Raw genomic sequence first — 57,671 nt, 5'->3', positions numbered from 1 at the left:
CGAGCACCTGGAACTGCACCAGGTGGAGGTGAACGGTGTGGGTGTCGAGCGTGCTGTTGTAGAACTCCCAGATCTCGGTGTCGTTCAACCCGGGATCCTCGGTGACCGGGTCCGACCAGCTGAGCCCGCCCTGTTCCACGGTGCCGAGCCGCATCGTGGCTCCGTGCCCGCCGTCCTCGGTGAGCGTTCCGTGCTCGACATCCAGCTGCGCCAGGTCGACGAGCAGCAGGCGGCGGGTGCGCGCCGGGTCCGCCCTGATCGTGTAGGGCGCGTCGCGCAACGCGCCCGGCGGCGCCATGTCGGGCACGGCGGCGTTCAACGGCTGGTTGACGCGGAACTGGATGACCCTGCTCGCGGGCTCGGTGACCGGGTCGCCGTAGGGGAAGGGCGTCCCGGCGCTGTTGGTCAGATCGAACGTCCCGCCCTCGGCGCCCGAGAAGTCGGCGATCAGGTCGACCCGTTCGCCCGGGGACAGCAGCAGTGGACGCTCGAGCGGGGCCGGGATCTCCAGGAAGCCGCCGTCGGCGCCGATCACGGAGAACGGGATGGGCCAGCGGCCGTCGAAGGCCAGCCGGTAGATGCGCGAGTTCGAGCCGTTGAGCAGCCGGAACCGGTACCGGCGCGGCTCGACCTCCAGATAGGGCCACGCCTTGCCGTTGACGCAGATGACGTCGCCGAAGTACTCCGGGTGCCCCGAGGCCCCCCCGAGCTGCCACGTGGGGTCGGGGTACGCCAGCTGCCCGTCGGGCCGGAACGTCCGGTCCTGGAGGATCATCTCCACCTCGTACGGCTCGGCGGGCAGCTGGCCCTCGGCGATCAGCGCCAGCTCGGCGTCGTCGCGCAGCAGGTAGAAGCCCGTGAGGCCCGCGTAGATGTTGAGGCGCGTGATGCCATGGGTGTGATCGTGGTACCAGAGCGTGCCCGCGCCGCGCAGGTTCGGGTAGGAGAAACGGTTCCCCGCGTAACGAGGGCCACCCACGCCCGTGGGTGTGTACCACGCGTCGGGGTGCCCGTCGCTCTCCGGCCTGCTTCGGCTGCCGTGCAGGTGCACGACCGTCGGGACGCCGTTCCGCTCGATGGTGTGTTCCGAGCCGCTGAAGGCCCAGTGGATCGTGTCGTCGACGGGGAGCAGGTGCGCGTACGGCAGGTCGTTCGCCCACTCGACCTCGAGGGGGTGGTGGCTGCGGGCCACGAACGTGGGGCCGGGAGAGGTGATCGGGAGACCACCTCTGCCCCGGTGCCCTTTCTGACCGTATCCCCACACCTTGGTGAGCAGTCCGAGTTCTCCGCCGATCATGTCCTGTGCCGTCTGGCCGATCACCATGCGGCGCCTCCCGCCGTCGAGCATCTCGATGCGCGAGGGGCGGGGTAGCGCGTTGACGAAGTAGGGGATCGCCTGGGCATCGGCGATGGGCGACAGATACTGCGGGTCGACGACGGAGGGAAGGGGCGTGGCCCCGCGGGCCGCGGCCCGGCGGGTGGCGACGGGAGGGACGGGTGCGGCGATGGCCCTCGCGGGCGCCGCGCCCGCGCTGTTGAGCAGCAGCGCGCCGCCCGCGAGTGATCCCGTTCGCAGGAGCGATCTTCGATTCAGCACGAGTCATCTATCTCATCCGAACTGCCGATGATCGCGCATGACGGCCGCGCTTGCTGTGGACGGAGTGCGTGCTTTGAATCGTGCGGGTGAAAACGCCGCCCGCACGGCGCGTCGCCGCGGCTCACGTCGGCGCGGGCGAGGAGCGGGCCGCCGTGCGGGCGACGTCAGGGCCGGCCGCGGTCGGATTCCGTCCTCAAGCGGTCGTCGTCGCTCACGTGGAAGACATGGAGCCCCGCGTCCCCGACCACGGCGAGGCGGCGGCCCCCGGGGGCGAACGCGGCGTCCACGACCGTGGCGTTGGTCCTGATCCAGCACAGCGGGCGCAGGTCGGGGAGGGCGAACAGGCCGATCAGGCCCGCGCTCGCGATCACGGCCACATGGGTCTCGCTCGCCGTGACCCTCCTGAGGGAGATCACGGGGCTCTCCCCCGCGTTGCCGCTCAGCAGCCCTCCCGTCATCCAGCGCGCGGCGGGGGCCGCGCGCTCCGCGCCGGTCAGCGGCCAGAGGAGAAGGCCCTGCGCCGTGTAGTCGTCGCGCGAGACGGCGGCGACGAACCGGTCCCCCGACGGGGTGAAGCAGAGGCTGTCCCAACGCCGCAGCCCCTCGGGTGTCGTCAGCTCGGTGGTGGTGCCGGCGCTCCGGTCGGTCACCCGAGGCGGCTGGAACCAGGGGGCAACGGCGCGGATCCGCCCGTCGCGCGTGGCCACGGTCCTGGTGGGGACGTCGAACGTCAGGGTGGTCTCGTCCCGTTCCGCGGCATCGGGGAGGCGGCGCGGCGCGCGGTGCCGCCAGTCGGGCTCGGGTGGGTCGGGGTCGACGGCGAACCAGCTCTTGTCCCGGGCGCGCACCCGGAGCGTCGCCCCGTCGGGGGACCACGCCACCTCGCGCAGGGCCGCCGGGCCCCCGTCGCCCCTCGCGCCCCCGGGCGCGTCCCGCCGCCACAGCCTGATCACCCGCAGGCCCGTCGTGGTCGCGATGACGCCGCCGTCGGGCCGCCACGCCAGCGAGTCCTGTCGACTGTGGTCCACGCCCAGGTCGATCTCCCCCGTGGGCACCGGGAGTTGGCCCTCGGCCAGCTCGGCGTCCCGGGGCACGCGCCACAGCGAGAGCACGAGCTGTCCGGCCTCGGGCCGCCATCGGCGGATCGCCAGCCGGTCCCCTTCGGGCGACCAGGACGCCATGTCGCTCCGCGCCCCGGCCCGCCATCTGACCTCCCCCGCGAGGGGATCGAGCAGGAGGTGGCCGAGCACGGCCGTGCTGCCGCCCGGCCGCCACGCCAGCCTGTCCGCCCGCCCGGCCGGGGCGGGGAGCTCGGGGACGGGCAGGGCGCTCTCCCGCGCCGGGCGGCGGACATCCGTCCAGCGCCACAGCCGGATCTCCTTCGCCCTCTGGTACCACCGGCTCGTTCCGGCGACGAGCAGTCCGCGCTCCGGGTGCCAGTCCAGGGTCCGCCGCATCGCCCTGTGGTCACCGCGCCCGCCGGGCAGGAGCGTCGGCTCCTCGCCGGACCCCGGCGTCCACAGCAGCACCCCGTCGGCCGAAAGCACCGCCAGGGCACGGGAGTCGGGGGACCAGCGGAACCCCGGCGTGAACGACTCGGGGAAGCCGCGCTCGCGGGAGAGCCGCACCGCGTCGGTCTGCGCGCCCGTCGCCGGGTCGTGGACGGACAGGGTGGCGACGCCGTCCCGGTCGCGTTCGCCGACGACGGCCAGCCGGGTGCCGTCCGGGCTCCAGCGGACGCGGTCGATGACCGCGCCCTCGATCTCCACCGAGCGCTCGACGCGCCCTTCGGCGGTGATGATCCGCAGCTGGGGGCCGTAGCCCGCGGTGGCGAGCAGCTCTCCCTCCGGGTGCCAGTCGATGTCCTGGCACGCCCCTTCGGGGTGGGCGGGGAACGAGCGGAGCAGCGCCTCGTCGTCGCGGTCGGGGGGCGGGTGCAGGGCGACAAGGCCGGGGATCGCGCGCGCCCGCAGCTCGTCCAGCGGCGAGGCGCTGCCGAACAGGCGGGTGGCCAGGGTGAGTTCGATGTCGTGCGCGGCGAGGCCGCCGGTGAGGAGATGGCCCTCGCGGCGCAGCAGCCCGCCCAGCTCGCGCGCGTACGCGTCGTCGCCCATGCCCAGGTCGGCCTCCACCGCCGCGGGCCCCGACGCGGCGATGCGGAGGGCGAGGAAGCGTGACGCGCGGAGCAGCGCGGCCAGCTCGTCGGCGCGCCCCGCCTGGCGCAGATGGAACGCGAGGGTGGCGAGGAACGGGCGTTCCTCGTCGGGGAGTTCGTGCCAGCCGCCCGCGGGGCGCAGCGCGTCGAGCAGCTGGGCGCTGACCTCGGCGGGCCGCCCTGGCTCCCTGCGGCGCAGCGCCTCGCGCGTGACGTCGTGCAGGCGCGGCCCTCGCCCGTCGCCGCCGGTGACCAGGGAGCGGCTGGTGAGGCGTTCGGCCTCGAGGCGCGTGCGCAGGTCGCTCAGGCCCCACAGCCGCCGCAGCACCCGGTGCGGAACGGCCTCACCCGCGGGGAACGCGGCCAGCGAGACGAGGCGTCGGCGTGAGTCGTCCGGCAGGTCCGCCAGGCTCAGCTCCAGGGTGCGGGTGATGCCGCGGTGCGAGTCGGCGTCGGACAGCTCGTCGAGCGCCGTGATGCCGTGCCCCGCCAGCTCGTCGAGCAGCGCGGTGACCGCGTCGTCCGCGCTCATGCCCTGGCCGTGCACCAGGCTCCGCAGGATGCCGGAGAGCAGCCCGAGCGCCAGCGGCCAGCGGCCCACCCTGCGCAGCAGCGGCGCGACGTCGGCGCCGTCGCCGAGCACCGCGGTGGCCTCCGCCTCGGTCATGTCGTCGACGCGGATCTCCGTCCCCAGGTCGCCGAGCAGGCCCGTGCGGCGCGTGGTGGCGAGCAGCGGGGTGGCGTCGAGGAACGGGCGCAGGTCGGCCGCCGACCACACGTCGTCGACGACGAGCAGGGCCCGCCGGTCCCCGAGCGCGGAGCGGAACGCCTGCGCGGCGGCGGGCACGTCCGCGTAGGGGGCGGGGGCGGATCCGCTGAGCACGGCGGCGAGTTGGGCCAGGGACGAGACGATCCGCGCGGCGGTGGGGCGTTGGCCGAGCTCGACCCAGAGCACGCCGCCGGGGAAGCGCGCGCCGATCTCGGGGTCGCGGCACGCCCAACTGGCGAGCGACGTCTTGCCGTAGCCGCCGGGGCCGCACAACGCCACGGGCCCGGGAAGGGCGTTGACGATCTCACGGCCCAACTCCGGTCGTGGCACGAAGCCGAACGGTGGCGGCGGCGCCATCGCGGGCGGCGCCGCGGTGGCGGGCCGCGGCAGCACGATGTCGCCCTGGACGGCGCCCACCTGGATGACGGTGGACGCCTCCCCCGAGAAGTCGTTGCGCGTCTCCGCCCGGTCCGCGTCGTCGGTCAGGGGGTCGTCGGTCACGGGGTCAAGTGTGGCGGACCCCGCCCAGGGCCGACCGGTCAGCCCGCGTCCGCGTATCCGGCCGTGAGCCGCCGCAGGGGCTCGCCGACGCGCTCGGCCAGCGCGTCGCGCAGCGTGGTCAGGCGTTCGATGCGGTCGTCGAGGTCGTCGAGGCGGCGGCGGATGACCGAGGCGGGCAGGCCGCAGGTCTCGCGCTGGGCGTCGGTGGCCCTGGCGAGGTCGCCGCGCGCCTCGGGCGGCAGCCGGTCGAGCGAGTGCACCAGGGTGGCCACGTCCTGGACGGTCAGGCCGACGGCGAGCAAGTCCCGTATGGCGCGGAGCCGTTGCACGTGTCCCGCGTCGTATCTGCGGTGGCCCGAGGGGAGTCGGTCCGCGGAGAGCAGGCCGCACTCCTCGTAGTACCGCACGGCCCGTGTGGTCAGCCCGGCCGCCGCGGCGGCGTCCCCGATCCGCATCGCCCGCCCCCGCCTCGCGTCTCCCGGGTCACAACTCCACCAGCACCGAGCCGACATGGCGGCCCTCGAGCAGCTCGTTCAACGCCTGGGGCGCCCGCTCGATTCCCTTGAGCCTGGCGTGCGGGAACGTGAGCGTGCCGTCCCGCAGCCCGCGCCCGATCTCCCGGTGGGCCTCGGGCACCAGGTGCGCGTGGTCGAGGCCCGGCATGCCGCGGATCACGATGCCGCGCGAGATCAGGTCGAAGGTGTCGAGCTCGACGGGCGCGGTGGTGCCGCCCGACGCCTGGCCCGACATCGCGCCGAGCAGCGCGACCCGCGCGCGCCGGTTGGCCAACGCCAGGGCGGCGCACAGCTGTTCGCCGCCGACCAGGTCGAGCACGGCGTCGATGCCCTCGGGCGCCGCGGCCCTGAGCTGGTCCTCGATCGGGCCCGCGCCGCGCAGGACGGCCGCGTCATAGCCGAGCTCCCGCACCAGGATCTCGCCCTTGGCGGCCGAACTCGTGCTGCCGATCACCCGCTCGGCGCCGCGGAGCCGGGCGAGCTGCCCCGCGAACGAGCCGACGGAGCCCGCCGCGGCGGAGACGAACACCGTGTCGCCCGCGCGGACTTCGGCCCCCGCCGTCACGCCGATCCACGCGGTGGGGCCCATCGACAGATACGCGGCGGGGTCGTCGTGGGGGCCATCGGCGACGGGCAGCGCGTCGGCCGCCTCGACCACCGCGAACTCGCGCCAGCCACGGCGGTGTTGGACGAGCGCCCCCGGCACGAGGCCGCTCCCCGCGGGCGCCCCCGGCGCGTCGACCACCTCGCCGATGGCCAGCCCGTGCAGCGGCTCGCCCAGCGCGAAGCGCGGCATGGGGAGCCCGGGCTCCTCGTTCATCAGGGTGCGCATGGAGGCGTAGACGGCCATCAGCCGGTTTCTGACGAGCGCCTGCCCGGGGCCCGGCTCGGGCACAGGGACGGTCGCGATCTCGAAGTGCCCTTCGTTCAGGGGGCCTTGGGGGCGGGCGGCGAGGCGCACCTCGCGGTGGTGGGTGGCGGCGTGGGACATGCGGCGCTCCTGACTCGGTCGGCGGTGCGTTCCGCCGGGCGTTCTGCCGGGCGATCCGCCGTGCCTTCTGGGGAAGGTGCCCCGACGTTAAAACGTGACGTCCACGTCAATTTCAAGCCCGGATAACCACGGGTGCCGCGCCGCGTCGCGATGATAGGAAGGCCGAATGACGACACGCCCCAGTCAGGAGCCCGAGTCCGCGACCCCGTTCCACGATCTCGACGCCTATGTGGACCTGCCCCGCGTGGAGGGCCTCGCCCTGTCCCGCGACGGCCGGCGCCTGGTGGTCTCCGCCGCCACGCTCTCCTCCGACCGCACCCGTTACGTGTCCGCGCTGTGGGAGGTCGACCCGGCGGGGGAGCGCCCCGCCAGGCGGCTGACCCGGGGCGACAAGGGCGCGTCGGGGCCCGTGTTCACGCCGGGCAACGACCTGCTGTTCGTCTCGGCGCGGCCCGAGCCCGGCGCGTCGGACGACCGGGAAGCGCCCGCGCTGTGGGTGCAGCCGGCGGGCGGCGGCGACGCCCGCGTCCTGGTCGCGCCCGCGGGCGGCGTGCGGAACGCGGTGGTCAGCGACTCGGGAGCGCTGCTCGTGGGCGCGGCGTTGCTGCCGTCGGCCGATGACCTCGAGCACGACGCCGAGCTGCGCGAGAGCAGGAAGAAGGCCAAGGTCACCGCGATCCTGCACGAGGACCCCCAGGTCAGGCTCTGGGACCACGACCTCGGCCCGGCCGCCACGCGCCTGCTCACCGCCGAACTACCGGGCGGGGACGCGGACTTGGGGGAGGCGGACGTGGCCGAGGCGGCCCTGCTGTCGCCGCGCGACCTCACGGGACACGTCGGCCGCGCGCTGCACGAGGACGGCGGCTGGGCCCTCTCCCCCGATGGCGGGGTGGCCGCCGCCGCGTGGGTGGTTCCCGAACGGAACGGGTCGCAGCGGTTCACCCTCGTGGCCATCGACGTGGCGACCGGCGCGCGCCGCACGCTGCTCGACGACCCGGCGCTCGACGTCAGAGGCGCGCCCCGTTTCTCGCCCGACGGCACCCTGCTCGCGGTCACGGTCGTCCGCCGCTTCACGGCCGACGACCCCGGCGACGTCTGGCTCGTGCTGGTGCCCGTCGCGGGCGGCGAGGCGCGGCACCTCACGGCCGAGTGGGACCGTTTCCCGCACACGCCCGCCTGGACGCCCGACGGCTCGGCGCTCGTGCTGTCCGCCCACGACGGCGGGCGTTCGCCGCTGTGGCGCGTGGACGCGGCGAGCGGCGAGGTCACGCGGCTCACCCCGGACGACGGGGCGTACGACGACCCGCGTGTGTCGCCCGACGGGCGCTGGGTCTACGCGCTGCGCTCCGCCATGGACGCCCCGCCCGCGCCGGTGCGCGTCCCGCTCGACGGCACGGGCGCGTATCAGCGACTGCCCGGGCCCGCCGAGGCGTTGGGCCGCCCCTCGACGCTGCCCGGCACGCTGACCGAGGTGACCACCACCGCCGAGGACGGCACCCCCGTGCGCGCGTGGCTCTCGCTGCCCGACGGCGCGTCGGCCGACCGGCCCGCGCCGCTGCTCCTGTGGGTTCACGGCGGCCCGGTGATGTCGTCCAACGCCTGGTCCTGGCGCTGGAACCAGTGGCTCGCGGTCGCCAAGGGCTACGCCGTCCTCCAGCCCGACCCGGCCCTGTCCACCGGCTACGGCATCGACTTCGTGCGGCGCGGCTGGGGCGAGTGGGGCGGCGCGCCCTACACCGACCTCATGGCCATCACGGACGCCACGGAGCGGCGGCCCGACATCGACGCGAGCCGGGTCGGCGCGATGGGCGGCTCGTACGGCGGCTACATGGCCAACTGGATCGCCGGGCACACCGACCGCTTCGGCGCGATCGTCACCCACGCGTCCCTGTGGACGCTCGAGCACTCGGTGCGCGTGAGCGACTACGCGTACGGCTTCGCGCGGGAGTTCACGCCCGAGATCGCGGCGGCCAACTCGCCGCACCTCTTCCTCGACGACATCAGCACGCCGCTGCTCGTCATCCACGGCGACAAGGACTATCGCGTCCCGTTCGGCGAGGCGCTGCGCCTGTGGGCCGACCTCCAGTCCAAGGACGGCGCCGCGGACGGGTCGATTCCGCACAAGTTCCTGTACTTCCCGGACGAGAACCACTGGGTTCTGACCCCGAACCACGCCAAGATCTGGTACGAAACGGTCTTTGCGTTTCTCGCCCAGCACCTGCTCGGCGAGAAGTGGCAACGGCCCGAGCTGCTGGGCTGACGCCCCGGGTCACCGCCGCGCGTCCGCCTCGCCCCCGCCCCCGCCCCCGCCGCCGATCGGCTGGTCGCCGCCCTGGACGGCGAACACCGTCCCCGAGTCCCTGGCGGTGTTCGTCTGCTCCAGGTGCGGCCTGGCGGGCGCGCGGTGGCCTTCGCCGCCGCCCGCGAGCGGGCCGCGGGCGGCCTCGCGCGCCTCGCGCACCAGCACGTCCAACGGCTCGCGGCACGCCGGGTCTCGGCGCAGCAGCCCCTCCAACTCCAGTGTCCAGAACGCCAGAAGCGCCCGCCGCACCTCGGCGGGCGCCTCGGCGTCCCGCACGAGGGCGGCGTTGTTGTCGAGTTGGGCCTCGACCGCGGCCAACGCCCTGCGCCCGGCCCTCCGGTTGAGGAGCGCGGCGAAGGCGTTCCTCGTCCCCTGCCACAGGTCGGTGGCCATCGCCGCGACGAGCGCCACGGCGCCCGCCGCCGCCAGCGCGGTCAGTTCCTCGTCCACGTAAGCCCCTTCACGTTGGTCCGGCCCTCAGGGATCCCCGGCCGGGTGGATGTGCTGTGTGCCGTTCTGGGTGGCGTAGATGACGCCGTGTCCCGTCGCCTTGTTGACCATGTGCGCGGGCGCGGGCGCGGTCTTGGGCGCCGCCGCGTTCCCGGCCGCGTTCCCGGTCCCGTCCCCGTTCGCGTTCTCGGGTGGCCGCGCGTCCGTCACCGGCTGGCCCGGCAGACCGGGCACGTGCAGCCACGCCTCGCCGCGGTGCTCCTTCGCCGTGAAGGTGAAGGCGGTGAACGCCTCGGGGTCGATCCCCGGGTAGCCGTGCCTGACCGTCTCGTCGTGGAAGTGCCGCGACAGCACGGCCGCCACGGCCAACGCCTCGGGCGCCTCGGCCAGCGCCCGCCGCGCCGGGGCGGCGTCGAGCAGCCGCGCCAGCACCTCGAGCGGCCACCCGCTCACCCCGCCGTCCCCGGCCACGTGCACGTCGCCCGCGTGCAGCGCGACCCTGACGCGGACGCGCGTGGCGTCCCCCGCCCTGCCGTTGTGCGCGCGCAGCCGCGCCGCGAGCTCGTGGAGCAGCGGGTGCACGAGCCTGGCCTTGGGCGCCCCCGCGGGCGCGACCACCCGCAGGCCGTCGCCCAGGTCGTGGCGCAGGCAGGCGTCCCAGGCGATCCCGCTCTCCTCCAACGCCTCACGCAGCGCCGCCGCGAGCACGTCGCGGATCGCGAAGAGGGCGGTGTTGCCGCGCCCCGCCGAGCGCTCGATGTCGACCGCGAGGACGGCCCGGTACTCCAACTCCCGTTCGTGCTCCCGTTCGTGCCAGCTCATATGACTCTCCTCGGATGCGGTGGGGCCAGGGTGTCCAGTGTCCGCCGATCCCCCGCGCCGGCGGTGGACATCCCCGCGCCCCACCGCGATCTGCCGCGCGGTGCGCTCCTCCACCGTGCCGCCCGCGCGCGGCCGAGATCCCGTCGTCCTACGGGATCCGGCGGGATTCCCCTGGATACTGGTCGCCATGGCGGGCAACGACACGGCCGACGGCGGCCGGAGCGCGAACGGGGGCGTGAACGGGGGAGCGAACGCGGGCGTGAGCGCGAGAGCGCACGCCCGGCGCCCGCGCGACGTGTGGCCCTGGCCCGGGGCTAGCCTGCTCGGTGGCCTCGGCCCGCGGGCGCGCGAGCACCTCCTCCAGCTCGGCGCGCGGGCGCGCTACCCCGCCGACCGCGTGCTGATGCGCGAGGCGGAGCACAGCACGTTCGTCCTCCTCCTGCTCGACGGCGTGGTCAAGGTGACGGGGCGCACCCATGACCACCGCGACGCCCTGCTGGCCGTCCGGATGGGCGGCGACCTGGTGGGCGAGCTGGCCGCGGTGGACGGGCGGCCGCGGTCCGCGACCGTCACGACGTGCGGCCCCGTGGTCGCGCGCATGGCGACGCGCGGCGCGTTCCTCGACTGCGTGCGCCGCCACCCCGAGGTCGCCCAGGCCGTGGACGAGTCCATCGTCGCCAAGCTGCGCGCCGCCACCGCGCACCGCGTCGACTTCACCGGCTGCGACGCCGCCACCCGCCTGGCCCGCGTGCTGCACCAGATCGCGATGACCTACGGCGAACGCGTCGGCCAAGGCGCCGTCATCCGCTGGCCGATCACCCAGCCCGAGCTCGCCACCCTGTCGGGCGCGGCCGAGCCGACCGTGCACAAGGCGTTGCGCAGGCTGCGCGAGACGGGTGTGGTCTCGACCGGTTACCGGTCCGTCAGGATCGAGGATCTCGCGCATCTGTCGCGGATCGCGTTCGCGTGAGCGTGGCCGGATCGGTTCCGTCGAACCAGTCGAAAGACGGTTTCCCCGCCCCGGCGCGTTGCTAGCGTGACCGCTGGCGCGCCGCCGCGGGCGGCCGCCGTTTTCGCACGCGTGACGGGGGGTTGCGATGACAGCGGGGGACGGAACGGCCGGAACGGCCGCAGCGGGTGGAACGGATGGATCCGATGCATCGGGACGGCGGATCGACGTCGAAGGCGACGCCGAAGGACCGGTGATAGCGGGCGATCACAATGTGATCGTCGATGCCAGGAACGGCTCGATCGTGACCGTTCTGGTGGGGCCCGAACGGCCACGCCCGGTGCGCAGGGATCACGTCGGCCTGCTGCCCCGGCGGCAGCGGACGCCGATCGGCCGCGACGCGGACGTCGCGGCGCTCGCCGCGGCCATCAGGGGCGGCGGGCCCGTCCAGGTGTGGGGCGCGGCCGGGGTCGGCAAGTCGACGCTGCTGCGGCACGCCGCGTGGCTGCTCGAACCCGGGCCCGACGGCGTGGTGTTCCTCGCCCCGACGCACGGCGACGTCGGCGACCTCGCCCAGGAGATCTTCGAGGCGTGCTACGACGCCCCCGGATACGCCCCGGCGCGCGGCGAGTTGCGGCGCCTGATGGCGGGCGTGCGGGTGACCGTCTACGTCGACAACGCCGACTTCTCGCCCGCCCAACTCCTCGAGCTGCTCGACGCGGTGCCCGACGCGACGTTCGTCCTGGCCAGCTCGGCACGCTCGTTGGGGAACGACGGCACCGCGTGGGAGATCGCGGGCCTCGAACAGGCCGCCGCGCTCGAGCTGTTGGCGCGCGAGCTGCGCCGCCCGCTGCGGGACGGCGAGGTCGGGGCGGCCGTCGCGCTGTGGCGGGCGGCGGCCGGTCAGCCGCTTCCGCTGCTGCGCGCGGCGGCGTTGACGCGGTTCGGCCCCGACGGCGGGGCGTGGCTGCCGAGGCCGGGGGACGTTCCCGCGCTGCTGCCCTCGCTGCTCGACCATGTCGGCGCGGACGCCGGGGTGATGGGCGTGCTGCGGCTCCTGGCGACCCTGGGCGACGCGGAGTTGGCCCCGGCGCACATCGGCGCGCTCGCCGATGTCCCGGACGCCGCGGGCATGTGCGAACGGCTGAGCGGGCTCGGCCTCCTGCTGGCCACGGAACGCGGCTACCGCTGCACCGCGGACGCCGAACGGGCCGTGCGCGCACGCCTGTCGAGGCCCTTCCCGGTCGACCGGCTGTGCGCGTACCTGACCGCGTGGGCGGCCGACCGAGGAACGGCGCCCGCCGAGGTCGCGGCCCAGGCGCGGGTCCTGGAGCGGGCCGCCGAGCTGGCCGAGCGCGCCGGGCGATCCGACCTCGCCGTGGGCGTCGCGCGGGCGTCGTCCGCGGCCCTGGCCCGCTCGCTGCGCCTCGGCGCGTGGGGTCGGCTGCTCGGCCGCGGCTGGGTGGCGGCGCGCCGCTCGGGCGACCGGCGCGCCGAGGCGTTCTTCCTGCGCGAGGAGGGCGTTCGCGCGCTGCTGATCGGCCGCCGCGTCGTCTCGGCGGTGCTGGTGGCGGAGGCGGCGTGGCTGGGCCGCGAGCTGCTGAAGGGCGGCGGCGGGGGCGGCGAAGCCGCGGAGGTCCCGGCGCCCGAGGCCCTGGCTCCCGAGGTCCCGTTGCCCGAAGTGCCGGTCCCGGAGGCGCCGTTGCCCGAGGTTCCCTCTCCCGAGGTGCCCGCACAGGACGTCGACGTGGTGTCCTACATGGCGGACAACGGCTACACCCCGGCCGAGCCCCCGGTGCCCCCTGACCCCTGGGGCGGCGTCCAACCGGCGCCCCCCGCACCCGAGTTCGGGCCCCCTGACATCGGAACGCCGGACGTCGGCCCCTGGACGAGCTGGGCGGGCGACGGCGCGGCGAGCGGCGCGCAGGCGGCCGTCGGCGCGGGCACGGCGGGTGCCGGGGGCTCGGCGCTGAGCGGGGCGTTGGCCTCCGTGATCGTCGGCGGCGTGCTCGCCACGGTCGTCGCCGCGGCCATCGGCGTCATGGCGCTGACCGGCGACTCCGATCCGGAGCCCGAGAGCACCGGCCTCGCGGGCACCTGGGTGATGGACACGGGCGGCGTGTGGGAGATCAGCGCCGACGGCCAGGACACGTACTCGGTGGCGTCCGACAACGCGGTCTGCGGTCTCACCAGCTTTCAACTCACCGGCGGCGAGGGCCGTTTCACCGGCATGCAGCCGTGGTACGACCTCTCGACATGCGCCTCGCTCGGCGAGGGAGAGGTCACCCTCGACCTGGCGTCCGACGGAGCCACCGCCGAGGTCGAGGTCGCCAGCCCACCGGGCCAGCCCCCGTGCGAGATCCAGTGCACGGCGACGCTGACCCGCCAGGACGACCCGTTGTGACGGAGAAGGCCGCGACGGAGAAGGAGGACGCGCCATGGCAGAGACGCCGGGCGGCCACGCGGAGATCCACATCGGCGGCGACGCCCATGGACCCGTGATCGCGGGAAACGACAACCGCGTCGAGACCCGACGCCCCGACCCCGAGCCCGCCACCCAGACGAACACGGCCTCGGACAACGCGACGATCTACGCCGTGACCCAGGGCGACCTGCACGTCCACCACAAAGGCAACGCCCCCTGAGACAGGGGGCGTTGCCCTTCGGCGGCGCGGACGGGGTGGTGCTCAGCCCGCCGATCCGAGCAGGACGCCGAGCGGGGTGAGGACGAGGAAGACGCCGCTCCAGACCATCCCCCGGCGGATGCAGCGGTACTTGACCGAGACCAGCCGGGAGAGTGCGGCGAGCTGGCTGACGTCCCTCTCCAGCGGGTCGGTCCGGCGCACGATGGTGCCGAGACCCGTGAGGGAGGGCATGGCGGCCACGTCCTCGAAGTAGTGGGCGCGCCCGGCCCGCGGCAGGCCCGTCCTCGGCAACAGCGCGACCCCGAGGGTCACGAGCGACGGTATCCACGCGGCACACCCCGTCCAGAAGAGGGCCTGCGGCGGGAAGGCGTACCGTTCGGGCGATATTCCGTCGCTGGTGACCGCCCCGATCAGGGCGACCAGCATGAGGCCGAGGGCCGAGAGCATGAGGCTGGCCTTCTGGTCCGCCTTGAGCACTTCCTCGCGTGTCTCGCTCACCAGCAGCCTGGCGAGCTCCCTGTCGTGGGCCGACGTGTCGTCTCCATCGCATCCGTGCACGTGCTTCCCCTCTCCACCTCGTCCCCTCCGCCCGCCGCCCCGCGTCCGCGCCATGAGGGCGGACGCGGGGCGGCGACCCGGGGGTCACCTCACCGATGTGCGCGCCAGCTCCTCCTGCAAGGCGCTCACGGCCTGGCTGACACGGATGTTCATCGCGGCCACGTGCTCACGGCGGTCGGCGTCGATCTCGGCCTTGCGCCGGAGCAGTCCCTGCTCGATCACCTCGTGGTCGATCTCCAGCTCGACCACGGCCCTCCGCTCGACCGTCCGCACCGCCTCATCGTGGATCCGCAGGGCGCCGTTGGTCCTGGCCGCCAGCAGCCGGTCGTAACTGCTCTCCCCGTTCAGGAACTTCACCAGGACGGGCAGGACATCGACGAAGACGAACAGCAGCCGCACCATCCAGACGCCGATCAGGAGCACCGTGTCGCGCCCCGTCAGCTCGTGCAGCGCGGCGATCCGCTCCAGCACGCCGATCTCCCGCTGCTGGTCGCGCTCATCGGAGACGCGCTGTTCGACCGCGGCGTCCCTCGCCGCCAGGTAGTCGCCGCGCGACGACGTGAGGTCGGCCTCGATCTCGGCGATGCGGGCGTTCATCCCCGCCAGCCTCGTCTCGTTCTCCTCGGTCCTGTGGGTGGCGCGGTACTCGCTCGCGTTCTCCCGCAGCCTGAGGCACTCGGAGGTGCGCTCCAGGTAGCCGGTCGCGGCGTTCCTGATCAGCCGCCTGCACTCGTCCCTGACGTCCGCGTCCAGGGCCTCCAGGTGCCGGGTGTCCTCGTCGACGCGCTCCCGGAGCTCGCCCGCGTCCGCGCGGAGCGTCGTCAGCTCGGCGGCGAGCGAGGCGGGGGTGGCGTCGAAGGAGAGCAGGAAGGAGCCGCAGTCCTCGGGCCGGGTCCCACCCTCCGACGGATCGGGGTTGCAGCGGAGCAGGTCGGCACGCAGGGCGTCGACCGTGTCGTTCCGCTCGTCCCTGACGTGCTCCTCCACGGCGGACTGGAAGATCCGCAGCACCAGCGGCTCGGCCACCACGACGCCGAGCACGACGGCCACGAGCAGGCGCGTCAGGAGCGGTGAGAGGCGCCGCTTGACGTTGGGCTGCGGCGTGATCAGCCAGCGGTCGAGGTTCAGGACGAACAGCGTCCACATGGCCGCGGGCAGCAGCGAGAGGACGGAGGCCCGGCCGAGCGCCTGGTTGGCGAAGTTCCACATGGAGAACCCCGCGATGACCGCGGTGCCGAGCACCACGCCGCCGAGCGCCGTGTACTTGCCGCGTTCGTGCCAGACCCAGGCGAGCAGGGACTCGTCCACGCCGGTGAGCACCCGGAGCCGACGGCCCGGGTCGAGTCGGGAGGGGGAAGGGCCTTCCTCGGGCGGGCCGAAGCCGTCCGGCGGTTTCAGCACGTCAGTCAACGAGGTCGTCCTCGTCCTTGATGAAGTCGCCGTGCGGCTCGCCGCCACCGCGCCGCTCTCCGCCCGCGCCCGGCCCGACCGCCTTGGCGTCGGGGGGCGAAAGGGATTGGCTCCCCTGGTGGTTGAGGAGCTGCTGGAGCATCATGCCGTAGTCGACATAGTCGCCCGACGTGCCGACCCGCTGCATGATCGCGAGCAGCAGCTTGTTGTGCGTGATCTTCTCCTCGAGCTCCAAGGCGTGCGCGCGCGCCTTGTCCTCGTCCTCGGCCTTGTGCCGCCGGTCCCTCTCCTCCCGCTCCACGTGGTCGATCCGCGCGGCGATGTCCTGGATGTCGATCCGGTCGCGGGAGAGCCCCAGGGCATCGGCGACGTTCGACCCCTGCGCGAGCAGGTCCGCGAGGCTGAGGACGCCGTCCCGCTCGAACGCGCGGCGCGCCTGCTCGAGCTCCTGCTCCCTGTGCTCGTCCCTGACCCTGCGCTCCCAGGCGCTCAGGTCGTCGGGGGTGAGCACCTCGATCCCGACGAACTCCACGGTCATGCCGGGAACGCGCGGCGCCACGACCGCGCTGTAGGCGGTCATCCGATGGGTCACCTGCGCGCGCACCGCGTTGACCTCCTCGATCCTGTGCCCCGCGCTCATCCGCGGCAGCTCGCTGTCCGCGGCCAGGTAGGACCGCAGGGGAACGCACACGTCGGTGATCCCGTGCCGCGCGACGGCCGTGGGGTCGGTGACCTGGCAGGTGAAGGAGGCGCGAATGGTGAACGCGTCGGCCGCGCTGACGGACGGCACCGTGCGCTCGACCTCGACCATCCGGGTCCTGATGTCCACCAGGCTGACCGACGACGCGTCGACCACGTCGGCGTGCGCCGGGTCGAACTGCGCCCCGTGGGGGTAGGCGCGGTACTGCCCACCCACCATGAGGACATAGACGGCGCCGGGCGGCAGCGCGGGCATGTCCGTGCGCTGCTGGCGGCGTGACCACCAGCTCCGCTGGACGGGGCTCAGCGCGTGCTCGGCCACTACTGGGTAGTTCAACTGCTCATTCTCCTCGCGAGTGTTGCCCGGCCGGACATCGGCCGGATCTGTCCGATCAGCTCACCGACGAGCCGATGGAGGTCGTGGTCGGCGTACTCGGGGATCCGCAGCGCGTTCGGCAGGTCGCGCCTGAGGGCCGACCACTGAACGGCGTTCATCCCGGCCCGCATGGCCTCGCCGAGCGCGCGGACGCGTGACGTGGCCGCCGGGTCGTCCTTGAGGGCCGCGATCGTGCGGAAGAGCGCGCCGAGTGCCGAGCGCCGGTGCCTGCTGAGCAGGGCGCGGGTCCACAGCGCCCCGAGGTGGCGGGCGGAGTCCGGCATGGTCCGGAGCAGGTGCGCGGCCAGCGGCTCGGGCGAGTGCAGCCGCTCCGTCCCCAGCATCCGGACGGCGATCGCCAGCGCGTCGGCACGAGCCCTGGCGTTCCCGGCGCGGGCGAGGCGCGTGCGGACGTAGCGGAGGATGCACAGCGTGAGGTCGGGCTGCCGCTCCGCCGTGGTCAGGAGCAGGATCAGGGACCGCCGCGCTGCGACGGCCACACGCTCGCCCCGCTCGGTGAGGAACCAGAGCCAGTCGAGCGCCTCCATCCGGTAGATCGAGGCCAGTTCACCGGAAAGGACCATGGCGGCCGTGATGGCCCTGTTCTGCCCGGCGTTCCAGGCCCACCGGAGTGCCATGCCCAGGGCCTGCGGCGCGAGTCGCTCGTCGCGGCACATGAACTCGAGGGCGAGTGTGGCGGTCACCCGCTCGTTGCTGAGGCCGTCCGCCCAGACGTTGAGCAGGTTCTCTTCAACGTCATCGAGCGCGTCGCGGGCGAGGAGGGCGACGCCGCGTGCCACCTCGGTGCGCACCTCGAGGTCGCCTTCGACCGCGAGATCGCCGAGCCAGCGCCGCATCGGGTACCAGAGCCCGTACCCGTACAGCGCGTGCAACTCCGTGATCACCAGGGCGCGGACGGGCGCGGAGACGAACGTGATCCGGCGCTCGCCGCGGCCCTGGTCACCGCCGGGCGCCGGGTGGCGGGCCACCCGGGCCAGAGCGGCCCGCTCCTTCCAACGGGCCCGGCTCTGCGCGGTGCTCGGCGCCTGCTGGAACGTCCGTCCCGCGCCCGCCGCGTCGTCGTGGACCCGCTCCCAGTCCATGACATGGCCGCCCAGCCTCACGCAGAGCTTCTCGAAGGTGCGCTCGGGGATGCCCTCGGCGAACGCGAGCGCCGCCACCGAGAGCAGGTCGTCCGGGCCCGGCTGGTCGCCGAACCACTGCTGGACGACCTGCCTCTCGCTGTCGCGCAGCAGCTCGAGGGCGGCGTCCGCGCTCCGCGTGAGCGCCTCGGCCACCGCGACGACGGCCCCGGGGCTGCGCAACTCCTTGACGTGGTCGCGGAGGTCGTCCTCCTGCTCGGGGGTGAGGGGCGACGCGGCCGACTCCGCGACGCAGTGGTCGAAGAGGCCCAGGGGATCGGGGGCCCGCCAGGGCACACAGAACTCCCGCAGGGCCAGTCGGCGCGAGGTGCCTGGCGAGGCCGTGATCACCAGGTAGGAGCGCCGCTGCTTGAGCTCCTCGCTCAGCCGCCGCATCTGGAACTCCTGAGCCGCGTCGAGGCGCAGCTCGCCCAGGTAGTCGAAGAGCGCGTATCCGCGGTCCGTGTCGAGGGACCCCGGCTCCCAGAGCGACGGCAGGGAGTCCGCGGGGGCCAGGCTGCGGAACTCGACGTGGCCGCCGAGCAGTTCCCTGAGCAGGGCCAGCGCGCCGGCGCGGCGCCCGCAGCCGTCCTCCCCGATCAGCACCACGATGTGCTCCGAGCGGAGCTTGTCCATCGCCTCGTCGTACTGCGGCTCGGGTGGGAGGTAGTGGCGCAGCGTCGCGTCGATCCGGTCCCGCTTCACCCTGCCCGGGGTGAGGCCGTGCGTGGCGGTGGCCGGGCCGAAGCCGAAGGTGGCGCCCGAGGCGTGCACGTCCGCGTTGAAGTAGTTGTAGACGCGCTGACCGTAGGCGCGGCGGAGCTCGTCGTAGCCCTCCCTGTCCTCGTCGCCCTCGTCGCCCTCGTCGGGGCGCGGTGGCCCGTCGGAGGGCTGGTGCCCCTCGGAGGCGTCTCCCTCCGGCGGGGCGGTCCCCTCGTCGTCGCCGTCCGGCGTCAACGCGTCGGCGGGGGGCGGGGGTCGCCTGGGGCCGCCGCCGTGGGCGCCGTCGGCGGGCGGGTCGACCGGGTCGGGCTCCCTCTCGTCAGCCATGGCCGCCGCCGAAGCCGATGACGCCGCCGCGGAGGTCGACCGGGGCGTTGAACGAGGTCACGCTCACCTGCTCGCCGTGCACGGTGGTCCGCCCCTGGGGCTCGGCGCCGTGCGCGGCTCCCCGCCCGGGGGCGGGCGGGGAGGCCGGGCCAGGGCCGAGGTCGAGCCGGTGGGCGCTGCCGCCCGGCACCCAGAGCCAGGCGCTCGCCGCGTACTCCTTCTCCTCGACGGCCACCTCGCGGAAGACCGCGGGGACCAGCGTGGTGTGGCCGCCGAGGATCCACTCGTTGTAGACGCGATCGGAGAGCAGCAGGGCGAGATTGGCGTCGTCGGCCGCCTTCAGGGCCACATGGGCGACGGTCGAATTGAGCAACCGGCAGGTCTCGACGACCGTTCGCCCCGCGAAGCCGTTGTCGGCGTGCTCCGCGAGACCCTGGTGGATGGCGGCGCGCAGCCTCATCCTTGCGTGCGCGACCCGGATTTCATTGAATTGGGCCAACTCGAAAACGAGATGCCTGATGTAGTTGTCGACGAGGCGGGACGCGGATCCGTCGAGCGGCGCGAGGGCGAGGACCTCGTCGCCCTTCTTCTGGATCTGCCACTCGGAGCTGTCCACGCCCGCCTTCGCGGCGGCTCTCGAAAGCAGCCGCGGCAGATCGTGCTGGACGTCGGACTGCCTACGATCGTTGTTTCCTCCATATGCCTGTACGTCGACGGCGATGCATGTGCAGGGGTAATACCCGGACCGCTCGGCCACCTGGCCGTTCCTCCCTCTGTCACGGACTTTCCGCGACCGTTGGCGTGAGGTTACGAGCGGTTTCGGGAGGCGAACGCGTACCAGTACGGGTTCAGTCGACGAGTTTCGCGATGCGCATCAGCTGCGGCACGTCCTTGATCACCAGTGTGCGGCGCCCGCGTTCGACGACGCCGCGGCGGGAGAGCTCGGCGAGCGTCTTCTGCGCGGTCGGAAGCGCGATTCCGGCGAGCGAGGCCAGCTCGGCCTGGGTGATGGTCACTCCGAGCTTCCTGCTCTTCCCCGACGCGCCGTCCACCGGATGCCCGTAGGTCTGGGTGAGCTCGCCGAGGACGCGGGCGAACCTGGTGGGAGCCTCGTACGCGCCGAAGTCGAGGCGCCGCTGGTTCGCCCACCGCAGGCGGGTGCTCTGCATCCGCAGGATTTCCCGCCTGGCGTCGGGGTGGCGACTGAGGAAGGCGTCCAGCTGCGGCCACTGGATGAGATGGGCCGTCACCGGGCGAATGGCGATCACGGAACTCGACCTGGGTCGGTCCTCGAACGCCGCCATCTCGCCGACGAGATCGCCGCGCACGCGAATCGCGGTCAGCATGTCGTATCCGTTCTCCGACGTGGTGACCACCTTGACGATGCCGTCCAGGATGAGCAGCACATGCCTGCTGTTGTCGCCCTGGCGCAGCAGAGCGCGGTGTTGGGGATAGTGGAAGAGAACTCCGATGTCCATGAGATCTTTCAGGCTGTCCTGGCCGAGCCGACCGAGAAAGGTGGGGCCTGGCCACTCGATTCCGCTCATGCGCACCCGCCCTTGGAACCGGCGATCGCGGTGTGGTTTTCCATGGCCCGGTGAATAGGCGATGTCGCGGGGTGCCGCCGCTGTGGCGTCACGAATTCATCACTCCTGGTACTGCTGATTGCTGGCGCCGTTCGCCGCAGAAGTGCCGTCCATCCTGCCGCCGTGGCGCCTCAGGTCAAGCCAGGTCCTGACGAGTGGCCGGAACACGCCCTCCGGCGTTATTGATCAACTGCACGGGCCGTGTTTTCACGGATGTGCGAGAGCGATACGGCGGAGAGAAAAGCGGAAAGGCAATTGCCAGTGGCATGGTCCGTCCCGCGCGGGCGGGCGTCAACCGGTTCGCACCGTTCTCCACAGGAGTCAACGTGCCGCAGGTCAACGGGGGGCGCTCACGCCGCCGTCGGCCGGGGGCGCGGCGGCTTCGGGCGGGACGCGGCGGTGCCGAGGGCCGTGCGCGGGGGAACGTTGCTTCTCGGCCCTGTCCGGGGCAACTTGGCGCGAATGCCACCCTGGCCCACCGACGCGGAGCTGGCTCCGTCACGACCTGCGACGGGGCTTGCCGCGGCGGGTGCTCTTGCCGCGTGCGGGGAGGCCCCGCCTCGGCTGGGTCCGCGCCCGCTGTTGGGCCTGCCCCTGTGCCTTCTTGGCCTGCTTCGCCTTCTTCGGCTGCGGCGGGGTGGGGCGGCCGCGGGAGCTGTTGACCGTTCGCCCGCGGACGATCCCGATGAACTCCTCGACCAGCTCGGTCGTCGCCTCCTCGGGCCACGACAGCGCGACCTGTGACGTGGGGGCGTCCACGAGCGGGCGGTAGGTGAGGTCCTTGCGGTGGTGCAGGCGGGCGAGCGACTGCGGGACGACGAGGAGTCCCACGCCCGCCGCCACCAGCTCGATCGCGTCGCCCGTCGTCGCGGGGCGCTCGTTCGCGGGGCGCTCGTTCGCGGGGCGGCCCGGCGGGCGTTCCCAGTCGAGGGTGTCGTCCAGGGGGTGCAGCACGACGTCATCGACCAGGTCGTCGGCCGCCACCTCGTCAACGGCCGCGATCGCGTGGTCCTTCGGGACCACGACCACCGTCGTCTCGATGTAGAGGGGGATCACGCTCAGGCCCGTCCGGTCGATCGGCAGCCGCACGAAGGCCGCGTCCGCCCGCCCGCCCCGCAGCGCGTCGACCGCCTCGGCCGCCGCCACCATGGCGAGGGTCAACGGCACCTCGGGGAGCCGTTCGTTCCAGATCCGGACCCACTTGGTCGGCGTCACGCCAGGAACGTACGCGAGCCGAAGCGAAGGGGGCACATCCGAGCCTGTCACGTCGCCAGGCTATCCGGTCGCGTTCCACGTGCGGCGCTGTCGGACCCGCTCGCTACCCTGGACGGCATGACGTCGCACCCGACCACCCAGACGATGAAGCCCGCGACCGCGGCGAAGAAGCTGGGTGTGTACCTCCAGGCCACTCCCGCCGAGTTCCAGGAGGGCGTCGTCTCGCGCGACGAGCTGCGGGCGCTCCAGGCCGATCCGCCCGAGTGGCTGCGGGAGTTGCGGCGTGACGGCCCGCACCCGCGGCCCGTGGTCGCGGCCAAGCTGGGCGTCTCCATCGCGGGCCTCGCGCGCGGAGGCGTCACGGAGGCGCTCACGACGGAGCAGATCGACGCGCTGAAGCTCGACGACCCCGAGTGGCTGCGCCGGGAGCGCGCCACCCAGGCCGAGGTGAGGAAGGAGGCGTCGCGCATCAAGGCGAAGAGGGACGCCGCGGACGCCGAGCCCCCCGCCCGCCCGCGCCCCTGACCTCGGACGGGAGGGCGCCGAACGCCGCGTCCACGGCGCGTTCGAGGCGTTTCCCGGCCCGGTCGCGCTGTATGGGCGACTCGACCTGACCGTGGCCGACGCCGGGACGGCGAAACGGGCGGTGCGGCGGGCGTCGAGAGCGCCGTGGGTGTCCCCGGCTGCCTCGGGACGGGTCCCGCGCGCGCCTCGTTACGTTGACGCGCATGACGCGGATGACGCGTACGCCGACGAGCCACCCCCGCCCACCGACTTCGTCCCGCCCACCGACGCCGCCCCACTCACGGAAGACCCCGCGCCCCGTCCGCCAACAGCGCCCGTGAAAGGCAGGTCACACCATGAGCAGCAGTACCGCGTTCACCCATGGCACAGCCCCCGGCGCCCTGCCCGTGCTGGGGCACGCTCCGCACCTGATGCGTGACCCCCTGAGCTTCTTCGGCTCCCTGTCGAGGCACGGTGACCTGGTCACCATCCGCCTCGGCCCCCGAAGGGCCCATGTGCCCTGCCACCCCGAGCTCCTGCGCCACATGCTGGTCGAGTACCGCACGTTCGACAAGGGCGGTCCGCTCTACGACCGGGCCCGCGAGGTGTTCGGGGAGAGCCTCGGGCTCTGCCCGCACGACCAGCACCGGCACCAACGCCGCATGCTGCAACCGGCGTTCAGCGCGGAGAAGATCGCGGCCTACGGCGTCATCATGGAAGCGCAGATCACCGCGCTCACCGCCTCGTGGCGCGAAGGACACGTCTTCGAGGCGTTCCCGACGTTCTTCCGACTGAGCGCGAACACCGCGATGCGCATGATCTTCGGCGCCGGGTGCACGGACGAGGCGGCCGCCACCGTGCGGCAGTCGATCGCCACCCTCACCCGCGGCCTGGCCGTCGACCTCCTGCTGCCCAAGGTTGTCCAGCGCCTGCCCCTGCCCGTCATACGCCGACAGGCCGAGGCCCGCGAGACGTTCCTCACCGCCATGGACCGCCTCGTCGCCGAACACCGGGTCCGTCCCCACCCCGCCTCCCTGCTGGCGCTGCTGCTCGACGCCCGCGGTGAGGACGGCCGCCCCCTGACCGACGACCAGCTGCGCGAGCAGGCGATCGCCTTCCTGAGCGCCGGAACGGACACCACCGCGGCCGCCCTGACCTGGATGTTCCTGCTGCTGGCCGGGAACGCCACGGCCCAGCGGCACCTGGAGGAAGAGGTCGACGAGGTGCTGGGCGGCCGCCCCGCGAGCTTCGCCGACCTTCCGCGGCTGCCCTTCACCCGACGCGTCGTGACCGAGGCCCTGCGGATGCGGCCGCCGGGCTGGATGTTCACCCGGGCCACCACGGCGCGCACCACCGTCGCGGGCCAGGTGCTCGAGCCCGGCTCCCTCGTCCTCATCAGCCCGTTCACCGTCCAGCACCGGCCGGACGTCCACGCCGAGCCCGACGCGTTCGAGCCCGACCGGTGGCTGCCCGAACGGGCCTCGGCCCTGCCGCGCGGCTCCTTCGCCGCCTTCAGCAACGGCGGCCGCAAGTGCATCGGCGACGAGTTCGCCATGACCGAGGCGACCCTCACGCTGGCCACCGTGGCCAGCCGCTGGCGACTCACCCCCGAGCCGGGGACCGACGCCCGCCCCAAGCCACTGGCGACGACCCTGCTGCCCCGGCGCATGCGCGTCCGCGTGACCGCGCGCCACGAGGGCGGCGAAGAGCCGGGAACCCCCGTGGACGCGCGGAGCGAGAGTCGGTGAGCGCCCCGGAACGTGCGCCGCGGGCCGCGGGCCCTTCGGGCGGACGTGCTCAGCCGGACGGCTGCGCGGCGCCGCGCCAGACCGTGAGGTCAACGGTCACGTACTGGCTCGATGAGTCGGTCGACGCGTACTCGCGGACGGTGACCAGGGCGATGTCCCCGGTGGCGGTGGTCAGGCAGATCTCCGAGCCTGGCGGCGCCTCCTCCGCCTCGAGCCGGTCGGTGTACCGGGTCGCCGAGCGGCAGGTGTCGAGCGAGCCGGGCTCGTTGGCCCGCAGGAGCACCAGGTTGTTCCCGTCGCTGGTCACCACCAGGCGGTCGAGTGTGATGACACTCGCCCCGTAGTACCCGAGCTCGCCCTCGTAGTGCGGGCCCAGCTCCCCGCGCACCGGGGCCGGTGGGTCCTGGTAGAGCGAGATGGTGTGGCTGTCGGGGATGGAGACGCCCTCGTAGACCACCGGTTCCGGATCGGCCGGGGGTTCGGGCGAGGGCGTCTCGGCCGCGGCCTCGTCCTCCCCGCCCTCCTCGTCCTCGGCGGTGTCCTGGTCCGTGGGCGTCGGCGACGACTCCCCGGCCGCGTCGCCGTTGCCCGTCTCGCCGTTGTCCGAGTCATCGCCGCCGTTCAGCGCCATGGCGCCGATGACCACCCCGAGGAGCACCGCGCACGTGGCGACGGCCGCCAGGACGACCGGCCACCCGCGGCGACGGCTCCGCGGAACGTGGGGCGGCGCGGCGGGCGTCGCGGGCGCCGCGTATGCCGCGGGCGCGAACGTCGGGGGCGCTGCGGGCGCGAACGCCGGGGGCGGCGTGGCGGGTGGCGCGGTCGGCGGCGCGGGCTGTGCCGCCAGGGCGGTGACCGTTGCGGCGTGCTGGTCGATCTCGGCGGTCACGGCGGGCGGCAGCCAGTCGTGCGCGGGGTGCGCGCCGGTGCCCGTCACCCGGCGGCACATCTCGATGACCTGGGCCGGGGAGGGGCGGCCCGCCGGGTCCTTGGCCAGGCAGTGGGCCGTCAGCTCGCGCAACGAGGCCGGGACCGCCGCCAGATCGGGCTCCTCGTGAACGATCCGGTACAGCACGGCCGGTGAGGAGCCGTCCCCGAACGGCGGGGCGCCCGCGGTGGCGAAGGCAGCGATCAGGCCGAGGGAGAAGACGTCGGCTGCGGGCGTGACGGGCTGGGCCATCGCCTGCTCGGGTGCCATGAACGCGGGGGTCCCCGCGGTGACGCCGCTGCGGGTCAGCGACGTGGCGTCGGCGGCCCGCGCGACCCCGAAGTCGATCACCCGAGGCCCGTCGGCGGCGAGCAGGACGTTGGACGGCTTGAGGTCGCGGTGGATGACGCCCGCGCCATGGATGGCCTGCAACGCCTCGGCGATGCCCGCGAGTACGCGCGCCGCGGCCTGCTCCGGCAGCGGGCCGTGGTTCCGGACGGCCTCGTGGAGCGAAGGGCCCGCGACATAGGCCGTGGCCAGCCACGGCTGCGGCCCGTCCGGGTCGCTGTCGATGACGGGGGCGGTGAACAGGCCCTGCACCCGCTCGGCGGACCGCACCTCCTGGCGGAACCGCCGCCTGAACTCGGGATCACTGGCGACTTCCGGCCGAATCACCTTGATGGCGATGGGTCGGCCGCCGGGCGTATGGGACAGGTACACCTTGCCCATACCGCCCTCACCGAGGCGGTGGGTGAGCCGGTAACCGGCAATGGTGGTCGGGTCTTCGGCACTCAGAGGCGCTGGCACGGGCTCACCCTAGCCACGCCCTGACCGTTCGATCCGGCCGAAAATGATGCAGTTCGGCTACAGCCTTGTCCCGCCTGTGCCGTTGCCCCGGGGGGCCGTTCGGAGCGGGACACCCCGACCCCGCACCACCGGCCCGGGGCCCGCCGACAGCGCCACCCAGCGGCCGTCCAGGGCGGCGACGCGGCCCTCATTCTCCGCACCTGCCCAGCCTCCAGGGCGTACGACCGGAAACGCGGAGAAGACAAGGGGCACAAGGAGGCCCTGCTCGCACTCACCCGACGACGCGTCAACGAAGTGATGGTTCGTGACGGAAAGTGCTACCACTGCTCACTCCCAGCCATGGCGGCGACTTGTCAACGTCATTGGGAAATCTCCTCTCTTGCGGACTCCGCGTGCGATGCGATCTCACGTCGCACCGGGCGTGCCTTCCCGACCGACGTGCCAACGTCGGCCTACTCGGTGATCATCACAGGATCATTCAGGAAGGTTCGCCCTTCGCGCGTCTCCCCGACATTGATCCACTGGTCTTGCGCATTGCTCCAAACCGGATCTTGTTCGGCTGTGCGGCGCGGGTCAGGTAGCACATCTACGGTTCTCGTCGCTTCCTGCGAGGCGACTGCGTAGCGCCAGAACTCCTGCTCCTCCGCGACTGCGTCATCGGAGCGGCGGCCGGAGAGCTCCTGTCTGCGGTGAGTGGCCTTACAGCGTGCGGCTCGCGCGCCTCGATGCCCTCGGTCCCGGGGATGGGGTCGGTCTGTATCGGTGCGGGAGCGGAACGACGGGCGGTTTCCGGGACGGGCAGGATGTTCCGACGCTGCAACTCGACGACGCTGACCAGCGGTGACATGAGAACACGGTCGAGCAGCTCGTTCTGAGCCGACTGCAGCTCGACCAGATGCCACAGGACGGCCAGCACATACTGAAGATCCTCGCTCCAGGCAGGATGCCACCGGTGGGGCCGGATGTGGTCCAGCTGGCTGACGGCCCTGCGAGACGGCGGTCCCGTCCTGCGTTTCAACCAGCCATCGAGAACGTTCTGCCCACTGACCTGGTAATCCCGCATCTGCTGAGTCACGGGGCCGAAAACGCCATGGCCGAAGTGGAGTTCCAGGCGGTTGGAATCGTAGACGAAACTCTCGGGTAGTTCGTCCCTGCCGACCTTCCTTTGGTACGTGATCGTGGGCTGCGCGGTCGTCCAGAAGCCCTGGGGTCCGCCGGGCCTCCCCGCCGCCGGGTCCACGAGCCTCTCTCCGAAGGTAGAGGCCCAGATCACCTTCCGTCCGATGTGCAACGCTTCCGACCACACCGTGGCGTCGCCGGTGAGCGGTACGCGGACGCCGACGGTCGTGAGTTCGTCGTCGAAGCGGGACCGAAATCCGGGATGAGCTGTGATCGCGGCAATGTACGCGGCCAAGTCCTCGGCGGAGACGGCCAGCCCACCGAAGGAGTTACGAAGGTGCTGGAGAAGGCCGGGGGTCACATTGGGGGTGCCGTCCTTTTGTAGAAGGGGAATCACCCTGCCGCCACCCCAGCCAGCGAAGTGATGCATATCCGGCATCAGCGCGGTGAACAGAGTGGCGGGGCCGTCACCGAACCGCTCGGAATGCAGTTCCACAATGTGGATCTGGCCCTCAGCCTGGTTCTCCCACAGCTCCGGCGAGCATCTGTCGAGGACTCTGTTGTCCGGGATGATCCACTGCCGGTCGAAAGGACGGAAGGCCACACGCACCGGTTCCGGACACTCGGGACCTGCCTCCAGCATCGACAGCCTTCGCAGTGCGGAGCCCGGGAGTGGCTTGACCGGCCGGTCGATGGTACGGCCGCCCTTGGTCTCCTTGAACAAAGCACGCTTCTCGGCCAAGTCCTTCTCGGCGGTCAACCTCCGCCACCGGGAACGCAGCATGTCGGGGTCCGGTGAGTAGACCCACGTCCGCTTGGGCAGGATGCCGGGCACAGTCCATGGCAGCAGATCATTCAATGCGGGATAGGTGTCCCATGCTCCGAGTGCCGCAGGTGTGAAGGGGGCGTGGGCGTCCTGCCGCACCAAACGCCACTGGTCACTGTCCGGCCCGAGAGCCTCCAGCTGGGCGTATTTCTCCTCACGAGTGCTGCCGTCCAGGGCGACGTACCTGATGCGGGCAGGTTCGGTGTCGGCCCTGCTGCGGACGAACACAGCGATCGTCAGTTGCTGCTGAACGCCTTCAAAGAGGCGTGTCCGCAAAGGTGGCTGGATACCCTCCGGGCTGAGGTCGATGATCCAACCCTCGGAACAAGTCTCACGCAGGTACTTCCTCATCCCTCGGAAACCGGGCCCGCTGAGAAAACCCGCGGTACTGATGAAGGCGATAATTCCGCGGTCTGACGCGGAACGATGCTGTTCGAAGACCTTGAAGGTGGCCCAGCGCCAGAAGTAGACATAAAGGTTCTTGAGCTTGTTCTCGTGCACTCCGTTTCTGCCTCCGAGGCGGAAGGCATCGAGCAGAGGGGCTTTGTCATCCCCCTCGCGGCCTTTCTCCACCCACCCGCCTTCCCCTTCGGCTCTCTCCCGGTCCGGCGGGTTGCTGATCATGACGGTGACCTTCTGCTCACGCTTGATCCAATCCGCCTTGCGGGTGTTCTCAACCAGAGGATCACCATCAGACAGGAACGTGAAGAGGGTGGCCCTCTCATAGGGATCCGCGAGGGTGTCGGCGAGATGAAGTCGCAGATCGCCGAGTTGAGTGTTGGTGACCTGCTTGCGGAGGGTCTGGGTGATCCTCATCTGGGCGACCGCAAAGGCAGCCATCTGACGCTCGAAGCCGATCAGTCGGCCCGCCAGCCGTTCCACCGCTTCGCCGCGGAAGCCTTCCCCTCGACGGGAGCGTTCTTCAGCGACCCTGTCGATGATCTCGCTGAGGAATGTGCCGGTGCCCATGGCGGGGTCGACGATCGTCACCTGCTCGTCCGCGAAGCCCTCCACACAGCCCAAACGGTTGCGCAGGACGGTGTCGGTGAAGCGGACCATCTCTTTTACCAGACGGGGCGGGGTGTAGTACGTGCCTGAGCGCTTACGCAGCTCCCGGTCATATTCCTGGAGGAAATTCTCGTAGAGATGAACGTGGGCGTCGGGCGTCCGGGCTCGGATCGCTTCCCAATCGACAGCGTCGATGACCTGCACGAGCGTGTCGATTCGGCGGGCGAACTCGGCGTCCACCGTCTCCGTCAGCAACTGCAGGGCTCGGCCCATGACCGTGTTCTCAGCCTTCAACTCACGTGCAACGTCAACGAAGTTACGACCGGCGAGCGGCAGCTTCTCGATACGGGCCAGCAGCAGGGCGAAGGCAATCGTCTGGGTGTAGCGGTCGGCGAATAGGTGGTCGGGGTCCAGTCCGTCGGTTGAGGGGAAGAGCACCCTGCTCCAGTGGAGCGCCAAGGCAGTGAAAGGCTGGGGGAGCCTCCGCCGGCTGCGGGGCCCCTCTGGCATTCTGTGTTCAAGTGCGAGCTGCTCAAGCACTTCCTCTCGCAGGTACTGGCACAGCGGAGCAATAGATGACACCAACTGGCTGACACTGATGATGCGCTGGGGCTGCCACCCGAGAAATTCCCGCAACAGATCCCGAAACGCCGCTCCATCGGCTTCGCTGGTACGCAACCGGTTGCCGGACCGGTACAGATCACCTTCGAGCCGAACTGTGCGGAGAGGCCGCGAACCGCCCCGATATAGGCACCAGGTGTGACCGTTGCTGTACAGCACGTTGGGCAGTCGGCGCATCAGCTCCCACTGCTCCCGGTCCCGCTTCGTGAAGCCGTCGGGCGTGACGTCGTGCCCGGGGGCCTTCAGCTCAACGAAGCCGGTGATACGCCCAGATGTCTCCACCGCGTAGTCCGGACGCACCCGGGCCTCGGGCAAGGGATACTCAGGATGAAGGCGAGGACGCAGCTTCAAGCGCACTCCGAAAGTCTCCACCAGCTTCGCCACCGGCAGGCTGATGGACGCCTCTGTGTCGCTGACGCGCAGACGCTCCCTACACTCGGATCCAAAATCCGCCACCAGAGCCCGTATCCACTCCTCCGGCATCTTGTCCCCTCCAAGCTGTGGGCGGACGGTGGATCACCGCAGACACAGCTTGTTGGAGGCAAAAGGACCGGCTCAGTGCGCACGGGGGGCGCGTGAGGGGCACGGACAGCGCGTTCCGTGACCGCTGAGAAAACTGGGGCGGGTGTTGGTTGGGAAGAGAACGCCCTGGCCCAGATGGACCTGGCCCGCTGCCCCAAACGGGGAAGACGTCGGCACCAATTGCAAGGCCACGAGGTGGCACGGCTTGGGCGGCGGGAGGACCGAATCCACCCAGCCTCGCGCCCGCAGCAGAAGCAGCCCGGACGCCTGCAGCAGCCGCTCCGCTCCAGGCCGATGTCGTCCGCTGAGGAGCGGCGCATCCGGTGCCAGCGGCGTCGATAGGGTCCTCTGGTGACGTACATAGTGACCCTCACCCCGGACCAGGTGGCCGACAACGAAGGCGACTGGCTCGTCTCGGAGCGCTTCACGAAGGCGCTGCCCACAGGGCTCGACACGTCCGACACCGGTACCCGGTTAGCGTTCCTGGTCGGCGATTACCGGGCGCGTTCCGGGGCCATCGGCCGCAATGGGCTCGCCGAACACGGCCGCTTCATCACCTGGATGGGGTTGGTCCAGCGCATCAACACGGTGGGCCCGGTCGACAGAAGCATCACCATCGAGCCCATGCGCAGATGTCCGAAGCCGGTGCCCCTGGACGGCCCCGACGGAATCCTCGCGTCCCTACCCTCGATACACCGGGCTCACGTGGAGCAGGCTCTCTCCGGAAGCGCGGGCCACTGCGGCACGACGACCTGGCACGCTCTGCGGGAAGCACTCCTGAGACGTCACCCCGAGTTGGCACGCTACATCGACTGGTTGCTCGCCCATCTCAACGCGCTCGTCTTCAACGTCGAGGACGCGGCGGACTGTGCGTGGCAGGAACAGAAGGACGCGGCTCAGTCCCTCACTCGCGTGACCGACTTCCCGCACTCCGCGCTGTCGGCCTGGGGACGCCCCGCGTCCCGAGACGAGCCATACCTCGCGGGACTCATTCCGGACCCGGTGGAGAACAGCCTGATCGATCACGACGTACGGGTCGGGCTGGGCGGCGAAGCGCCACTTTTCGACGACTGGCGACAACGCAGTGACGTGCGATGCGACATCCACGTGCTGGAAGACTCCGCAGGACGCCGTCTCGAGGTCGTCAACGTCAATGCCACCCCGGTCGAGAGCCGACTGGGCACGGACATGATCTACTACCACCACCCCACGCACAGCTTTGTCCTCGTCCAGTACAAGCGCTTGGAGTTCCCGTACAAGGAATACCGGGTGAACAAGGAGCTCTTGGACCAGATGGACCGCTTGGAACAGGTTTCACGGCTCAGTTCAAAACCCGCCAGCTCCCACGAGTGGCGCCTCTCCCCGGACGCGTGCTTCCTGAAGTTCGCCCACTGGCGGAACGGGGCGGCTTCCAGCACCGAGCTGGCCCACGGCTTGTACATCCCCCTCTCCTATGCCCGCGTCCTCCTGGAGGACGACTGTACACTCGGACCCAGGGGCGGGCGCATTTTCAGCTACGAGAGGGCGGTCAGCTACCTCGTCGGAGCGGAGTTCGCGGAGCTGGTAAAGCTCGGCCGAGTCGGAACAGTGGGGACCAGCGTCGAGCAGTTGAGGGACTTCGGGCTGCAGCGTGCCCGCGAGGGGTACAGCGTCATGCTGGGATTCGAGACGAGCGACGAGACGCCCCGCGAACGGGCCGTACGCGTCCGCAGTCGCAGCGCGAAGAAAAGGCCGAAGGTGAACTCATACTCCCCGCCTACTTCGCAGCAGCAATGAACGTTCGCGAGATTCGAAGGTGCTAGCGCTGACGTTTCGTGACAGCTCGTCGGATTCTCCGGCGGGCTGTTTCGGATTTCGGCTTGGTGGTGGGAATGCCGGCGGTGTCGCATCGGGTGGGCGCCGGGTTCCACGGCTCCGGTCAGGGTGGTGCTGTTCGCCGACCAGGCCGGCGCCCGCTCGGACCACCTCGCGGGCCATACCTGGGGCGAGAAGGGGCGAGGGAGGTTGGCTCAGGTGCGCCTCCAGGCCGACGAGGTGGAAGCCCTGCACCAGGCGATGCGGACACTGCACCGTGCTTCGACGTCTGAGGCGCTCCGCGAGGGGGTTGCACCTTCTCGTCAGGGAGGCGGCGGAGGAGATCCGCCGGCGCCCCTGCCGGAGGGTGCCCTTCCGCCGAGTGAGGAGGAGCCGCGGGAAGCGGACGAGACGGAGTGGTGAGGGCTGGCCTGCTTCTGCGCGGGGAGGTCTGGGGGTGCGCCTTGCCCCAGCCTCTCGGCCCTCACCCCGTTGTCGTTCTCACGGTCAACCGCATCGCTGAACCGCTTGCGTCGGTCACGGTCGCGTTGATCACGGGAACCACGGGCCCGCGGGCCACCCACATCCCGGTCGGTTCTGACTCCGGGTGGACGAAATACGCTGAGTCCTACGTGAACTGCGTCGATCTGCACACGGTGGCGAAGTCCCGACTGAGCAAACGGCTTGGTCTCCTCTCACCCGCCGAACTGCGCAACGTCGAGAACGCGATCCGCATCCTTCTCGGTCTCCAGCGTTGACACCCCCCCCGCAACGAACAAGGCCCAGGTCGTTGACCTGGGCCCTTCATCATGGAGCGGGCGACGAGAATCGAACTCGCGCTCTGAGCTTGGGAAGCTCATGTTCTACCATTAAACTACGCCCGCTTGGCGATCTGCCCGTAGCTTACCTCACCTCGGAGTGCCGTGGTGAGTGGGTGGGGATCTTCCCCTAATCTTTCCCTTCGTCGTCGAGGGTCAGGGGAGAGGGAGCCTTGCAGATCACCACCGTCGTTCGTTGTGCCGAGGGGCATGTCTTCGCCACCGCGCGGTTTCCCATGCGGCAGTTGGGGAGCGAGCGGATCGGGCCGGGGCGGCTGTTGCGGTGTCCCCGGTGTGCCCGGCTGCGGAGCGCCGTGCCCGTGTCAGATCGCGGTGCGGTGGAAGTTGAGGTAGGAGCGGGAGGGGGTCGGGCCGCGCTGGCCCTGGTAGCGGGAGCCGACTCCCGTTGACCCGTAGGGGTGTTCGGCCGGGGAGCTGAGGCGGAACATACAGAGCTGGCCGATCTTCATCCCCGGCCACAGCTTGATCGGCAGCGTCGCGACGTTGGAGAGCTCAAGCGTCACATGGCCCGAGAAGCCCGGGTCGATGAAGCCCGCCGTCGAGTGGGTCAGCAGGCCGAGGCGGCCGAGTGAGCTCTTGCCCTCCAGACGGGACGCGAGGTCCTCGGGGAGGGTGATCACCTCGTAGGTGGACGCCAGGACGAACTCGCCGGGGTGGAGGATGAACGGCTCCTTCCCCGGCGGTTCGATCTCGCGCGTCAGGTCGGGCTGCTCGACCGAGGGGTCGATGTGCGGGTAGCGGTGGTTCTCGAAGACCCGGAAGAAGCGGTCGAGTCGCACGTCGATGCTCGACGGCTGGACCATCGCGGGGTCGAAGGGATCGATCCGGACCCGGCCCGCGTCGATCTCGGTACGGATGTCCTTGTCTGACAGAAGCACGCCCCGAGCGTAGCGGCCCTACAGGGTGCCCAGCTTCACCAGCATCAGCAGCGCGAGCAGCTGGATCGTCGAGGCGGCGAGGGCGCGGGGCCACGGGATCTCGTGGGAGCGGCTGACCATCATCGTGAACAGCACGCCCGCGCCCAGCCATGTCGCCCAGCCGATGACCTGGACGATCGGGTCCGCGCCGCCGAGGAAGAGGGCCAGGGCCAGGCGGGGCACATCCGTCAGGGTCATGATCAGCATGGCCAGGCCCGCGGTGGGCGCCCACAGGCCGTTCCCGCCGAACTGCCGCGCGAGGTTGTGGGTCACGGTGCTCAGCACCAGCGCGCCGAGGCCCATCGCCACCCCGGTGAACAGCAGGTACGGCGCGACCGTGGAGGCCGTGGTGTCGAGGATCGACTCCCGGGCGTTGTCCAGGCCGAAGACCGCGACGAGGCCGTAGAGGAACGTCACGATCAGCGCCGGGGCCCACATCGCGTAGTCGCGCATGTGCCAGAAGGTGCGGCTGGGGTGGAGGACGATGCCGCTCAGCAGCTCGCGCCAGGGCAGCGGCGGCTGGGGCGGCGGACCCGCCGCGGGGCCGGGATCGGGATAGGTGGGGTGGGGCTCCGGGTGCTGCTGGTACTGCCCGGGCCCCTGGTACGGCTGCTGCGGCGGGTACCCGTAGTGCGGCTGCGGCGGGGGATAGGGCTGCGGCTGCGGGTACTGCTCGTCGCGGTTCCTTCTGAATACGGCCACGCCTATGAACGTACCGCTTCCGCGGGCCACCGTACTCCCGAACGGGCCCCTGAGCGCTCCCCCGGGGGCCGTCCGGGTCCGGCCGTCCCGGGCCGGGGGGGTCTCATGTGGCGGGCTCCGGCTCGGCCGTGGGGATCTGGGTGTCGCCGGGGGCCGTCGTGGTGACCGACTCGAGGAGGAGCTGGGCGACGTCGACGACGCGGAGGTCCTCCTTGGCCGCGGCGTCGGCCTTCTTGCCGTTGACCGAGTCGGAGAGCATCACGAGGCAGAACGGGCACGCCGTCGAGATGATGTCGGGGTCGAGGGAGAGGGCCTCGTCGACGCGCTCGTCGTTGATCCGCTTGCCGATGCGCTCCTCCATCCACATCCGGGCGCCGCCCGCGCCGCAGCAGAAGCCGCGCTCCTTGTGGCGGTGCATCTCTTCGTTCCGCAGGCCGGGGACGCGGCCGATGATCTCGCGGGGCGGGGTGTACACCTTGTTGTGGCGGCCGAGGTAGCACGGGTCGTGGTAGGTGATCAGGCCCTCGACGGGGGTGACGGGGACGAGCTTGCCCTCGTCGATGAGGTGCTGGAGCAGCTGGGTGTGGTGGATGACCTCGAACCGGCCGCCCAGCTGGGGGTACTCGTTGGCGATGGTGTTGAAGCAGTGCGGGCACGTGGTGACGACGCGCGTGGCCGACGCGGCGTTGAGCGACTCGACGTTCTGCTGGCCGAGCTGCTGGAACAGGAACTCGTTCCCCAGGCGGCGGGCGGAGTCGCCGGTGCACGCCTCGTCGCCGCCCATGATCGCGAAGCGGACGCCCGCGATGTGCAGCAGCTCGGCGAACGCCTTGGTGGTCTTCTTGGCGCGGTCCTCGAGGGCGCCCGCGCAGCCGACCCAGTAGAGGTAGTCGACCTCGGTGAGGTCATCGATGTCCCGGCCGACCACCGGCACGTCGAAGGCGACCTCGGCCGTCCACTCCAGGCGCTTCTTCTTGGCGAGGCCCCAAGGATTCCCCTTGCGCTCGAGGTTCTTCAGCATGGTGCCCGCCTCGCTGGGGAACGAGGACTCGATCATCACCTGGTACCGGCGCATGTCCACGATGTGGTCGATGTGCTCGATGTCGACCGGGCACTGCTCGACGCAGGCGCCGCACGTGGTGCAGGACCACAGGACGTCCGGGTCGATCACGCCGCCCTCCTCGGCCGTGCCGACCAGCGGGCGCTCGACGGCCTCGCCCGCGAGCAGGTAGGGGGCGGCGGCGTGCGCGTGGTCGCGCAGGGACATCACCAGGAGCTTGGGGGACAGGGGCTTCCCGGTGTTCCACGCGGGGCACTGGGACTGGCAGCGGCCGCACTCGGTGCACGTGGAGAAGTCGAGCAGGCCCTTCCACGAGAAGTGCTCGATCCGCGAGACGCCGAACTGGTCGTCCTCGTCCGGGTCGTCGAAGTCGATCGGCTTCCCCGCCGAGGTCATCGGCAGCAGCGCGCCCAGGGCGGGCTCCCCGTCGGCGCGCCGCTTGAACCAGATGTTGGGGAAGGCCAGGAACCGGTGCCACGCCACGCCCATGTCCGTGTGGAGCGCGATGGTGATCGCCCAGACGGTGGTGGTGCCGAGCTTCACCATGGCCGTGGCGTACACGAGATTCTGGAGGGTGGCGGTGGAGAGGCCGTCGAACGCCGCGACCAGGGGATACGACACGAAGTACGCCGGGTCGTACCCGTCCACGTGGTGGAGGGCGCCCTCGAGGCCGCGCAGCACCAGGATGGCCGCGCCGATCGTGAGGATCACATACTCGACGAAGTACGCCTGCCACGCGGTCGAGCCCGCGAACCGCGACTTGCGACCGGCGTGGGAGGGCAGGCTGAGCAGCCGGATGACGATGAGGGTCGCGATGCCGAGCACGGTCATGGCCGCGATGAACTCGATCCACATCTCGTAGGGCACGAAGCCGCCGAGCACCGGGAGCGTCCAGTCGGCCTGGAACAGCTGCCCGTACGCCGTGATGATCGTGCCCGCGAGGGTCAGGAACCCGATGGCGACGAACCAGTGGGCCACGCCGACGGGCGCCCAGCGGTTCATCCGTGTGTGGCCGAGGAACTCCCTGGCCAGGGTCAGCGTGCGGCGCCGGGGATCGTCGGTGCGCAGCCCCTCGGGCACGGGCTGGCCGAGGCGCAGCGTGGCGACGAGCCGGGCGACGGCCCGGGCGAACAGCGCGACGGCGACCGCGGTGAGCACCAGCGTGACGACGATGGCGGCGAGTTGCATGGCGGTGGCTCCTCGGACCTGCGGACAGGGGGTGGACGGAGGGCTAGCCAACATAGCCCAGCACCATGCTACTCGACGGTAACTTGATTCGTCGTCCCTCGTTCGGGGGAACGTGCCGGGCGTGCCGTGACGTCAACGTCACTTGAGCTTTCAAGGAGCGGCGCCCACCGTGGCGTGTCCGTCCCCGAGCGCGCGAGGAGACCGGCCCACGCGGCCCGAGTGGAACGCCCCCGGCGCACCTGGGCCGTTCGGCCGCCGCGCCGCCCCCGTTCGGTGGAAGCGGCCCGGCCCGCAACCGCCCTTCAGGACTTCGCCCCCGCCGCCGCGCACGATGGGGCCCAGGCGAGGCGTGAGCGATCCGAAGGGGCGGTGTGCGCCGGTGGCGGTCCAGACGACGCGTGGTCAGAAGTGGCTGTGGTGGCTCCTGCTGGCCTTCGGCGTCATCCTCGCGATCATCGCGGGGGTGGCGCTGTGGGCGTACCAGCGGCTCGACGGGAACATCAGCACCGACCACGCCGCCGCGCGGGCGCTCGGCGAGGAGGAGGGCGAGCGGCCCGAGGGGGCGGACGAGGCCAGGAACATCCTGGTCATCGGCCACGACTTCGGCTCGGGCACCGGCAACGCCCGCTCCGACACCGTGCTGCTCCTCCACCTCTCCGCCGACGGGCGGCGCGCCGACGCGGTGCACGTGCCGCGCGACATCGTCGTGGACATCCCCGCGTGCCGCACCGAGGACGGCGGGCACAGCGAGGCGACGACGGCGCAGTTCAACTGGGCCTTCCAGTTCGGCGGCGCGGCCTGCACCATCAGGACGTTCGAGGGCATGAGCGGCATCAGGGTGGACCACCACCTGGTGATCGGCTTCGAGGGCTTCGCCGATGTGGTGGACGCCGTCGGCGGCGTCGAGGTCGAGCTCGAGGAGGCCGAGCGCGACCCCAACGTCGGCCACGACCTCCCGGCGGGGCGCCACCGTCTCGACGGGGAGCAGGCCCTCGCCTATGTGCGCGCCAGGGTCTTCGTCGGCGACGGCAGCGACCTGAACAGGCTCGCCCGCCAGCAGGAATTCCTCGGCCGCCTCTACCAGCGCGTCACCGACGAGCGGACCGTCACCGACCCCACGCGGCTCTACCCGGTCCTCAAGGCCGTGACCTCCGCCATCACCGCGGACGCCGGGCTCGACTCGCTCGACGAGCTGTACGCCCTGGCCAAGGACCTCAGGGCCGTGCCCGACGGCGCCTTCGGGTTCCGCACCGTGCCGACCGTTCCGCACCCCACCGAGGCCAACAGGCTGCGGCTCGACGAGCGCGTCGCCGGGCGCCTGTTCGCCGCGATCCGGCAGGACCGCGAGCTGCCCCCCGCGCCGTAGCGCGAGATGCGGCCCCTCCGGGCCCGTGCTGGCATGGACCCATGATTGTGACCATCGTGGGCACGGGGGCCATGGCCCGCGGCGTGGCGACCATCGCGCTGGCCGGCGGGCACACCGTCCGGATCATCGGCCGGTCGCACGCCAGGGCCGAGGCGCTCGCGGGCGAGCTCGCCCGCGCCGCGCCCGACGGGGACATCGACGCCTCGGACGCCATCGCCGTCGAGGACGCCGACCTCGTCGTGCTCGCCGTCCCGTACCCCGCGGGGGTCGAGCTGGCCGCCACCTATGGGACCGCGCTCACCGGGTCCGTGATCGTCGACATCTCCAACCCCGTCGACCCCACATCGCTCGACGACTCGCTCGTGCCGCCCGGCACGTCGGCCGCCGAGCTGATCGCCGCGGAGGCCGCCCCTGGGGCGCCCGTGGTCAAGGCGTTCAACACGATCTTCGCCACCACGCTGCGCAGCGGCGCCGTGGCGGGCAAGCCGCTCGACGTGCTGATCGCGGGCGACGACGCCGACGGCAAGGGCGCCGTCGCTGACCTGGCCGAGGGGGGCGGGCTGCGCCCGCTCGACGTGGGACCGCTGCGCCGGGCCCGCCAGCTGGAAGCGCTCCAGCTCCTCCACATGGCCGCCCAGCAGCCCCTCGGCCTCACCTGGTCGAGCGCCGTCAAGATCCTGCCCTGAGCAGCCCGGGGAGGCGCCCGTGTGGTCACGCCGGAGGATGGCCCTCATGGCCGCGGTCCTGCCGCTCGCCGTCGTGGTGACCGTGGACGCGCCCCCGCTCGGCGGGGCCTCGGCCGGGCCGCCCGAGGCGCCCGAGCGGCTGCCGCCCGCGGTCGAACGGCCCGGCGCCAAGCCCGAGGTGATCACGCGGGGGGAGTGGGGCGCCGACGAGGACCTGCGGACCGAGAAGGTCACCTACACGGGCGCCGCCCGCGCCGTCTTCATCCACCACACGGGACACCCCGACGGCTACGACTGCGCGGACGTGCCCGAGATGCTGCGTTCGATGCAGTCCGACCATGTGAGCCGCATGGGCTGGGACGACGTGGGCTACAACTTCGTGGTCGACAAGTGCGGAACGATCTACGAGGGCCGCGCCGGAGGGCTCGACCGTTTCGTCCTCGGCGCCCACACCACGGGGTTCAACATGGACAGCGTCGGCATCGCCGCCGTCGGCGACTTCGAGGTGCCCGAGCTGGTCCCCGACGCGCTCATGTCGGCGATCGCGCGGGTCGTCGCGTGGAAGCTGCGCATGGGCACCGACCCGCGCGGCACCGTGCGCCTGGTGTCCACCAACGACGACAGCCGCGTCCCCGAGGGCGACCCCGCCACCGTGGCCGTGGTCTCGGGGCACCGCGACATCGTGGAGACCCACTGCCCTGGCGAGGGGCTCGACGCGCGGCTGCCCGCCATCCGCGAGGAGGCCGCCAGGCTCCGGATCGACGCGCAACGGGGCTGAGCCGATGAGGAGCCAACCCCTGTCAGCGCCCGGGCTCGTGCCGCGCTGGCTGCGCGTGCTGCCGCCCGTGGTGCTCGTGCTGGTCGGGGTGGCCCAGTGGCTGGCGCCGGGGTGGGTGCAGCTGGCGTTCCTCTTCGCCGCGCTGCCCCCGCTCACCGGGCTGATCTACGGGCCGCTGTGGACGGCGGCGATCAGCGGGGGCGTGCTCGGGCTGATGATCCTGCCGCTCACCCGGCCGCCGCACGTCAGCGACGCCGACCTGGGGGCCGTGCTGGCCATCGCGGCGTTCAGCGTCGTGGTGTCCTGGATCAGGACGCGCTACACGCGCGACCTCGTGGTGGTGCGCGACGTCGCCGAGGCGGCGCAGCGCGCCGTGCTGCCGCCGCTGCCCGAGCGCGTCGGCGACGTGCGGTGCGCGGGGCTCTACCGGGCGGCGCAGGTGGGCGCGCTCGTCGGCGGCGACCTGTTCGACGTGCGGGCGGGGCCGCACGGGGTGCGGGCGCTCGTGGCGGACGTGCAGGGGCACGGACTCGCCGCGGTGGGGGCGGTGGCGGCGCTGCTCGGCGCGTTCCGCGAGGCGGTGCTCGACGAGGAGGAGCTGCGCGGGGTCGCGGCGCGGCTCGACCGGCGCCTGGTGGTCGACGCGGATGAGCAGTCGGAGCTCTTCGCGACGGCGCTGCTGGTCGAGTTCGCGGGGGACGGGCGCGAGGCCCGGCTGATCAGCTGCGGGCACCCGCCGCCGCTGCTCGTCAGGGGCGGCGCGGCGAGCGAGCTGCACCCCGAGGCGGGGACGCCGCTCGGTCTCGGGCGTGGCGTCGCCCACCCGGGGCCGCCCGCGCCCACGGTCGTGGCGCTCGATGAGGGCGACGTGCTGCTCGGCTACACCGACGGGGTCACCGAGGCGCGCGACGCGGACGGGGCGTTCTACCCGCTGGTGGAACGTGTCTGCGCCCGCGTGTCGTCCGAGCGCGCGGACGAGGGGGAGGCGCCGCCGCGGCTGGTGGACTTCGTGTGGAACGACGTCAACGAGTTCGCGGCGCGGATCGAGGACGACGTGGCGCTGCTGGCGTTGAGCCCGCTGTCATGAGCCCGCTGTCATGAGCCCGCTGTCATGAGCCCGCCGGCTTGAGTGCCCGGGGAGGACAAGACTTGAGCCGGGTCGGCTCAGGACATTTGACGATGGCCGGTGACCTGCGGCAGTCTTGAGCCAATTGCACTCAAGGCAAGTAGCTGGAGGATACCGAAATGGCACGTGCGGTCGGCATCGACCTGGGCACGACGAACTCCGTCGTCAGTGTTCTCGAAGGCGGTGAGCCCACCGTCATCACCAACGCCGAGGGCGCCAGGACCACGCCGTCCGTCGTCGCCTTCGCCAAGAACGGCGAGGTGCTCGTCGGCGAGGTCGCCAAGCGGCAGGCCGTGACCAACGTGGACCGGACGATCCGCTCGGTGAAGCGCCACATGGGCACCGACTGGAAGATCGGGCTCGACGGCAAGGACTTCAACCCCCAGCAGATCTCCGCGTTCATCCTTCAGAAGCTGAAGCGCGACGCCGAGGCGTATCTGGGCGAGAAGGTCACGGACGCGGTGATCACCGTTCCCGCGTACTTCAACGACCACGAGCGGCAGGCCACCAAGGAGGCCGGGGAGATCGCGGGCCTCAACGTCCTGCGCATCGTCAACGAGCCGACCGCCGCCGCCCTGGCCTACGGGCTCGAGAAGGACGACCAGACCATCCTGGTCTTCGACCTCGGTGGCGGCACGTTCGACGTCTCGCTGCTCGAGATCGGCGACGGCGTGGTCGAGGTGAAGGCCACCAACGGCGACAACCACCTGGGCGGCGACGACTGGGACCAGCGGATCGTGGACCACCTGGTCCGCCAGTTCGCCAACGCGCACGGCGTGGACCTCTCCAAGGACAAGATGGCGCTCCAGCGCCTGCGCGAGTCCGCGGAGAAGGCGAAGATCGAGCTGTCCTCGTCCACCGAGACGACGATCAACCTCCCGTACATCACGGCCTCGGCCGAGGGCCCGCTGCACATGGACGAGAAGCTCACCAGGGCGCAGTTCCAGCAGCTCACGGCCGATCTGCTGGAGCGCTGCAAGACCCCGTTCCACAACGTGATCAAGGACGCCGGGATCCACCTGTCCGAGATCGACCACGTGGTGCTCGTCGGCGGCTCGACCCGCATGCCCGCGGTCGCGGAGCTGGTGCGCGAGCTGACCGGCGGCAAGGACGCCAACAAGGGCGTGAACCCGGACGAGGTCGTCGCCATCGGCGCCAGCCTCCAGGCCGGTGTGCTCAAGGGCGAGGTCAAGGACGTCCTCCTGCTCGACGTCACCCCGCTGTCCCTCGGCATCGAGACCAAGGGCGGCATCATGACCAAGCTCATCGAGCGCAACACCACGATCCCCACCAAGCGCTCGGAGATCTTCACCACGGCCGAGGACAACCAGCCTTCGGTGCAGATCCAGGTCTACCAGGGCGAGCGCGAGATCGCGGCGTACAACAAGAAGCTCGGGATGTTCGAGCTGACCGGGCTGCCCCCGGCGCCGCGCGGCGTCCCGCAGATCGAGGTCACGTTCGACATCGACGCCAACGGCATCATGCACGTCTCCGCCAAGGACCTCGGCACCGGCAAGGAGCAGCGGATGACCGTCACCGGCGGCTCCGCGCTGCCGAAGGACGACATCGAGCGGATGATGCGCGACGCCGAGCAGTACGCCGACGAGGACGCGCGGCGCCGCGATGCCGCCGAGACGCGGAACCAGGCGGAGCAGCTCGTCTACACGACGGAGAACTTCCTGAAGGAGAACTCCGAGAAGGTGCCGGGCGAGGTCAAGACCGAGGTCGAGGCCGCCGTGGCCGACCTCAAGGAGAAGCTGAAGGGCGAGGACACCGCGGCGATCCGCGAGGCGTCCGAGAAGGTCGCGGCCACGAGCCAGAAGCTCGGCCAGGCGATGTACGCCGACGCCCAGGCCGCGCAGGCGGCGGGCGGCGGCCAGCCGGGCGAGGGCCAGGGCGCCACGGGCACCGAGCGGGCGGCCGACGACGACGTCGTCGACGCCGAGATCGTGGACGACGACAAGCCGAAGGGCGGTGCGGCGTGACCCAGGACCCCCAGGGCTTCGACCAGGAGCCCGAGGTCCCCGACGCCGACGCGGCGAACCCGGACACCGGCGCGGAGGCCCAGGCCCCCGATGACCGCGGCGACGTTCCCCCGTCCGGGGACGCCGCCGCCCCTTCGGCGGCGCAGCCGCAGGCGCAGGACCTCGCCGACGTGGCCCTGACCGCGCAGCTCGACCAGGCGCGTTCCGCCCTGACCGAGCGCACGCAGGACGTCCAGCGGCTCCAGGCGGAGTTCCAGAACTACCGCAGGCGCGTCGAGCGCGACCGCATCGCCGTGAAGGAGCTGGCCATCGCCAACCTCCTGACCGAGCTGCTGCCGGTGCTCGACGACATCGGCCGCGCCAGGGACCACGGCGAGCTGGTCGGCGGCTTCAAGCAGGTGGCCGAGTCGCTCGAGGTCGTGGCGGCGAAGATGGGCCTGGCGCAGTTCGGCAAGGAGGGCGAGCCGTTCGACCCGACGATCCACGAGGCGCTGATGCACAGCTACTCGCCGGATGTCACGGAGACGACGTGCGTGCAGATCCTCCAGCCGGGGTACCGCATCGGCGAGCGCACGATCAGGCCCGCCAGGGTCGGCGTCGCCGAGCCGCAGCCTGGCAAGCCCGCCGAGCAGGAGGAGAGTGTGGCCGAGAAGGACGACGGCGGTGGCCCGGACGAGGGCTGACGCCGAGGTGACCGGGCCGACGTGGAAGGAGGGGCGCCGGGGATGAGCACCAAGGACTTCATCGAGAAGGACTTCTACAAGGTCCTCGGCGTGCCCAAGGACGCCACCGAGGCGGAGATCAAGAAGGCGTACCGGAAGCTCGCCCGGGAGAACCACCCGGACGCCAACACCGGGGACGCCCGCGCGGAGGAGCGTTTCAAGGACGTCTCCGAGGCGTACGACGTGCTCGGCGACCCCAAGCGGCGCAGGGAGTACGACGAGGCGAGGGCGCTGTTCGGCAACGGCGGGTTCAGGCCCGGCGGGGCGGGGCAGTTCAACTTCGACCTGGGCGACCTCTTCGGCGGCGGCCAGCCGGGCGGGCCCGGCACCGCCACGGGCCCGGGCGCCGCCGGTGGCTTCGGCGGCGGGCTCGGGGACGTCTTCGGCGGCCTGTTCAACCGCGGCGGCGCGGGCACCCGCACCGCGCCGCGCCGCGGCCAGGACATCGAGTCCGAGGTGACGCTCAGCTTCACCGAGGCGGTCGCGGGCGCCACCGTGCCGCTGCGGATGTCGTCGAGCGCGGCCTGCAAGGCGTGCTCGGGCACCGGCGACAAGAACGGCACACCCCGCGTGTGCCCCACCTGCGTCGGCACCGGGCAGGTCAGCAGGGGCGGCGGTGGCGGCTTCTCGCTCACCGACCCCTGCGTGGACTGCAAGGGCCGGGGCCTGATCGCCCAGGACCCCTGCGCGGTCTGCCGCGGCAGCGGCCGGGCGACCAGCTCGCGCACGATGCAGGTGCGCATCCCCGCGGGGGTGGACGACGGGCAGCGCATCAGGCTGCGCGGCAAGGGCGCGCCGGGCGAGCGCGGCGGTCCAGGCGGTGACCTGTATGTCGTCGTGCACGTCGACGACCACCCCGTCTTCGGCCGCCGCGGCGACAACCTCACGATCACCGTGCCGGTCACGTTCCCCGAGGCCGCGCTCGGTGGCGAGATCAAGGTGCCGACGCTCGGCGGGCCCCCCGTGACGCTCAAGCTGCCGCCCGGCACCCCGGGTGGGCGCACGATGCGGGCCCGTGGGAAGGGCGCGGTGCGCAAGGACGGCACCCGCGGTGACCTGCTCGTCACCATCGAGGTGGCCGTGCCGCGCGACCTGGACGACAGGGCGAGAAAGGCCCTGGAGGACTACCGCGCCGCGGTGGACGGCGAAGACCCCCGAACAGGGCTGTTCGAGGCCGCGAGAGGAGAGTAACGAGATGGACGGCCGGCACGGACAGAGCAGCAACCCCTACGAACTGACCGACGAAACCCCGGTATACGTCATCTCGGTAGCGGCGCAGCTCTCCGGGCTGCACCCGCAGACACTCCGGCAGTACGACCGGCTCGGCCTCGTGTGCCCCAACAGGGCGGCGGGCCGCGGCCGGCGTTACTCCGCGCGCGACATCCAGCTGCTGCGGCAGGTGCAGAAGCTCTCTCAGGACGAGGGGATCAACCTCGCGGGGATCAAGCGGATCATCGAGCTCGAGACCCAGGTCGCCGCGCTCCAGGCCAAGGTCGTCGAGCTCCAGCAGGCCGTCGAGGGCGCGGCGCTCGCGATGCGGCAGCGTGAGGCGCAGGTGCACGCCTCCTACCGCCGCGACCTGGTGCCGTACCAGGACGTCCGCCAGTCGTCCGCCATCGTGGTCTGGCGCCCCGAGCGCGGGCGTTGACCTCTCCCGCCGGGGCGAGGGGCCGTCAGTCGCGTGGGATCAGGGCGTCGTCCCTGGCCTCGACGGTGAACGCGGCGGCCTCCGCCACGGTGACAGGGTCCGGCGCCGGAGCGCCCTCGGCACCGGTGAACCTGTCGAACATCGTCACGCCCACCGTGCTGGCGTCGGCCCACACGCACACCGGGACGCGCTCCGCGTCGCCGACGTCCGTGCCGCCTTCGGGCGTGTCGAACACCTGGCAGCGCAGCAGCACCTCGTCGGGCAGCCCGTCGGGGGTCACGCGCTCCGGCTCCCCCGCGGGCGGCGCCTCGTCCCCCACCAGGCGGCCGAACATCGCGAACATCGCGTCCGAGGCCCGTTCGGGATCCGCCACCTCGCCCCACACCCCGATGAGCCCCATCTCCATGCCGTCATCGCCCGCGTCGTGCGGGACGGTGGAGTAACGCCCCTGGGACCCGCCCTCGGCCGTGATGCCCTCCTGGGCCCCGCCGGGCCCGGCGATGTCATCGGGCATCTCCTCGGACTCGTACAGCTCGAAGTCCCCGGTGAGCCGCGGCAGTTCGAAACGGTGGTGCTCGCCCGTCGTCGTCTCGTCCGCGTCGTCGCCCAGCAGCAGGGCCGATGCGCCGCCGACCACCGCGAGCGCGACGACGGCCGCCGCCACGACGAGCGGCGTCCTGCCGCGCCGGGCCGCGGGGGCCGTGGGGGGCGTGGGGGGCGCGGACGCGGGCGGCGGGAACGGCGGTGGTGGCGGCGGTCGGTGGTCGCTCATGGTCCCCCCTGGGAGTCGTGCGGCACCCCTGGGTGCCGCTGTCCTGTTCCGCTGCTTCCCCCCATCGGCGGCGTGACACCATGGGCAAGGACCTTGAGCAGTCGGGACGTTGGGAGGACACGCGGTGAGCGGTGCCAGCAGGGGAATCACCAGGGCCGAGGTGATGGTCAAGTGGGATCCGAGCCCGGCCGGCGAGCCGTCGAGGGACGTGGACATCATCGCGGGCGTGTTCGGGAAGGGTGACCCGTTCGGCGCCCCCGTCTACGTCGTGCACCCAGGACGCCGCTCCCCCGACGGCACGGTCACGGTCAAGCGCGAGAGCAGAACCGGGCAGGGCTTCGGGTACGACGAGGTGATGGCGTTCGAGTTCGACCGGATGTCGTCCGACTACGTCCGCGTCGTCGTCGGCGTGGCGGTGCAGCAGCCGGGCGGGACCAGGACGCTGGGCCAGGCGGGCAACCCCAGGGTGCGCGTCGCCCAGGGCTACGACGAGCTCGTGCCCGAGCGGGAGCTCGGCGAGGTGGCCGGGTCGCTCTCGGCCACGGTGGGTGAGTTCACGCGGGACGGCGCGGGTCCCTGGACGTTCGCCGCTTCGGTGCGGGGATTCGACGCCGACCCCGAGGAGTTCGCCCGGGTCATGGGCCGCCGCGCGGCGTAGGGGCGGCGTTCACCGCGCGCAGCAGGCGCGCGAGCGGCGGGAGCGCGAGGGCCGAGAGCGCGGTGGCGAGCAGCCAGCCCGCCACCAGGTCGCTGGCCCAGTGCACGCCGAGCACGAGGCGGCTGACGGCGACGGCGAGCGCCCACGCGGCGGGCACCGCCACGGCGAGCGCCCGGGTCGCCGCACGGTGGCAGTACGGCAGCAGCGCCGCGGCCAGGCCGATGGCGGCGAGCGCCGACGTGGTCGCGTGACCCGAGGGCAGCGCGGGGTTGTTGACGTGCGTGGTCCAGTCGCCGACCGGGGGCCTCGGCCGGTCGAACGCGTTGACCAGCGCGAACCGGATCAGCTGCGCGCCGATCAGCGCCCCGAGGCCCACCGCGGCGCCGACGTACCAGCGCCGGGGCGCGGTGAGCGCGCCCGCGACGGCGGCCATGACATGGGGAACGCCTCGGCTGCCGCTGTCCGAGATGACCTGGAAGGCGTCGATCAGGCCCGCCGTGCGGTGGTCCACCATCCAGTTCCGCACGGCCAGGTCGACGCCGAGCGGGCCGCCCCCACCGGGGACGGCCACGACGACGAGCGCGACGAACAGGACGGCGGCCACGGCGGCCAGCAGCGGCGGCCGCGGCGGTGCGGGACGTGCGGTGACCAGAGGCATTGCCGCGAGTCTAGATCGTGTCGTCGAACACCTCAGTGTTCGGAGCGCCGCAACTCCACGTCGGCGGCCCGGACATAGGCCACCCGGTGGCCCAGCTGGATCTGGTAGTACGCCTCGCCGCGCACCACCGTGTGCTGGGCGGGGTCGAAGGAGACGGCCCAGTAGTAGCGGCTGTCGGTGCGCATGCCGACCGCGTACTCCTGGTCGGCGGGGATCGTGTACGAGAGCGGCACGACCGGCTGGACGGGCACGCCCTCGGGGTAGGCGGCGGCCTCGGGGTAGGCGCGGCCGTAGACCGGGATGGTCCCGGCGCCGTCCCGGCCCGTGACGACCCAGCCGCGGGCGGGCACGGCGGTGGGGGCGTCGGCGGGGTTGTGGAACCACGCCCGCTGACCCAGGTACCAGATCGCCGTCCAGTCGCCCTCGCGGCCCGCGACCGCGAACCGCTGCCCGGCCGTCGCGCGGGCGCCGACGTCGTTCACGCCGTCTGATGACGCGCCGCCGCCCGGGTGCGTCCCGGGGTCGGAGACCAGCGGGGCCTCGGGGTCGGGCGCGGTGTGCAGGCGGACGGCGGACGAGCCGTGCGGGGCGCAGGGCTCGCCCTCGGCGCCGCAGTCGGTGAACCCGGGGGTGTGGGTGGCGTAGTCGGGCGCGATGGTGACGAGGCCGCCTTCCGGTCCGGCGGTGGGGCGGAACGGCGCGCCCAGCAGGTCGAAGTAGTGCGCCCAGTCCCAGTAGGGGCCCGGGTCGGTGTGCATGCCGGGGACGTTGGCGTCGACCGGGCCCTGGACGTTGTCGTGGCCCAGGATGTGGGCGCGGTCGAGCGGGATGTCGTACGCGCGGGCCAGGTACCGCACCAGGCGGGCCGACGTGCGGTACATCGCCTCGGTGTACCAGGCGTCGGGGTCGGTCAGGAAGCCCTCGTGCTCGAGGCCGATGGAGCCCGCGTTGGTGAACCAGTTGCCCGCGTGCCAGCCGACGTCCTCGGTCGCGACGTGCTGGGCGATATGGCCGTCGGAGGAGCGCAGGCTGTAGTGCCACGAGACATACGTGGGGTCCTGGACGAGGTCGAGGGTGGTGTCCCACGTGGCCTCGGTGTCGTGGATGACGATCGTCTCGACGGGCTGCGAGCGTGGCCGGTCCGCCTGGTCGTGGTTGCCGTAGTCGCCGTCGCCGAGCTCCTGGTACGGGGCGGGCAGCCAGGTACATGAGACGGTGCGCGGGCACTCGACGTCCGGGTCGCGCGGGCGGCTCGGCAGGCCGAGGGCGTCGGCGGCCGAGGTGTCGGGGGTGACGGCCGACGGGCCGAGTGTGACGCGTTGGCCCTCGGAAGTGACGTGCTGGGCACCGGAGTTGATCACGTCGTAGACATCGTCGGCGAAGACCTCGGCGGCCTCCCTGGTGTCCGCGCCCGCGTACGCGGCGACCGCGCCGTACCAGTCGGCCGGGTCGTCGCTCGCCCCGCGGCCCAGCGCGCGCTGCGCGTCGGCGAGCAGGGCGGCGCCGCCGCGGATGTTGGCGGCCTCGGCGGTGCGCAGCTCCTCGGGCGTCAGACCGGTCAGCTCGGCGGCGTGGGCGAGGGTGTTCAACGCGGCGGGCAGCTCGTCGGCGCGGGGCGCGGCGTGCCGCGGTGCGTGCGCGGCGGGCTCGGGGTCGAGGGGGCGCGCCTCGTCGCCGCGCGGGTCGGCGTGGCCGTGGGCCAGGTGCTCGCCGTTCTCCTCGGCCTGCTCGGCCTGCTCGGCCTGCTCGGCCTGCTCGGCCTGCTCGGCCTGCTCGGCCAGGGCGGTCGCGGCGTCGGTGAGGTGCATCGGGCCGTAGCCGCCCGAGACGCTGGGCGCGCCCTGGTGGCCGTCCCAGCGGGACTGGAGATAGGAGACGCCGAGCAGCACGCTCTCGGGAACGCCGTGCTGCTCGGCCGCGTCCGCGAACGCGGCCTGGAGCCTGCCCGTATCGTCCCCCGGACTCCGTCCGGGAGGTGCCCCCACCGCGGCTGCTCCCGGACTCCGTCCTGGAGGTGCCGCCCCCACCGCGGCTGCCGGGGGTCCTGAGGAGAGCAGCGGCAGGGCCACGGCCACGGCGGTGGCGGCGACCACCGTGCGCCTGGTGAGGGGGACGGGGCTGCGCACGAGGGTGCCTCCCGGGGGAACGGACCACTGGATCAGGTCAGTTGACCATGGCATGGGCATGCTCCTCGGCCGGGACCCCGGCGTCAAGCACCGGGCCACTCGATCGGCTGAGGGCGGCTGGACATGCCGGGGGCGGGCTCCCAGGGTGTTCCCTATGAGGATCGCGCGCCTGCCGATACCCGTCGCCCTCGCCGCCGTGTCCCTGGCGCTCGGCGCCCAGCCAGCCGCGGCCGCCGACCCGTGGGCGGCGGGCCCGGTCAGCACGGTGGGCAAACTGATCTGGGACGCGGGCGGCGGACGCCTCGGGCTGTGCTCGGGTGCCGTGGTCGAGGCGCCCAACGGCAGCGTCGTCGCCACGGCCGCGCACTGCGTGCGCAGCCAGGAGCAGCCCGAGCCGCCGGACGAGGTGTGGTTCGTGCCGGGCTACGACCACGGGATCGACAGCTACCGGGAGGACGGCTGGCGGGTGGCGGCGTTCCACACGCCTGAGGGCTGGGACGTGACGCGGGGAACGACGGAGATCCTGCCGCACGACTACGCGTTCCTCACGGTCGGGGAGAAGGAGGGGCGCACGCTCCAGGAGGCGCACGGCGCGAACCGGCTGGCGTTCGAGCCGGTGGCGGAGGGCGCCGAGGTGGCGGTGCTCGGCTATCCGGCGGCGGGCCCCTACGACGGCGAGTCGCTGTACCACTGCGCGGGGCTGACCGATGTGCTGACGGAGGGCGAGGCGCAACGGCCCAACCTCGGCGGGCTCATGCTCGAGGGGTGTGACCTGACGGCCGGTTCGAGCGGGGGGCCCTGGGTGCGGGAGTGGGCGGCCGACGGGCAGTCGGGCACGGTGGTCGCGGTGATGTCGGTGGGCAGCGGCGAGGGCATGGTGGTGGGGCGGCCGTTCCCGCGGGAGGCGCGTGCGCTGCTTGAGACGGCGGGGGCGCCTGGCCGCTGAGCGGCTACTGGCTGGACGTCCTCCCGTTCGCCGTCTGCCGCTGTTTCTGTTTCGTGGTGGGTGCGGGTCAGTGAGGGCACCTACGGGGGAGGGGGCGTCGGGTGACCGGCCGTCCCGGTAAACGGTCGGTCTCGTCGCTGGCCGGGACCGTTCGCCGAACGGGCGCGGCCGCGACCGTACTTGGCGGCCGTTTTCCCGGTGGTCGGTCGCGGTGGCGCGCACCCTTCGGGCCTGCCCTGGCCGCCCGAAGCGTTTTCATTCCTGGCGCCCGTTGAGCTCAGGTAGCGGGACGGTCCTTATCCGCGGCTTATGCCGGGGCGGGGTCTCTTCTGAAACGGCGCACACTTTGTTCAACACCATCCGTGCCACCCGCAACCCGGGCCCGTCGTCCGGCTGCCTGCAAGGCGTTGAGTGGAATAGACTCAACTTATCGCACGTTGCCTCTGGCAGACTCGCGGCTGGACATGGGATCACGGAGGAGTACCGCTGAAGTGAATGCCGAGCTGACCAACAGGAGCCGGGATGCCATCAGCGCGGCCAACGACCGCGCCCTCACCGGGGGGCATCCGGACATCACCCCGGCGCACCTGCTGCTCGCCCTGCTGACCGGGCGGGACAACGAGAACATCCAGGACCTCCTCGCCGCCGTCGACGCCGACCAGGCGGCGCTGCGGGCGGGGGCCGAGCGGGAGCTGGCCGGGTTGCCCAGCGTCCAGGGCGCCTCCGTCGCCAAGCCCCAGCCCAACCGCGAGCTGCTCGCGGTCATCGCCGACGCCGCGCGCCGCGCGAAGGAGCTGGGGGACGACTTCGTCTCCACCGAGCACCTGCTGATCGGCCTGGCCGCCAAGGGCGGGCGGACCGGTGACCTGCTGACCGCCGAGGGCGCGGCCGACCGCAAGCTCCTCGACGCGTTCGAGGCGGGCCGCGGCGGGCAGCGCGTCACGACCGCGGATCCCGAGGGCACGTACAAGGCGCTGGAGAAGTTCGGCACGGACTTCACCGCCGCCGCCCGCGAGGGCAGGCTCGACCCCGTCATCGGCCGGGACCACGAGATCCGCCGCGTGGTGCAGGTGCTCTCGCGCCGCACCAAGAACAACCCCGTGCTCATCGGCGAGCCCGGCGTCGGCAAGACCGCCGTCGTGGAGGGCCTGGCCCAGCGCATCGTCAAGGGCGACGTCCCCGAGTCCCTGAAGAACAAGCGGCTCGTCTCGCTCGACCTGGGCGCCATGGTGGCAGGGGCGAAGTACCGGGGCGAGTTCGAGGAGCGGCTCAAGGCCGTGCTGGCCGAGATCAAGGACAGCGCGGGCCGGGTCATCACGTTCATCGACGAGCTGCACACCGTCGTCGGCGCGGGCGCGGGCGGCGACTCCGCGATGGACGCCGGGAACATGCTCAAGCCCATGCTGGCCCGCGGCGAGCTGCGCATGGTGGGCGCGACCACGCTCGACGAGTACCGCGAGCGGATCGAGAAGGACGCCGCGCTGGAACGCCGTTTCCAGCAGGTGCTGGTCGCCGAGCCGACCGTCGAGGACTCCATCGCGATCCTGCGGGGGCTCAAGGGCCGGTACGAGGCGCACCACAAGGTCGTGATCGCCGATGGCGCGCTGGTGGCGGCGGCGGCGCTCTCCGACCGTTACATCACCTCACGCTTCCTGCCGGACAAGGCCATCGACCTGGTCGACGAGGCCGCGTCCCGGCTGCGGATGGAGATCGACTCGTCGCCCGTCGAGATCGACGAGCTCCAGCGCTCGGTCGACCGGCTGCGGATGGAGGAGCTGGCCCTGGCCAACGAGTCCGACGTCTCCTCGCGCGAGCGCCTGGAGCGGCTGCGCCGCGAGCTGGCCGACCGCGAGGAGGAGCTGCGCGGGCTGACCGCGCGCTGGGAGAAGGAGAAGCAGGGGCTCAACCGGGTCGGCGAGCTGAAGGAGCGCCTCGACGAGGCGCGCGGCGTGGCCGAACGCGCCCAGCGCGACGGCGACTTCGAGGCCGCGTCCAAGGTGCTCTACGGCGAGATCCCCGCCCTGGAGCGCGAGCTGGCCGAGGCGTCCGAGGCCGAGCAGGAGGCCAAGCGGGACACGATGGTCAAGGAGGAGGTCGGCCCCGACGACATCGCCGACGTCGTCTCGTCCTGGACCGGCATCCCCGCGGGGCGGCTGCTCGAGGGCGAGACCGAGAAGCTGCTGCGCATGGAGGACGAGCTGGGGCGGCGGCTGATCGGGCAGGACGAGGCCGTGCGCGCCGTCTCCGACGCGGTGCGCCGCAGCCGCGCGGGCATCGCGGACCCGGACCGGCCGACGGGCTCGTTCCTGTTCCTCGGGCCGACCGGCGTCGGCAAGACCGAGCTGGCCAAGGCGCTGGCCGACTTCCTCTTCGACGACGAGCGGGCCATGGTCCGCATCGACATGAGCGAGTACGGCGAGAAGCACTCGGTCGCCCGGCTCGTCGGCGCGCCCCCCGGCTACGTGGGGTACGAGGAGGGCGGCCAGCTCACCGAGGCCGTCCGCCGCCGCCCTTACACGGTCGTGCTGCTCGACGAGGTGGAGAAGGCGCACCACGAGGTCTTCGACATCCTGCTCCAGGTGCTCGACGACGGCCGGCTGACCGACGGGCAGGGCCGCACGGTCGACTTCCGCAACACCATCCTCGTCCTCACCTCCAACCTGGGCAGCCAGCACCTGATCGACCCGCTGGCCAAGCCCGAGGAGCAGCGTGAGGAGGTGCTCGCGGCGGTGCGGGCGGCGTTCAGGCCCGAGTTCCTCAACCGCCTCGACGACATCGTGGTCTTCCACGCGCTCACCGGCGCCGAGCTCGGGCGCATCGCCGGGCTCCAGCTGGACTCGCTCCAGCGGCGGCTGGCCGAACGGCGGCTCACGCTCGACGTCACCGCGCTGGCGCTCGAGTGGCTGGCCGCCGAGGGGAACGACCCGGCGTACGGCGCCAGGCCGCTGCGGCGCCTGGTGCAGACGGCCATCGGTGACCCGCTGGCCCGCAGGATCCTGGCGGGCGAGATCAGGGACGGCGACACCGTGCGCGTGGACGCCGACCTGGACGGCGGGCTGACGATCGAGCCCGTGGAACGCGCTGGGTGACCGCTCGGTGAGCGTGACGTGCCCACCCCGGTCCGGTTGCCCGACCGGGGTGGGCATGGGAGAGGATGAGAAGCCTGCCCTGCCCCGCGCGCCTGACGAAGGGACCCCCCGTGTCTGTCGATCCGTCCGCGATCCCGAACTTCGGCGGCAAGCCGGAGCGAAAGGGCCCGCCGCAGCAGGCGGGCAGGCCCACGGGCCCGATCATGCCGAACCAGGAGCTGGTCAAGCAGCTGCTCGACCGCATGAAGCTCAAGCACGTGGTGGACAAGGAGGGCGACCTGGTCGCCCCGTGGAAGCACCATCGCGTCTACTTCATGTTCCGTGGCGAGGAGCGCCAGCGCGTCCTGACGGTCAGGACGTTCTACGACAGGCCGCACTCCATCGACGACAAGCCGCGGCTGCTCCAGGCCGTCGACGAGTGGAACCACTCGACGCTCTGGCCCAAGGTCTACACGCACACCAGCGATGACGGAACGGTTCGCCTGATCGGCGACTTCCACCTGCTGCTCGGCGCGGGGGTCGCCTTCGACCACTTCGTGGCGTCGGTGGTCAGCTGGGTGCGCGCGGCGGGCGAGTTCGACAAGTGGCTGGTCGAGCGGTTCGGGCTCGAGAAGGACGAGGAGCCGGAGCCGGGCGCGAACGGCGCGGCCGAAGGGAGCGCCGACGGAAGCGCCGACAGGGGCGCCGAAGGGAGCGCCGACGGCGACGGGGACCCCAGGGACGCGTCGTGATCGTCGCGTTCTCCGTCACGCCCATCGGCACGGGCGAGGACGTCGGCGAGGACGTCGCCGAGGCGGTGCGCGTGGTCCGCGAGAGCGGGCTGCCGCACCGCACCGACGCGATGTTCACGAGCGTCGAGGGCGAGTGGGACGAGGTCATGGACGTCGTCAAGCGCGCGGTCGACGCGGTCAAGGCCCGCGCGAGCCGCGTGAGCGTCGTGCTCAAGGCGGACATCCGCGACGGCGTCACCGACGGGCTGACCGCCAAGGTCGCCCGCGTCGACGAGCTGCTCGGCGGGCCCGAGCGGGCCGGGTGACCCGCGTCCGGCGCCGTGGCGGTCCACGGCGCCGGACGCTTCCTCAGGGCCCGCGCGGGGCAGGGGCCTCCGCCAGCTCCCGCAGCCTCTCCAGCGCCTCGTCCGCCTCGGAGCTGCCGAGGTCCTCCGCGATGCGCAGCGTCGCGAGCCACGCCTCACGCGCCGCGTCCGTGTCGCCGATCGCCCGGTAGGTGTCGCCGAGGCGGAGCAGCACGATGCACTCCAGCATGCGCTCGCCGAGGACCGGGCCGCGCAGCACGGCCAGGGCCCGCTTGAAGCTGTGCGCCGCCTCGTCCCAGGCGCCGAGGTGGTGGTGGATGTAGCCGAGGCTGTCCAGGGTGGCCGCGAGGCCGAGCGGGTCGTCCTGGTCCTCCTGGAGCGACAGCGCCTCCTGGCAGTGGCCGAGGCCCTCCTCGTGCTTGCCCTGGAGGCCGAGCAGCCAGCCGATCACGTTGAGCGCCCGGGCGACGCCCCGGTCGTTCGCCAGGCCCTCGTGGAGCTCGCGGGCGCGGTGCACCGCGTCGAGGGCCTCGGCCAGTCGGCCCGAGTTCTCCAGGACGAACCCGATGTGCTGGAACGTCTCGGCCTGGCCGTGCCCGTCCCCGACCGCCTCGAACAGGTCGAGCGCGTCCCGCAGCAGGCCGAGGGCCTCGTCGTAGCGCATGAGCCGGGCCGCGAGCCTGGCCTTGCTCGACAGCGCGCGGCCCTGCTCCGCCAGGTCGCCGAGGCGCAGCGCCGAGGCGAACGCGATGTCCTGCACGGCGGCCAGGCTGTGCCAGCTGCCCTGCCGGTCGAGGAACCCGGCGATGGCCCAGGCCAGTCCGCAGGCATGCCGGTCGAACCCGTCGGCGGCCGCCCGTTCCACCGCCGCGATCAGCGTCGCGCGCTCGGTGGTGACCCAGGCCAGCGCCTCGGCCTCGTCGGCGAACGTCTCCCCCTCGACGCCCGCGGGCGGCGGCCCGAGCCCCGGCTGCTGCCGCCACTGGGGCGTGAACCGCATGAACGCCCGGTGCGCGGAGTGCAGATAGTGGTCGAGCACCCGGCGCGTGGCCGCGCGCCTCGCGGGCGCGCCGTCATGGCGCGCCGTCAGCTCGGCGGCGTAGGCGCGCAGCAGGTCGTGCAGCGTGTAACGCCCGCCGCTCCGCTCGGTGACCAGCTGGGCCCTGGCGAGCTCGCCGAGCAGCGCCCTGGTGTGCCGGGGCGTGAGACCGGTCAGGGCGGCGGCCGACGCGACGCCGAGGTCGGGCCCCGGGTGCAGCCCGACGAGCCGGAACAGGCGCGCGGCGGGCGGGCTCAGCGCCCGGTAGGACCATGAGAACAGGGCGCGCAGGTCGGTGACCGCGTCGTTCGCCTCCCCCGCGAAGGCGTCGAGCGTTTCCGACGAGGCGAGCCCCTCGACCAGCTCGGCCAGGGGGCGCTCGGGCGCCGCCGCGGCCTGGGCCGCCACCACGGCGAGCGCGAGCGGCAGCCGGGCGCAGCGCGCGATGATCGCGTCCACCGCCGCCGCCTCGGCCGCGACCCGCTCGGGTCCGAGGCGGTCGGCGAGCATCTGCCACGCCTCGTCCCGCGTGAACAGGTCGAGCCCGAGCGGCCGCGCGCCCAGCGACGCGACGAGGCCGAGCAGGCGGTTCCTGCTGGTCACCACGGTGAGGCTGCCGGGCGATCCCGGCAGCAGCGGGCGGACCTGCTCGGCGTCCCTGGCGTTGTCGAGGACGACCAGCATCCGCTTGTCCGCCAGGGCGCTGCGGTACAGCGCGGCCTGTCCGTCGACGTCGGGCGGCACGCGCCGCGGCGGCACCTCGAGGGCGGACAGGAAGCCGCGCAGCGCGTCCGACGGGTCGAGCGGCTCCTGCGCGCGGGCGAAGCCGCGCAGGTCCACATAGAGCTGCCCGTCCGGGAAGTGCTCCGCCACCTGGTGCGCCCAGTGCACCGCGAACGCCGTCTTGCCGATGCCCGCGGTGCCGTTGATCGTCGCGACGGCCGCCGCCCGCGGGCCGCCGCCCTCGCGCGGGAGCAGCCCGCCGAGGCGCGCCAGCGCCTCGTGCCTTCCGGTGAACGCGGGCAGGTCGGGCGGCAGTTGGCTGGGCCGCACGGGGGCGCGCGGCACCTCCGGCGCGCCCGGGGGCGCGCCCTGGGCCGCGCCCTGCGGCGCGGGCGGGTCGAGCGCGGGGTCGCGGCGCAGGATGCGCTCGTGCAGCTCCCGCAGCGCGCGCCCCGGCTCCTCGCCCAGGTCCTCGCTCAGCTGCTGCCGGGCGCGCGCGTACGCCGCCAGCGCGTCCGCCTGCCGCCCCGACCGGTAGAGCGCGGTCATCAGCTGCTCGACGAGCGGCTCGGCCAGCGGGTGGTCGAGCACCGCGGCGGACAGCGGCCCGACCGCCTCGGCGTGCCCCCCGAGCCGCAGCTCCATGGCGAAGCGGTCGGTCAGCAGCGTCACCAGCTCGCGTTCGAGCCCGATCCGCGCGCGCCCCGCCCACTCCCCCTTGAGCCCGGCGAGCGGCGTTCCGTGCCACAGCGCCGCGGCCTCGCCGAGCAGCTCGGCCGCCCGCCGCGTCCCGGCCGCCCCCACGGCCGCGGCACGCGCCTCCCGCGCCCGCCTGACCAGGCCGCGTGAGCGGTGCAGGTCGATGCGGTCCTGCGGGATGTCCAGCAGATAGCCCCCCGCGCTCCGGCGCACCGCCGGTGCCCCCGCGCCGCCCCCCGCGCGCCCGAGCACCCGGCGCAGCCGGGAGACGTACGTGTACAGCGCGTCCCTCGCGTTCGCCGGGGGATCCGAAGGCCAGACCCGGTCGATCAGGGTCTCCGTCGTCACCGGACGCCCCGGCGTCATGGCGAGCAGCGCGAGCACGCACCGCTGCTGGGGCGGCCCCAGCTCGAACCTGCTGCCGTCTGGTGCCCGGAGTTCAACGGCACCGAGCAGCCGTATGTCAACCATCTTTCAGCTCGTCCCATCCCCTGGAAGTCCCACCGACATCCCCCGAAGAAGTTCGGTTATATACCGCTAAGGAACAAGCCCGCGACGGCGTTCACCCCTGGGGACGCCGCGCCAATCGCCGGATCAGCGCGCGGTGAGGGCCCCGGCCCGTCGACCGGGGCGCCGATCGCCGTGTCAGCTTCCGTCAAGATTCCGCTCAGGGACCTTCGGCATGATCGGCTCCCTCCTCCCTCCCCGCAGGTTCCTGGGAACGGTGATGTCTCGTGTCCGTGTCACTCACACTCGCGCCGGCGCCCGCCACCACGTTCCGGCTGCTCGGGCTGTTCTCGTTCGACCGGGACGAGGGCGCGCCGCTGCGGCCGATGTGGCCCAAGCCGAGCGCGTTGCTCGCCCTTCTGCTGGTCGCCGACGGGCCGGTCACGCTGGAGCGGATCGCGGCCGAGCTGTGGGGGGACCGCCGCCCCGAGTCCGCGGTCGCCAACATCCGCGGCTACATCGGACTCCTGCGCCGCAGGTTCGGCGGCGGCGCGGTCCGCACGCTGCCCGGCTCGTACGAGCTGGCGCTGCCCGGCGCGCTCCTGGACTCCGACGCGTTCCTCGACCTGCTCGACCGCGCCGAGAACGCGGGGTCGCCGGGGGAGCGGGAGGAGCTGCTCGGGCGGGCGCTCGCCCTGTGGCACGGGCCCGCGCTCAGCGGGCTCACCCATGGCCCGGTGCTGGAGAGCTGGGTGGAGCGGATGAACGGGCACAGACGGCGCGCGACGCTCCAGCTCGCCGAGCTGTCGCTCGGGGTCGGTCGGCACGCCCGCGCGCAGGACCTGCTGCGCC

45 protein-coding genes and 1 tRNA gene (2 of these 46 only partly in view) are annotated in these 57,671 nt (G+C 72.5%); 23 read left to right on the top strand and 23 right to left on the bottom strand.

What is annotated here, in order from left to right:
• The 4 genes from D7318_RS03925 to D7318_RS03910 form a co-directional block, all read right to left on the bottom strand.
• A protein-coding gene (locus D7318_RS03925) for a multicopper oxidase family protein (protein ID WP_230423323.1) crosses the window boundary here: on the bottom strand, positions 1 to 1,597 show its 5' portion. The gene continues 239 nt to the left of window position 1, outside the view; only the first 1,597 of its 1,836 coding nucleotides appear in the window; its start codon is at positions 1,595 to 1,597; the stop codon falls past the left edge of the window.
• Between the two features lie 164 nt (positions 1,598 to 1,761).
• The gene (locus D7318_RS03920) at positions 1,762 to 5,022 is read right to left on the bottom strand and encodes an NB-ARC domain-containing protein (RefSeq protein ID WP_120695418.1); all 3,261 of its coding nucleotides are present in this window, start codon (positions 5,020 to 5,022) and stop codon (positions 1,762 to 1,764) included.
• A 38-nt stretch (positions 5,023 to 5,060) separates the two neighbouring features.
• Positions 5,061 to 5,477 (bottom strand): MerR family transcriptional regulator, encoded by a 417-nt coding sequence (locus tag D7318_RS03915; RefSeq protein ID WP_120695417.1) that lies wholly within the window; start codon positions 5,475 to 5,477, stop codon positions 5,061 to 5,063.
• Positions 5,478 to 5,505: 28 nt separating this feature from the next.
• Positions 5,506 to 6,528, bottom strand: a complete 1,023-nt coding sequence (locus D7318_RS03910; RefSeq protein WP_120695416.1) for an MDR family NADP-dependent oxidoreductase — start codon at positions 6,526 to 6,528, stop codon at positions 5,506 to 5,508.
• A gap of 166 nt (positions 6,529 to 6,694) precedes the next feature.
• On the opposite strand from D7318_RS03910, the gene D7318_RS03905 reads away from it, so the two are divergent.
• A complete protein-coding gene (locus D7318_RS03905; protein WP_120695415.1) occupies positions 6,695 to 8,788 on the top strand; it encodes a S9 family peptidase in 2,094 nt (697 codons plus the stop codon).
• A 9-nt stretch (positions 8,789 to 8,797) separates the two neighbouring features.
• On the opposite strand, the gene D7318_RS03900 is transcribed toward D7318_RS03905, so the two are convergent.
• Together D7318_RS03900 and D7318_RS03895 are read right to left on the bottom strand one after the other, a co-directional pair.
• Entirely contained in the window at positions 8,798 to 9,280 is a 483-nt protein-coding gene (locus tag D7318_RS03900; protein WP_120695414.1) for a hypothetical protein, read from the bottom strand.
• A 27-nt stretch (positions 9,281 to 9,307) separates the two neighbouring features.
• Complete coding sequence (locus D7318_RS03895) at positions 9,308 to 10,102, bottom strand: nucleotidyl cyclase domain-containing protein (RefSeq protein ID WP_120695413.1); 795 nt, start codon at positions 10,100 to 10,102, stop codon at positions 9,308 to 9,310.
• Between the two features lie 187 nt (positions 10,103 to 10,289).
• Here D7318_RS03895 and D7318_RS03890 point away from each other — a divergent pair, with 187 nt between their 5' ends.
• From D7318_RS03890 to D7318_RS03880, 3 genes are all read left to right on the top strand, one after another.
• Positions 10,290 to 11,072 carry a Crp/Fnr family transcriptional regulator gene (locus tag D7318_RS03890; protein ID WP_120695412.1) on the top strand — a complete coding sequence of 261 codons (783 nt, stop codon included), beginning with the start codon at positions 10,290 to 10,292 and terminating at the stop codon, positions 11,070 to 11,072.
• 283 nt (positions 11,073 to 11,355) lie between these two features.
• Positions 11,356 to 13,455: an ATP-binding protein gene (locus D7318_RS03885; protein WP_147437610.1), complete on the top strand. Its 2,100-nt coding sequence runs from the start codon at positions 11,356 to 11,358 to the stop codon at positions 13,453 to 13,455.
• Between the two features lie 34 nt (positions 13,456 to 13,489).
• Positions 13,490 to 13,696 carry a hypothetical protein gene (locus tag D7318_RS03880; protein ID WP_120695410.1) on the top strand — a complete coding sequence of 69 codons (207 nt, stop codon included), beginning with the start codon at positions 13,490 to 13,492 and terminating at the stop codon, positions 13,694 to 13,696.
• 42 nt (positions 13,697 to 13,738) lie between these two features.
• Here D7318_RS03880 and D7318_RS03875 read toward each other — a convergent pair whose 3' ends face one another.
• From D7318_RS03875 to D7318_RS03845, 7 genes are all read right to left on the bottom strand, one after another.
• Positions 13,739 to 14,254: a Pycsar system effector family protein gene (locus D7318_RS03875; RefSeq protein ID WP_120695409.1), complete on the bottom strand. Its 516-nt coding sequence runs from the start codon at positions 14,252 to 14,254 to the stop codon at positions 13,739 to 13,741.
• 84 nt (positions 14,255 to 14,338) lie between these two features.
• Positions 14,339 to 15,655, bottom strand: coding sequence for a DUF4407 domain-containing protein (locus D7318_RS03870; RefSeq protein WP_230423378.1), 1,317 nt, complete (start codon positions 15,653 to 15,655; stop codon positions 14,339 to 14,341).
• Position 15,656: 1 nt separating this feature from the next.
• The gene (locus D7318_RS03865) at positions 15,657 to 16,700 is read right to left on the bottom strand and encodes a hypothetical protein (RefSeq protein WP_120695700.1); all 1,044 of its coding nucleotides are present in this window, start codon (positions 16,698 to 16,700) and stop codon (positions 15,657 to 15,659) included.
• Entirely contained in the window at positions 16,697 to 18,931 is a 2,235-nt protein-coding gene (locus D7318_RS03860; protein WP_183091298.1) for a hypothetical protein, read from the bottom strand. Before D7318_RS03860 ends, D7318_RS03865 begins: the two co-directional genes overlap by 4 nt.
• Positions 18,924 to 19,547 carry a hypothetical protein gene (locus tag D7318_RS03855; protein ID WP_230423322.1) on the bottom strand — a complete coding sequence of 208 codons (624 nt, stop codon included), beginning with the start codon at positions 19,545 to 19,547 and terminating at the stop codon, positions 18,924 to 18,926. The genes D7318_RS03860 and D7318_RS03855 overlap by 8 nt, the downstream gene beginning before the upstream one ends.
• 232 nt (positions 19,548 to 19,779) lie before the next feature.
• Complete coding sequence (locus D7318_RS03850; RefSeq protein WP_120695699.1) at positions 19,780 to 20,478, bottom strand: Crp/Fnr family transcriptional regulator; 699 nt, start codon at positions 20,476 to 20,478, stop codon at positions 19,780 to 19,782.
• 537 nt (positions 20,479 to 21,015) lie between these two features.
• Positions 21,016 to 21,783, bottom strand: a complete 768-nt coding sequence (locus D7318_RS03845) for a LysR family substrate-binding domain-containing protein (protein ID WP_120695406.1) — start codon at positions 21,781 to 21,783, stop codon at positions 21,016 to 21,018.
• A gap of 66 nt (positions 21,784 to 21,849) precedes the next feature.
• Between D7318_RS03845 and D7318_RS03840 the strand changes: the two genes are divergently transcribed.
• Together D7318_RS03840 and D7318_RS03835 are read left to right on the top strand one after the other, a co-directional pair.
• Entirely contained in the window at positions 21,850 to 22,257 is a 408-nt protein-coding gene (locus tag D7318_RS03840; RefSeq protein WP_120695405.1) for a DUF5997 family protein, read from the top strand.
• A 335-nt stretch (positions 22,258 to 22,592) separates the two neighbouring features.
• The gene (locus D7318_RS03835; protein WP_120695404.1) at positions 22,593 to 23,984 is read left to right on the top strand and encodes a cytochrome P450; all 1,392 of its coding nucleotides are present in this window, start codon (positions 22,593 to 22,595) and stop codon (positions 23,982 to 23,984) included.
• Positions 23,985 to 24,033: 49 nt separating this feature from the next.
• Here D7318_RS03835 and D7318_RS03830 read toward each other — a convergent pair whose 3' ends face one another.
• Positions 24,034 to 25,719, bottom strand: coding sequence for a serine/threonine-protein kinase (locus D7318_RS03830; RefSeq protein ID WP_230423320.1), 1,686 nt, complete (start codon positions 25,717 to 25,719; stop codon positions 24,034 to 24,036).
• A gap of 586 nt (positions 25,720 to 26,305) precedes the next feature.
• On the bottom strand, positions 26,306 to 29,776 hold the full coding sequence (locus D7318_RS03820) for a type ISP restriction/modification enzyme (protein WP_120695402.1): 3,471 nt from the start codon (positions 29,774 to 29,776) through the stop codon (positions 26,306 to 26,308).
• A 390-nt stretch (positions 29,777 to 30,166) separates the two neighbouring features.
• Here D7318_RS03820 and D7318_RS03815 point away from each other — a divergent pair, with 390 nt between their 5' ends.
• The gene (locus D7318_RS03815; protein ID WP_120695401.1) at positions 30,167 to 31,591 is read left to right on the top strand and encodes a hypothetical protein; all 1,425 of its coding nucleotides are present in this window, start codon (positions 30,167 to 30,169) and stop codon (positions 31,589 to 31,591) included.
• A 434-nt stretch (positions 31,592 to 32,025) separates the two neighbouring features.
• A complete protein-coding gene (locus D7318_RS03805) occupies positions 32,026 to 32,367 on the top strand; it encodes a type II toxin-antitoxin system PemK/MazF family toxin (RefSeq protein WP_120695399.1) in 342 nt (113 codons plus the stop codon).
• A gap of 52 nt (positions 32,368 to 32,419) precedes the next feature.
• Here D7318_RS03805 and D7318_RS03800 read toward each other — a convergent pair.
• Positions 32,420 to 32,493: transfer RNA gene (locus D7318_RS03800), tRNA-Gly, on the bottom strand.
• A gap of 107 nt (positions 32,494 to 32,600) precedes the next feature.
• On the opposite strand from D7318_RS03800, the gene D7318_RS33665 reads away from it, so the two are divergent.
• Positions 32,601 to 32,837: a hypothetical protein gene (locus tag D7318_RS33665; RefSeq protein WP_113688073.1), complete on the top strand. Its 237-nt coding sequence runs from the start codon at positions 32,601 to 32,603 to the stop codon at positions 32,835 to 32,837.
• Here the strand turns inward: D7318_RS33665 and dcd are convergent.
• The 3 genes from dcd to D7318_RS03780 form a co-directional block, all read right to left on the bottom strand.
• Complete coding sequence (dcd, locus tag D7318_RS03790; RefSeq protein WP_120695398.1) at positions 32,751 to 33,326, bottom strand: dCTP deaminase; 576 nt, start codon at positions 33,324 to 33,326, stop codon at positions 32,751 to 32,753. The two genes, D7318_RS33665 and dcd, sit on opposite strands and share 87 nt — an antisense overlap.
• Before the next feature lie 18 nt (positions 33,327 to 33,344).
• A complete protein-coding gene (locus D7318_RS03785) occupies positions 33,345 to 34,067 on the bottom strand; it encodes a Yip1 family protein (protein ID WP_230423317.1) in 723 nt (240 codons plus the stop codon).
• A 103-nt stretch (positions 34,068 to 34,170) separates the two neighbouring features.
• Positions 34,171 to 36,315 carry a (Fe-S)-binding protein gene (locus tag D7318_RS03780; protein WP_120695396.1) on the bottom strand — a complete coding sequence of 715 codons (2,145 nt, stop codon included), beginning with the start codon at positions 36,313 to 36,315 and terminating at the stop codon, positions 34,171 to 34,173.
• Between the two features lie 379 nt (positions 36,316 to 36,694).
• Here D7318_RS03780 and D7318_RS03775 point away from each other — a divergent pair, with 379 nt between their 5' ends.
• The 8 genes from D7318_RS03775 (at position 36,695) to D7318_RS03740 (ending at position 44,626) form a co-directional block, all read left to right on the top strand.
• Positions 36,695 to 37,681, top strand: a complete 987-nt coding sequence (locus D7318_RS03775) for an LCP family protein (RefSeq protein ID WP_183091299.1) — start codon at positions 36,695 to 36,697, stop codon at positions 37,679 to 37,681.
• A 41-nt stretch (positions 37,682 to 37,722) separates the two neighbouring features.
• Positions 37,723 to 38,367: an NADPH-dependent F420 reductase gene (locus D7318_RS03770; RefSeq protein ID WP_120695394.1), complete on the top strand. Its 645-nt coding sequence runs from the start codon at positions 37,723 to 37,725 to the stop codon at positions 38,365 to 38,367.
• 19 nt (positions 38,368 to 38,386) lie between these two features.
• A complete protein-coding gene (locus tag D7318_RS03765; RefSeq protein WP_120695393.1) occupies positions 38,387 to 39,145 on the top strand; it encodes a peptidoglycan recognition protein family protein in 759 nt (252 codons plus the stop codon).
• A 4-nt stretch (positions 39,146 to 39,149) separates the two neighbouring features.
• Positions 39,150 to 40,232 (top strand): PP2C family protein-serine/threonine phosphatase, encoded by a 1,083-nt coding sequence (locus tag D7318_RS03760; RefSeq protein WP_120695392.1) that lies wholly within the window; start codon positions 39,150 to 39,152, stop codon positions 40,230 to 40,232.
• Positions 40,233 to 40,390: 158 nt separating this feature from the next.
• Entirely contained in the window at positions 40,391 to 42,256 is a 1,866-nt protein-coding gene (gene dnaK, locus D7318_RS03755) for a molecular chaperone DnaK (protein WP_120695391.1), read from the top strand.
• The gene (gene grpE / locus D7318_RS03750) at positions 42,253 to 42,939 is read left to right on the top strand and encodes a nucleotide exchange factor GrpE (protein ID WP_120695390.1); all 687 of its coding nucleotides are present in this window, start codon (positions 42,253 to 42,255) and stop codon (positions 42,937 to 42,939) included. Before dnaK ends, grpE begins: the two co-directional genes overlap by 4 nt.
• 42 nt (positions 42,940 to 42,981) lie before the next feature.
• On the top strand, positions 42,982 to 44,169 hold the full coding sequence (dnaJ, locus tag D7318_RS03745) for a molecular chaperone DnaJ (protein WP_120695389.1): 1,188 nt from the start codon (positions 42,982 to 42,984) through the stop codon (positions 44,167 to 44,169).
• Positions 44,170 to 44,173: 4 nt separating this feature from the next.
• A complete protein-coding gene (locus tag D7318_RS03740) occupies positions 44,174 to 44,626 on the top strand; it encodes a heat shock protein transcriptional repressor HspR (protein WP_113688063.1) in 453 nt (150 codons plus the stop codon).
• Between the two features lie 25 nt (positions 44,627 to 44,651).
• Here the strand turns inward: D7318_RS03740 and D7318_RS03735 are convergent, their stop codons facing one another.
• Complete coding sequence (locus D7318_RS03735) at positions 44,652 to 45,398, bottom strand: hypothetical protein (protein WP_147437609.1); 747 nt, start codon at positions 45,396 to 45,398, stop codon at positions 44,652 to 44,654.
• A 124-nt stretch (positions 45,399 to 45,522) separates the two neighbouring features.
• Here D7318_RS03735 and D7318_RS03730 point away from each other — a divergent pair, with 124 nt between their 5' ends.
• Complete coding sequence (locus tag D7318_RS03730; protein WP_120695387.1) at positions 45,523 to 46,056, top strand: TerD family protein; 534 nt, start codon at positions 45,523 to 45,525, stop codon at positions 46,054 to 46,056.
• On the opposite strand, the gene D7318_RS03725 is transcribed toward D7318_RS03730, so the two are convergent.
• Both D7318_RS03725 and D7318_RS03720 read right to left on the bottom strand, forming a co-directional pair.
• The gene (locus D7318_RS03725; protein WP_120695386.1) at positions 46,034 to 46,714 is read right to left on the bottom strand and encodes a phosphatase PAP2 family protein; all 681 of its coding nucleotides are present in this window, start codon (positions 46,712 to 46,714) and stop codon (positions 46,034 to 46,036) included. The genes D7318_RS03730 and D7318_RS03725 overlap by 23 nt on opposite strands.
• A gap of 32 nt (positions 46,715 to 46,746) precedes the next feature.
• Positions 46,747 to 48,894 (bottom strand): N-acetylmuramoyl-L-alanine amidase, encoded by a 2,148-nt coding sequence (locus D7318_RS03720; protein ID WP_120695385.1) that lies wholly within the window; start codon positions 48,892 to 48,894, stop codon positions 46,747 to 46,749.
• Positions 48,895 to 48,994: 100 nt separating this feature from the next.
• Between D7318_RS03720 and D7318_RS03715 the strand changes: the two genes are divergently transcribed.
• From D7318_RS03715 to D7318_RS03700, 4 genes are all read left to right on the top strand, one after another.
• Positions 48,995 to 49,786, top strand: a complete 792-nt coding sequence (locus D7318_RS03715) for a trypsin-like serine peptidase (protein WP_183091300.1) — start codon at positions 48,995 to 48,997, stop codon at positions 49,784 to 49,786.
• A 491-nt stretch (positions 49,787 to 50,277) separates the two neighbouring features.
• A complete protein-coding gene (clpB, locus tag D7318_RS03710) occupies positions 50,278 to 52,875 on the top strand; it encodes an ATP-dependent chaperone ClpB (protein ID WP_120695383.1) in 2,598 nt (865 codons plus the stop codon).
• Between the two features lie 110 nt (positions 52,876 to 52,985).
• Complete coding sequence (locus D7318_RS03705; protein WP_120695382.1) at positions 52,986 to 53,606, top strand: YbjN domain-containing protein; 621 nt, start codon at positions 52,986 to 52,988, stop codon at positions 53,604 to 53,606.
• The gene (locus D7318_RS03700; RefSeq protein WP_120695381.1) at positions 53,603 to 53,911 is read left to right on the top strand and encodes an MTH1187 family thiamine-binding protein; all 309 of its coding nucleotides are present in this window, start codon (positions 53,603 to 53,605) and stop codon (positions 53,909 to 53,911) included. The genes D7318_RS03705 and D7318_RS03700 overlap by 4 nt, the downstream gene beginning before the upstream one ends.
• Before the next feature lie 43 nt (positions 53,912 to 53,954).
• Here the strand turns inward: D7318_RS03700 and D7318_RS03695 are convergent, their stop codons facing one another.
• The gene (locus D7318_RS03695; RefSeq protein WP_120695380.1) at positions 53,955 to 56,843 is read right to left on the bottom strand and encodes an AfsR/SARP family transcriptional regulator; all 2,889 of its coding nucleotides are present in this window, start codon (positions 56,841 to 56,843) and stop codon (positions 53,955 to 53,957) included.
• Positions 56,844 to 57,106: 263 nt separating this feature from the next.
• Here D7318_RS03695 and D7318_RS03690 point away from each other — a divergent pair, with 263 nt between their 5' ends.
• A protein-coding gene (locus D7318_RS03690) for an AfsR/SARP family transcriptional regulator (protein WP_120695379.1) crosses the window boundary here: on the top strand, positions 57,107 to 57,671 show its 5' portion. It continues 203 nt past the right edge of the window; the window shows 565 of its 768 coding nt (coding positions 1–565); its start codon is at positions 57,107 to 57,109; the stop codon falls past the right edge of the window.

Origin of the sequence: Streptomyces radicis (genome assembly GCF_003626575.1) — a bacterium.
Lineage (GTDB): Bacteria > Actinomycetota > Actinomycetes > Streptomycetales > Streptomycetaceae > Streptomyces > Streptomyces radicis.
The sequence above is the reverse complement of the archived record's forward strand: the minus strand, read 5'-3'. Positions and strand labels throughout refer to the sequence as shown.

What these genes read in the sequence shown, in the direction of transcription:
- D7318_RS03915 (WP_120695417.1), bottom strand. Translation starts at nt 5,477, where the DNA reads ATGCGGATCGGGGACGCCGCCGCGGCGGCCGGGCTGACCACACGGGCC.
- D7318_RS03910 (WP_120695416.1), bottom strand. Translation starts at nt 6,528, where the DNA reads ATGTCCCACGCCGCCACCCACCACCGCGAGGTGCGCCTCGCCGCCCGC.
- D7318_RS03905 (WP_120695415.1), top strand. Translation starts at nt 6,695, where the DNA reads ATGACGACACGCCCCAGTCAGGAGCCCGAGTCCGCGACCCCGTTCCAC.
- D7318_RS03895 (WP_120695413.1), bottom strand. Translation starts at nt 10,102, where the DNA reads ATGAGCTGGCACGAACGGGAGCACGAACGGGAGTTGGAGTACCGGGCC.
- D7318_RS03890 (WP_120695412.1), top strand. Translation starts at nt 10,290, where the DNA reads ATGGCGGGCAACGACACGGCCGACGGCGGCCGGAGCGCGAACGGGGGC.
- D7318_RS03880 (WP_120695410.1), top strand. Translation starts at nt 13,490, where the DNA reads ATGGCAGAGACGCCGGGCGGCCACGCGGAGATCCACATCGGCGGCGAC.
- D7318_RS03860 (WP_183091298.1), bottom strand. Translation starts at nt 18,931, where the DNA reads ATGGCTGACGAGAGGGAGCCCGACCCGGTCGACCCGCCCGCCGACGGC.
- D7318_RS03850 (WP_120695699.1), bottom strand. Translation starts at nt 20,478, where the DNA reads ATGAGCGGAATCGAGTGGCCAGGCCCCACCTTTCTCGGTCGGCTCGGC.
- D7318_RS03840 (WP_120695405.1), top strand. Translation starts at nt 21,850, where the DNA reads ATGACGTCGCACCCGACCACCCAGACGATGAAGCCCGCGACCGCGGCG.
- D7318_RS03835 (WP_120695404.1), top strand. Translation starts at nt 22,593, where the DNA reads ATGAGCAGCAGTACCGCGTTCACCCATGGCACAGCCCCCGGCGCCCTG.
- D7318_RS03820 (WP_120695402.1), bottom strand. Translation starts at nt 29,776, where the DNA reads ATGCCGGAGGAGTGGATACGGGCTCTGGTGGCGGATTTTGGATCCGAG.
- D7318_RS03780 (WP_120695396.1), bottom strand. Translation starts at nt 36,315, where the DNA reads ATGCAACTCGCCGCCATCGTCGTCACGCTGGTGCTCACCGCGGTCGCC.
- D7318_RS03770 (WP_120695394.1), top strand. Translation starts at nt 37,723, where the DNA reads ATGATTGTGACCATCGTGGGCACGGGGGCCATGGCCCGCGGCGTGGCG.
- D7318_RS03760 (WP_120695392.1), top strand. Translation starts at nt 39,150, where the DNA reads ATGAGGAGCCAACCCCTGTCAGCGCCCGGGCTCGTGCCGCGCTGGCTG.
- dnaK (WP_120695391.1), top strand. Translation starts at nt 40,391, where the DNA reads ATGGCACGTGCGGTCGGCATCGACCTGGGCACGACGAACTCCGTCGTC.
- dnaJ (WP_120695389.1), top strand. Translation starts at nt 42,982, where the DNA reads ATGAGCACCAAGGACTTCATCGAGAAGGACTTCTACAAGGTCCTCGGC.
- D7318_RS03740 (WP_113688063.1), top strand. Translation starts at nt 44,174, where the DNA reads ATGGACGGCCGGCACGGACAGAGCAGCAACCCCTACGAACTGACCGAC.
- D7318_RS03735 (WP_147437609.1), bottom strand. Translation starts at nt 45,398, where the DNA reads ATGAGCGACCACCGACCGCCGCCACCACCGCCGTTCCCGCCGCCCGCG.
- D7318_RS03725 (WP_120695386.1), bottom strand. Translation starts at nt 46,714, where the DNA reads ATGCCTCTGGTCACCGCACGTCCCGCACCGCCGCGGCCGCCGCTGCTG.
- D7318_RS03720 (WP_120695385.1), bottom strand. Translation starts at nt 48,894, where the DNA reads ATGCCATGGTCAACTGACCTGATCCAGTGGTCCGTTCCCCCGGGAGGC.
- D7318_RS03715 (WP_183091300.1), top strand. Translation starts at nt 48,995, where the DNA reads ATGAGGATCGCGCGCCTGCCGATACCCGTCGCCCTCGCCGCCGTGTCC.
- D7318_RS03695 (WP_120695380.1), bottom strand. Translation starts at nt 56,843, where the DNA reads ATGGTTGACATACGGCTGCTCGGTGCCGTTGAACTCCGGGCACCAGAC.